We start from the raw sequence: 57,671 nt of genomic DNA, 5'->3' as shown, positions 1-57,671 counted from the left end.
CCTTTCAGGCTATGTCCTATGTCATCGATGTCTATCGACATCATGCACCAGTTCAGAAAAATCCACTTCATTGCGGCCTTTACATCGCCCTGTTTCCGCAGCTCATCGCAGGACCCATCGTTCGATACACGCAAATCGCCGCTCAGATCACTTCTCGAATCGTCACTCTGCCCACATTCTCTGCAGGAATCCAAAGATTCGTTTTCGGTCTGTCCAAAAAGGTTTTAGTGGCCAATCCGTTGGGACGCATCACAGACATTGTCTTTGCCTGCCCTACGGATGAACTCAGCGTTGGTATGGCTTGGCTGGGTCTTATCTGCTATACGCTGCAAATCTATTACGACTTTTCCGGCTATTCCGACATGGCTATCGGATTGGGGCAGATGTTCGGGTTCAGGTTCCCCGAAAACTTTGACTATCCTTATGTTAGTCGATCCCTGAGAGAATTCTGGCGGCGATGGCACATGACCTTATCCTCATGGTTTCGGGACTATCTGTATATTCCTTTGGGCGGGAACCGAGGATCCACGCGTCGAACCGTCTTGAATCTTTGGGTGGTCTTTTTCCTGTGCGGCCTGTGGCATGGGGCGGGCTGGACCTTCATCGTCTGGGGTATCTTTCACGGGCTCTGTCTTTCTCTGGAACGCACCCGCCTATGGCAGCTCACGATTCCACGCCTTTGGCGTCCCTTGCAACATCTCTACACTCTGGGGCTTGTGGTTGTGGGATGGGTTTTTTTTCGATCCGAAAGCCTTCCGTATGCCTTGAAGTACCTGGCCTGTCTTTTCGGCTTCTTTCTGCCTGTCACGACCCCACATGACGCTTTGCTATATTGTGACCCCAAAACAGTTTGGACACTGGTGCTCGGCGCCGTTTTCGCCGTGCCCATCGTCCCCTGTGTCGCTCAAAAGCTCCAAAATTTATCCGAGAAGAGAAGGCGCGCTTCCTCTTCGATATTTTTGAACACGGGCCGCTATCTTCTCCTGATTTCTTTGTTCGTTGCTTCGGCCGCCCATCTGGCGGCGGGCACTTATAATCCGTTCATCTATTTTCGTTTTTGAGGAAGCCGAGAGTTTCCCATGAAGAGCTCGGATCGAATGTTCGATATTCTACTTGTTTTAAGCTTTCTTGTGAGCCTCTTTTTACCCCTCGCCACCTTGCGCTTTGAGCAGGCTTCAGTCTCGGAAAAGCGTTCTTTGGCCCCTTTTCCTCAATGGCCGAAAAACACGCACGAAATCAGGGTGTTCCAGACAGCTTTTGAAAAATGGTTCGACGATCACTTCGGAGGCCGTCATCGTCTCGTGCAGGCTTATCACCTCATGAGCCTCGCCCTCGGAACCACAGGCTCTCCACGTGTTCTTCTCGGCAAGGACGGCTGGCTTTTTTACACGGATCCTGAAGACGGCAACAATCTGGATGATTACCGCCGAACAGACCCCTTGACACAGGATGATCTGGAACGTTGGCGCCTTGTCCTTGAAACGAAGGCAGCTTGGCTTAAAAGTCGAGGCATTGCTTATTTTTTTATCGTGGTCCCCAACAAGCATACGATCTATCCGGAATATTACTCATCCCGAGTAAGGGTGCACGGCGTTCGCTCTCGTTTGGATCAGCTGATGGACGCTCTGAAAGACTCTGATGTTCCGGTGCTCGACCTTCGAAAACCCTTCCTGGAAGCGAAGGTTCTCGGGCGGCTCTATCATAAAACCGACACGCATTGGAACGACTTAGGCGCCGCTTTGGCCGCCAACGTCATTGTGGATAAACTCTTTTCCTTTGGGCTCACCGCAGGTCAAGGTCATTACAGAGTAGAGGATTTTTTCCAGCGTTCGGCCGAAGGCGGCGACCTGGCACGAATGCTGAATCTTTCAAGGATCCTTAAAGAACATCAGGTCCCTGTGGTTCGTCCCGGAGTGCTTCGATGCTTTGATCACAACCAAGACGATGTGTTGAATGCGGAAGATCCGGAACTGATCATCACGTCATGCCGATCGGAGGGGAAATCGGCCTTGATCTTTCGAGACTCTTTCTTTACGCGACTGCGTCCTTTTGTTTCCGAACATTTCAGGAAGGCTGTCTACACCATGGCGTTGCCGGAAATCGAAACCCTGGAACGATTGGTGAAAGAATATGCCCCGGATGTGGTTTTGGAAGAACGTGTCGAGCGGTATCTTAAGGTCCTTCCCAAGGCACCCGATCCCGACTCAGAGCCCTACCGGGCTTATCTTGAAACACGGGTTTCCAAAGCCACCCATTCCACCTCAGTGCCATGTCCGTAAACCTCTATGAATCCCCCAGTCCATAGGCCGTTTAGAATCCTTGCGCTTTTTCTGGTCGGTTACGCCCTCGTCGCCGTGAAATTTTACCTTCTCCAGGACCAAAAGCTCATGGTTCTTGGAGACGCTTTTTACGATTCGAGGCTGTTTGTCGAGTTGGCTCAAAACCTCAGCCAGGGCCGATGGCTTGGTCCTTACCACGAAAGAACCTTGATCAAAGGCCCCTTTTATCCCCTTTGGATCGCCGCCACGCACTCTATCCACGTGCCGCTATTGACAGCACAACATTGTCTTTACCTTGCAGCTTGTGCAGCGGCGGCCTGGGCGCTTTTTCGGTTTTTTGATCCCTGGTGCGCTCTGTTTTTCTGGACGCTGCTTTGGTTCAATCCCATGAGTTATGCCCTTTATACGAGCATGGTCATGAGGGAATACGTGTCGGCTTCCCTGGCTATGCTTGTCGTCGCTTTCAGCTTTTTGCTGTTTCGAGACGTTGGGCCCTCGTGGCGCCGTACGCTTTACGCGGGGATTTTGGGCATTGTTTTCAGCGCCTTTTGGCTCACACGGGAAGAATCCCTCTGGATTCTTCCTTTTTATGGCGTTACGGTGCTCCATGTGTTTTTGCGGTTGCGATTCGGTTCCAAGAATTCTTGGCGCAATCTGGTGATAAACGGAGCCTTGGCTCTTTTCCCTTTGGGGATTTTGGCGGGATCCATCGTTGTTGTTATGGAACTCAATCGAGCTCACTACGGAATCGCCGAAACCGTGGAAATCAAAAGCAGGTTTTTTCGAGATGCCTACGGAGCCTTAACCCGGGTCCATTCAGATATTTTCAAGCCGGCCGTCCCTGTGCCTCGAGAAGTCCGGGAAAAAGTGTATGGCGTCAGTCCTTCTTTTGCAGAACTGCGTCCGTTTTTGGAACGGGAAGATACGGGCTGGGCTTGCACCCTCCGTCACCTGAAACGTCTCTATGAGACCGGAGGTCTGGATGACACTGCCAGGAAAGGAATCGACTTTATTCTGCGCCATGATGCTTCAGGCGTGTGGCGCGGTATTTGGGAAAAAGTCGACGAGGAACCTTGCGATCTTCACGGACCCTGGTTTGTGTGGGCTTTTCGAGAAGCGGCGGCGGCGGCCGGATACCACCGGTCAGCTCCTGAGGCCCGTGCTTATTACGAAAGGCTTGCCCGTGAAATTCACGGCGCCTGTGACCGAAAGGAAATTCCCTGCGGACCGGCAAGATCGTCGCTGGCGCCACGCTGGAGATGGGAATTTCTGCCTCCATGGGTCAAAATGTTCGGGCAGGTTCTGCATCTCGCGGTGTCGCATCAAGGATTTCACTACGAAACCTCGGTTTCCAAGGGAGACGCGAAAGCCCAGGCTCTTTTTAGGCACATGACTCATGAGGACCCCATGCCCTTGGAAAAGGCGGCCCCGAGTTCCAAAGAGATTTTCCGTACGACGGTTCTGGATCATATCGCCGTTTTCTATCGTGTCGTTTTCCCCTGGCTTTTCTATGCCGCTTTGGGTGTCCACCTTCTTTTGAGCTTCTCCAAGAAAACCATTCTCGGTCCTTTATGGGGGTTTGCCACGGCTGTTCTGGCTTCATGCGCGACTCTGGCAGCCATTTTGGCTTATGTGCACGTGACTTCCTTTCCAGGCATCGAACCGCGCTACCTGGCCCCCTTGCCCCCTCTGGCCATCCTTTATGTGGCTTTGGTTTTTCCGGCCATGAAAGACTTTCTGCGCTCCCCAGAGCCGCCACCGGACATCTTACGACACAAAAAAAGAAAACCAGCCGAAGGGTAAAGTGATCCTTGCGGGTCAATGGAAAGGTCGCCTAGGGTCATCGTGGAAGCAGGTCAAATTCGGGATAACGTCCTTGACCGAGCGGATTCCCGCAGCTAGAAAGATTGGCACTTAAAACATGTAACGTCGTCGAAATGGATGGCTCCCCAAAAGCCTTGAGGTTGTTGAACCGGCATGGAGCACGATGATGGAACGCGACCCGAATCTGGAACTTTCCATTGTGATGCCTTGCCTCAACGAATCCCGCACACTTCGAACATGCATTCAAAAGGCCAGGGCCTTTTTGGATCAGGCCCAAGTGCGGGGCGAAGTGATCGTGGCAGACAACGGCAGTACCGATGGATCCATTCAGATTGCGAAAGCTGAAGGGGCTCGGGTCGTTCATGTCGACAAAAAGGGTTACGGAAGCGCCCTTATGGGAGGCATCAGCGCGGCCCGAGGTACCTATGTGATCATGGGCGATAGTGACGATTCCTACGATTTTCTGCATCTGGAAAATTTTCTGGAAAAACTTCGAGACGGCTACGATCTGGTGGTGGGAAATCGGTTTCTTGGGGGGATCGAACCGGGTGCCATGCCCTTTCTGCATCGGTACCTCGGGAATCCGGTGCTGAGTTCTCTCGGCAATCTTTTCTTTAAAACGAACTTAGGGGACTTCCATTGCGGCCTACGAGGTTTTCGGCGAGAAGCCGTGCTTGGATTGGATTTGAAGACGACGGGGATGGAGTTTGCTAGTGAAATGATCGTCAAAGCGTCCCTACAGGGGTTACGCATGACCGAAGTACCGACGGTACTTTCACGCGACGGCAGAGACCGTCCACCTCACTTGAGGACCTGGCGGGACGGCTGGCGGCACCTGCGGTTTCTTTTGCTTTACAGTCCCAAGTGGCTTTTCTTTTATCCGGGTTTTTTTCTTTTTGGCGCAAGTCTTCTCGTATTCCTTGCCATCATGGCTCATCCCGTTCATGTGGGACGAATCGTTTTCGACATTCATACCCTGGCCTATGCCGCTTTCGGTTGCCTTGTGGGTTTGCAAGTCGTCCTTTTCTATGTGGTATCCACCGAGTATGCGTACCGAAAAGGAATCCTTCCCATGAAGCCGGCGGCCATTGCTTCCGTCTTTCGTTGGCGGCTTGAATACGGCATCTTATTGGGAACACTTCTTTTCCTCGTGGGTATCGCCGGTGCTTTTTACGCATTCGGCCTCTGGCGTTCAGTGCAATATCAGGCGCTTGAGCCTTCCCGGGTTATGCGTTTTGTCATCCCGTCAGGGCTTTTTATGGCCGCCGGCATTCAGGTAATCTTCTCTTCTTTTCTCCTGTCCGTCTTTCGCATTGACACAAGCTCCTGAGCTGCTTGAAGCTTCGAGAACGCCTTTGGATTGGGTGCAGCGAAAGAACGCAAGACATGAAAACCTTAGATCATATGCTTCAAAAGTGGCGCTACCATGTGGTGACTCCCTTTATTCCGCATGGGTGCCGTCTGTTGGACATAGGTGGCTACGATGGTAGCTTTCTATACTTTGTTAAAGACAGATTGGTGCAAGGCTATTGCCTCGATCCTTTGTGCCGAACGAGGTCGGAAGGGCCTTTTCATTTGATTCAGGCTCATGCCGGCCAGGAACTTCCGTTACCTACCGCTTCCGTGGATGTGGTCACTTTGTTGGCCGTTTTCGAACACATCCAGGAAAGGGAAGCCCTGGTCCGTGAAATCTTCCGGGTGCTTCAGGATGAAGGCCTGGTGATCCTTACGGTCCCCCAGCCTCTTGTGGACGATATTCTCAAAGTTCTCATAAGGCTCCGAATCGCCGACGGCATGGCTGCAGAAGAACATCATCATTTCGACCCCGCTATGGTGGTTCCCCTTTTCGGGCGGTTCGGCTTTTCTTTGATCACACGGGCACGATTCCAACTGGGTTTGAACAACATCTTTGTGTTTCGAAAAACTCGTAGGGGCTGAGGCATGTCTTCTCACCCCGACACTAACCGCGACATGTTTTCAGAGAAGCTTATCGGGCACGTTTTTTCCCAAGACACACAATCGCCTTGACCTAACCGGAGACGATTGTTAAGAACTGCGGGCGTTGCCGGTTCGCATCACTTGCGGTAGCCTTGCTGAAGAAAGGTCAGAAACACCTCTATGATGGACCGGGCTTTCGAGGCCGAACTTTACCCGATAGAAGCCGCTCCTTTGCCTTCGGCGCGACAGGCACTTGTTTTTGCCGCTCATGCAGATGACGAGGTTTACGGCTGTGGGGGAACTCTTCGCCTTTTGTCGGAAAAAGGAACCCCCGTTTCGGTGGTCGTGGTCACCCAGGGAAACCAATGTCGAGGCGACGTGAGCGAAGAAATCGTCGAAAGGCGGCGTCGGGAATCCTTCGAGGCCTCACGCCTTCTCGGCTATGCGGCTCCAAAGCATTGGGACATTCCAGATCGGGAACTACGCTACACGGAAAATCTTGTCTGCCGCCTGCACCACATCATCACAAGCCTGGATGCCGATCTCGTTTTTGCTCCGGCACTTTCTGAAATGCATCCGGACCATCAGGCTCTGGCTCTCGCTGTGGGGGAAGCGGTCCGGCGTAGCGGCGGCTCCAGGCTTTTGGCTTTTTATGAGGTGAGTGCTCCCACAACACCCAATACGCTCATCGATATCAGCCCGGTTGTGGACGTCAAGAAACGGGCCATGCAATGCTTCATCTCTCAAGAAGCCATCCACCCATACCACGAACGCATTCTGGCCTTGAACCGATACCGAGCCTATGTTCTGGGAAAAAACGCTGAGGCTGCAGAAGCCTTTCTCATGGTTGATAGTTCCCGGTTGGAACACGGGCTGGCGAGGGTCTGCGAAACATGGCTATCGCGTCGTCGAACCAGGGGTTTGGCTGTCGAACCGGCGGACCTTCCCTTAGTGAGCGTCATCGTGCGTTCCACGGGGCGTCGTGAACTTTCCGAGGCTCTGGAATCCATCGCCAACCAAACCTATCCTAATCTGGAAGTTGTTCTCGTGGACGCGCTAGGAAGCCTTGCCTCTCACGAAAATCATTATGCTGGCCGCCTGCTCTTAAAGACGGTCTCCACAGGACAATCCCTTTCCAGAAGCCGTGCGGCTAACTTGGGACTTCAAGAAGCTTCAGGCCGTTACGTCCTGTTTCTCGACGAAGACGATCTTCTGCTCCCGGATCATGTGTGGCGGCTTGTCAAGGCTCTGCAAGCCCGAAGAGAAGCCAAAGCCGCTTATGCGGGGGTTCGTGCCGTGGACGAAACAGGCACAACCATCGTGGAATACGATCTTTCATGGTCCGTGGATCGAATGCTGGCGGCCAATTTCATTCCGATCATGGCGGTTCTTTTTGAACGTGCCCTTTTTGAGGATGGGTGTCGATTCGATGAGGATTTCGAGGTTTCCGAGGATTGGGATTTTTGGATGCAGATTTCACAACACACTCCGTTAGTCCACGTGCCTGGAGTGAGCGCCATTTACAGGTACTACCTTGGAGAATCCAAACTTTCCCGAGATCGAGACCATAACTTTTATCTCTATTGGCGAAAGAAAGTCCTTGAAAAATGGTTTCGAGCCCTAGGGGTCGAGCCCTTTGCCGCCGCCTTGTATCGTTTAGCTCAGGAACTGGACCAGTTGGGAAGGGAAAAGGGCGCCTTCAAAAGGGAATTGGAAGAGCTTCAACGAGTACGTGAAGACCTGCTTCGACACAACGCTGCACTCAAGCAGGAACTGGACGAAACACGAGCAGATCTGGCGGCGCAAGTGCTTCACAACCAAGAGGTTCTCCGCGAAAACAATGAGTTGCGACATCAACTGGCCGCCTTTGAACGGGAACGGGAAATTCTTCTTAATTCTACCGTGTGGCGCCTCACGGCACCGGTTCGGTTTTTGGCCGGTGTGCTGAAACGTGCACGACGCCGAATCCACGAGATGATCTCATGAAAAGGCGGCCCCAATGCCCGCGAAAGAGGAAATAACCTTGAAGACATCAAAGATCCATGCGTTTACGAGCATTACTTGCAACTATATTCCCAAAGCACGCGTTTTGGCGCGTTCCCTGAAATCGGTCTTCCCTGACCTATGCTTTCATCTGTGCCTGAACGACGTCCCTCCTGCAGGGTTTGACATGAGCGTCGAACCTTTCGACCGTTTGATACTTGTGGAGGATTTGGAAATACCCAACAAAAAAGGCTGGATCTTCAGTCATAGCGTCGTGGAATTATGCACTGCCGTCAAAGGATTCGCTTTTCAGGAGATCTTCAACAAAACCGATGCCGATAAAGTCTTCTTCTTCGATCCTGACATTGTGGTCTTGGGCCGTTTCGAAGAGCTCTTGGAGCACCTCGAGCGAGGAAGCTTGTTGCTGACGCCTCACCTGACCGAACCCGAAAAGGATCTGGAAGCGGTCGCGGACAACGAAATCGCAAGCTTGAAACACGGTGTCTTCAATCTAGGTTTTCTGGGCGTGCGAAGAACGGCCGAAGGAATGAAGTTCTTGGATTGGTGGAGTTCACGGCTTTATCACTTTTGCCGTGACGACATTGCAGGAGGTCTTTTTACCGATCAACGCTGGATGGATTTAGCCCCGTGTTTTTTTGATGAAGTGATTATTCTTCGTGATCCCGCTTTCAATGTGGCCACATGGAACCTCACCCACCGTCATGCCGAGGGATCCCTTAAGTCAGGTATTTTGATCAACGGCAAGCCTTTGGGATTTTATCACTTTTCAGGCTTCGACAGCGGGGCGCAGGAAGTGATGCTTAAGAAGTACGGCCAGAGCTACCGTGTCCTCTTTGAATTGCGGCAATGGTATGTGAAAGCGTGCGAACGGGAAGGGCAAAGTCGGCTTGGAAATCGGCCATGCGCCTATGCGACTTTCAGTAACGGGGAAAAAATCACCGCCCACCAGCGGACTGTGTACCGAACAAGACTCGACGTGCAGAGGGAATTCCCAAATCCTTTTGATGCCGAGGATGTCAACCGAAGTTACTACCACTGGTATAGGATCCATTATGGATCCTCCCAGGAAAGGTCTTCGGTTTCCATGGATATGACGGTCCCGTACCATCAGGCGCTCACCGATTTCGTCGTCTTCACCAAGAATAAAATCAGCGGAAGCTCACGGCTTCCCACGGCGGCCAAGCCTTTGCTGTTAAAGGCTTTTGACGTGCTGCTGTCCGCGTCTCGTCCCCTTATTTCCTGAAACTGCTCATTGGCAAGATCATGGGTGCTCTTTCTGCTTCGCACATTGTCAAAACACCGTTGATCTGTGTCCTTTTCAAAAAGGGTGAAGACCGAGCTTTAAGGGAAACCTTAGAGAGTTTACGCGCCTCTGAAACCCAGGGCGAGATCGTGGTGGCGTCTGAAAAGGACGTCTTCGACTCCCAGGGGCCGCAGTTAAACTACCGCCATGTCTGGATGACTCCGGGCCGAGGATCCTTGATCTGCCGAGCATGGGGAAAGCTTCGTTCTGAAAACCGAGACATTCTTTTCCTTCGAGCCGGTGTTCGCGTGGCCCGCAATTGGGACATTCTCCTCTGTTCCACAGCGTGCCTCGATCCAACCATTGCCGCCGTCTCCCCACTCTCCGCCCGCGATCCCTTCTTCTCCCTCGCATCCCATCCGAATCACGGCCATTGGGATCCCCATGCCGTAAACGCCTGGCTTCAGTCCCTCGGACGTCATAAAGTTTTCGATGTTCCCGTGTTTTTGGGAAGCTGCGTGTTCTTACGCCACTCGGCCCTGGAAAGCTTGGAACAAGATTTTTGCAACCTTAACGATGACTCTCTTGCTCAAGCTCTTTCGGCCAAAGGATGGTCCCTCGTAGGATGCGAAAACGTCTATGTGGACGATGCCAAAGCCGCCGGTCAACAGCATGACACCATGCTGGAAACGCGTGAGGACGTGCTGGACTTTCTGCACCATCATCCCCTGACCGGCTTACGATGGGCTTTCGAGCATCAGCTGGAAGAAGAGAAAACCGTTGAGATTGACACAATCCGCCCCGTCCAACTCCATGTGGCGCACAGCTGGGGAGGGGGACTGGGTCAGTGGGTCAATGACTTCATCATGGCGGATAAAACCCGCCGCAATCTTGTCCTTCGCTCCATCGGATCTTGGGGAAGCTTCGGGCAACGCTTGGCCCTTTACAACGGCGCCGGCCCTGTCCCTATCGAAGAATGGAATCTTTCCCTGCCCATAAGAGCTACCGCGCCTTCCCACTATGAATACAAGCAAGTCCTTGAAGAAATCATCCATAAGTATGGGGTTGAAGTGATCGTAGTGTCCTCCGTGATCGGTCATTCTTTGGACATCCTAAGAACAGCTCTGAAAACCATCGTGATATTTCATGACTATTATCCCATATGTCCGTTCTTATACCTTTCATTTCACGGGACCTGCCGAGAATGCTCCGAAAAGATCATGCGGTTTTGCTTTGCCGAAAACAGATTGCCGAGAATATTTCGCAACGTGACTCTTTCTGAATGGTTTTCTTTACGTGAAACCTTTGTCGGCGCGCTCACATTCAATAATATTTCTCTCGTAGCTCCGTCTCCGTCGGTTTTTCGCAACCTATTTGAGGTGGAATCCCGGTTGGCCGCCCTTGAACATCACATTGTGCCGCATGGTCTTCCAGACCTCTTTACGAAACGTGCAGCCAAGCCTTCAAGAAAGGGTTCTTTCACGGAGAGAAAGGCGGGTCTCCACGTACTTGTCCCAGGGCGCGTTTCGCAAGAAAAAGGGCAATCCCTGCTTTTGAAGGTCATCGGTCGTCTTTGTCATTCCTATCAGTTCACGCTTTTAGGATGCGGGGAGGACGGTCAAGCCTTCAAGCACTTTCCGCATGTCACCCTCATCCCTAACTATGAGCGGAACCACCTGCCGGCAATCATAGATGACCTCAAACCTGATCTGGCGCTTCTTGCCTCCATAGTTCCGGAAACATTCAGCTATGCTCTGAGCGAACTGTGGGCCTTGGGAGTTCCTGTGCTTGCCACAAAGGTAGGCAGTTTTTTGGACCGCGTGGAACATGGTGTGAACGGGTGGCTCTGCGAGCCGAACGCTGAAGAAATAGTCCAAAAGCTGCGGTCCCTTGAAACATCCTTCAATCTTATCGAAGAGGTTGCGCAACGTCTTCAAAGTTACCGCCCCCGGTCCTGTTCCGAGATGGTCATGGACTACCATCGCCTCACGCCTCTCCCGTTTTGTGATCAGCGTCGCCTCAAAGCCTTTTTGCCCAAAGTAATGGATCCTTCTGCTTTGACATCGGCGCCCAACAGGGCCCTTCACATCGATCCTCAGGCTCCCTTCCGTGTGGTGCTCCTGGAATTCTTAGATTATGCCATAAGCAAGATGCAGCGGTCGCCCCGGCTTCACCCCGTCTTTCGAAAACCTCTTGCCGCCCTTCTTCGATTCTTTCAGTCTTTATTAACACCAAGGGGACGACGTTTCCGTCGTCCCCTCTAGGTGATCCGGCCAGTTGACTTGAAGGACTAGGCATGCGAGCCAAATGAATTATACACAGCCCACACTCGAGATGTTTGAGAAATATTCCATGTGATTTGGAAGTCAGGGTTTTAGTAGATCAGAAACACCGGTGGCCAGGCGGTTACGATGTTGCCTCCTTCTAGCAACAGCAATCCCGCTCCAAACAGGTTCGATGCTAAACAAAAAATATCATAAATCTCATCATTTCTACCTAGCTCATTTTGAAGAAAAAAGACTCTCTTTTCATATTTGCCGAGCTCATATAGTTTTATTGTTTGAGTTCTTGCAAGAGAGGTAAACCAGCACTGAACTTGCATTGCCGACGTACTAAAGTTTGACAAAATCAGAATGTTTTCCCATCCGGGAGTTCTAAGCTCAGGGGCAACAGGAAACCAAATTGCGAATGTGGCTTTAGTCCCTGTCGCCTGTTCGTATTCAGCCTGTAATTCTTGCGGGATTCTTGCATCCCCGGCCAAAGCCAACCCGGCACCAAGGACCAACATGGCAACCAAAACCGTGCTTGCAATCTTCTTCATGGCCTTTTCTCCTTCTCATCTTTTGCGCTTCTACGCCTACGACAAGACCACCGCCGCCTAAAAAAACTTTTCTCTAAACACTCTCACCTCCTTTCACCCCCCTGAAGCCGATCCTCACGGTGTTCTATTTAGCTTCCGCAAGATGTCCGCCATGTTTGGGGGTTGGATCACTAGATACCACTGCCCTTTTCGTCGCACCCACCTATCTTCCACCGTTTGTTCCAGGGGATACGGCTTCGACCCCAAAAGTGGGTGCGATAAATGCAAGGATATAGACGTCCTCGTATGTCCTTCATCTTCCAATATTTTTATGTCCCGAATGGAAAACGCTATAATCTTGGAAAAGTCCTTGGATTCTTCCATTTTCTTAAAGTAACTATCCAAATCATCGACCAACGTTGGGTCTACGAAACTTCGTATTTTTTCCCAGTCTTTTTCCTGGCGAGCCACCCAGTAAGCTTCGGCCCTATAACGGAGCGCTTCTTCCGATGATACGTGTCTCGTTTTGAGCGGGGCACATGAACATGCCATCCACAAGCATTGAATCACCAGGATAACTGATAGTCTTTTCATTTTACGGGCACCTGTATTCCATCAACAGGTTTTCCTGCAATATGAATATGCGGCATGACCTTCACCTTGGAGAGATCAGGAGCCAGGTTCACAACAACCGCAGCCACAGGACTGGAAGATTGACATTCCACCGTCAGAGATTGCGCCCATGGACGATTGTAAAAATAGCTCAGATCTTCTATATATTTTTCAAGGCCTTCCATTTGGATGATCCACAAAGTCTGAGTCCTGGAAGGGATCTCGTTGATTCGAACATAAACCACCGCCGGATCTTTGGAAAAGTTTGATAGCACAAGAAAAGGGATATACCTAGGATCAGCGAGCACCTCGGCAAACAGTGTGCGCAGCCCCCCTGAGAATTCAATGGCAACCTCAAAGAAGACCCCGTTGCTTCTCCCATAGAGGGTCTCGACGATGATGTCACCGGAAAAGGCTCCTTCCGGAACCTTGACAACGATCTTTTCATCGCCCCAGGCGACAACACTTCCTTGCACATTTCCCCCGAAGATCACAGCCCCTTGTGCTTGTCCAAATCCTGTACCTCTCAGGATAATTTGGGAACCAACTGGAGCTCTTTGTGGAATCACCCTGAAAATGTAAGGCCCCCCTATCGGTTCGGTCAAAGCACGGTAAGCATTGACACGACCTTTTGTAAGAATCCCTCGCAGGTCTTCTGTTTGATCCGCCGTTCTTAGAATCCTGGCTTTGACGTCACTGGGAGACAAATGAGGATATCGAGACAGAATGAGTGTCGCCAGTCCGCTGACCAGGGCCGTGGACATGGAGGTTCCCGATAGGTTGTTGTAGTCGTTTCCTGGCAGAGTCCCCAAAACGTTTTCTCCGGGAGCAGCCACATGGACCGTCTGAACGCCGTAATTTGAAAACAGCGACATTCTATCAGCCTTATTCGTGGAAGCCACCGAGATGAGGTTGGGTAGATCGTAACTGGCGGGATAGAGGGGATGAAAATCATTGTCATAGCGCTCATTGCCCGCCGCCGCCACAAAAAGGATATTGGAGGCTCCAGAAATAGCCCGCTTTTCCGCTTCGGAATAGGAATAGCCCCCGAAACTCATGTTGATGACTCGAACGCCCCGTGCTTTGGCGAAAGCGACGGCTTCCACGAAATCGGCCACATTGCCGCCGCCTTCCCCTAAGAATTTGACGGGTAAAATAGTGGTGCGCCAGTCCACACCGGCCATTCCTCGAGCGTTGTTACCGACGGCGGCGGCGATCCCCGCAACATGCGTACCATGCCCATCATCATCCCAAGGGTCCCCGTGACCCGTGATCACATTGATCCCGCGACAGTTATCCACATAACCGTCTCCGTCGTCGTCCCGTCCGTTTCCGCAGACTTCCCAACGATTCCTCCAAATCTTGTCGGCAAGATCTTCATGGCTAAGATCGATACCGGTATCCACGACACCCAGAAGGACAGAGCCACTTCCAGAGCTCACCTCCCAAGCCTGAGGCATACCGATTTTTTCCAAGGCCCATTGTTCGCCGTAGTAAGGATCGTTCGGAACGATTTCCAGCTTTTGCCTTAGATAGTTGGGTTCCGCAAATTCAACGTCATCTCGAGCGTTTAAGCTCTGAAGAACCTCTTCCATGCGCTTGGAAGGTTCAAACCGCGCCCGATGAATCCCCAAATCCGGCCAGGATCGTTCCACATGGATACCCAGAGAACGAAGCATACGCCTTTCTTCCTCAGCCGCCTGAGTTCTCCGTTCCCCTTGTCTTTGAAAGGCCCCATCTCTAAACTTTACAAGGATTTCACCGGGTACGTAGTCTGCTTGGCTCTGAGCCAAGCCTTCCCCCAGCCACACCATTAGGGCCAACGCAAAAATAAGGAGGATAAAGCTTAAAGAAGTTCTCGGGTTTCGTGTAGAACTGACCCGTTGAACATCTCCCCGCAATAAATTTTTCCTCAACACGGGCTCGCTCCAGCTTTCATCTCAACAGTGAGTGAACAAACCACAAGAGGTGCTCGTTCAAACAACTAAAAACTTTTGAGGCTTCGGTGCCGCGAGAAAGCGCTTCAACTTTTGCTTGATCTTAGTCTCACAAAGAAGAGACTGTCAAGAATAGGTTTGAAAGCCGGCGTGAATCTTCAGGCCGGCTTCATCTGAGCTTGAGGGTTTACTGCACTATGGTGCTTACAGGTGGTCCCACATGAATGGTTCCGTAACGGGTACGATCGGGAGCGTGAATACCACCGGCAGGGGTCACATAGAAGGTGCCGTCCACACGGCTGCGAATAACTTCCCGGCCGGTCAGGCTCGCCACAAAGTTGTCGATAAGACGCCCCACGGCATGCTGAATGGCTTCACTGGTCAGAATATCCACATCCTTTTCGCCGAAGACGGTCTTGGGCATGACCTTCACTTCAGCCCGGTTCACCCACACGATCTGGCCCGTGCGAGCATCCTGCGCGATCATACGCAACTGGACCCACGCATGATCCACACGACCCCCTTTGTGGGCCAGAAAGGCGATACCGGCCCCCGCCGCTCCCCAAACGGCCGTGTTCAAACTGGCATAATCCTCTTCGCGCAGCAACCCGCCGCCAAAACGAGGGTGCCCCACGAACTTCTTGTCATTGTCTTCCAAAGGCCAGTTATCTTTGGCCAGAGCCGCTCCCACAAGGCCTCCGATGGCCATCTTGTCGATCATTTCATAGGTGTCGCTTTGCGCAACACCAAAAACCGTACGGGACCCCACCTTGAAAAAGAACGGCAATAACCCGGTCTGGATCGGATTAAAACTGTCTTCCTGCCCGGAACGAAACACCAACACGCGGCCTCGAAGCACGTAATCGGCTCGAAACCGGTTTCCGATCCCTCGCACCGCATCACTGTCCAAGGTGATCAATCGCTCTCGGTTCCAATACGGTTCACTCGCACGACGATTGGCTTCATTGCGATAGATGGCTGCAAGAATTTCAGCCTTCATCCCCGAAGACCATTCTTTGAGCAGCTCCTTTTCCAAAGCCAGTGTGGCCGTGCTCTTGCCTTCCTCGGGCGTCGCCTCCTGAATAATGCCTTTTTCCAAAAGATAGCCGATGACATCCTCGTAGACCACAGGAGAGAAACCGAAGCGCAAGAATTCATCCGTCAAGGCTTCATTGATCAAAATGTTGCGCCTCCAGTAGCCGTAAAGGGCATCTTCCGGCGTGTAGTCGGAAAACGGCAGCACCACCACCCTCTTGGATTCCCCGACGGAAGACTCGCGGGCCACGGGAGTCTTCAGTTCCATCACCGACGTCCCACAGCCGGAAAGGATCCACAGGCCAAGCCCTATCGCCATGCATTTCCTGATCATCGTCCTCTCCTCACGACTGTCCAGAGCCATCCCCATGCGCCTTGAGGGCCTTTAAGCTTTTCGCTCTAACGAAAAGCCACTCGAGCGGCCTCAAAAGTCTCCCATGGACCCCCATACTGAAAAGTCCACCGTCCCTTCATCTTTTGCGCAGTCAGGGACGTGATTTCGTATATGTATGCCACACCTCTTTCCACAAATTCCAGAACATAAAGTGTGCTCACTCCGTCTCCGGGTCGGCACGTTACAGGTGTCTCCCCCCATGTTCCCACAAAAAGAAAGCTTTCGGGATTACGATGCAAGCGAAGCGCCCGATCCGGCCCGTAATCGTAGACGGCACCCCGATAGGTTTCGCTGACCAGCCATGTGCCTTCAGGCGTGCGCACATTGATTTGAGCTCGCTGCACTTCCACCGCATCGGCCAAGGTCTTTCCCACGCGCGAACTGACGATGATACGACCCTGCAATCCGAGAAGACGCACAGGACCCAAGGGAATGGATCCGATGGGACCCGAGGCGTAATAGAAATCATCGGCCCCAGGCACTTTGACACCGCTTTGAAAAACCACGGCGAGACCCTGAGGATGCTGCGCCGAGAGGGCGTAGACCACACCGGGCAGGGCATCGGGAAAGGAAAGCAGCAGGTAAATTTTTTCATCCAAACTACAGCTTTCATCCAAACTTCCCCCAAGACCGTCCGGATCTATCCAACGGCCTCCGGCCTGAATGCAGGACGCCTGGCTGTTGTAACGGCTCACAAGACTCGGGGCCGCCAAGATCAGTTCCAACCATGCCGAATCGACGGTTTCCACCATAAGAAACCCGGAAGTGGTCTGGGAAATGGTCACTGAAACCGGCGGCCCGCTGATCGGTTCTCCAGGTCGGCGAACATCCACGATCACCGGAATCACACGGTAGGCATCCCCCGTGACGTTATAGACCGTGATCCTTCCCGTGAAACGACCGTACCCCATGGTCTGGAGTATGGAATCTATGGGGGTCACGACAACGGTTCCGGATCTTCCCGTCGACCCCGGAACCCCAAGGTTGGAATCCACCGAGACATCCAGGAACGGAACGTCTACCGTGGCGAACCAACCCGCTTCCTGGGAAATGACATACAAAGTCTGTGAGGAAGCGGCGTCCAGAAGGCCTTCAGCCGTGCGCTCCAGGCTCCAGAACAGATAGCCCGGATAAACACTCAATCGTTCCCGTGACACGGGAATCACTCTCGCCTTGACCACCAGTTCCACCGGATCCGTGGACAAACTGGAATAAAAGACAATTTTTCCTTCCACATAGGAACCGTCTTGCAGGATAGGAATCTTGGTGGGATCCACGGTCAGGGTCGCGGAAGCGTTCCCTGTGCCACTGGAAGGCGCTAGACCGAGCCACGGCACCATAACGGCTGCAGACCAGAGAAACGTTGTGTCCGAAGGGTCTGCGTTTCGTACAAGAACAGGAAAGGCACGTGAGGAAAGATCCGCCGTGGTGAAATCCAACTGTATGTGAGTGGGGGAGACCGTCAGTCTTCTTTCCGGCGTGCGGATGACTGTCATGGAGACCGTGACTGTCGCGGATTTCGATGGATCCAGGCCCGAGACCACGGTAATCGTTCCCGTGAAGGTCCCTTCCATAAGTTCGGAAATGGTGACGGTGACCGTGATGGTTCCCGGAATGTCTCCGGAGGTGGGGTCCAGCTTTAACCAGACAGCGTCACTGGAAGCGAAAAATTTGCTGGTAGTGTTGGGATCTGAGACCTCAGGACCTCCTGTGACCGTTATCGTAAAAGATCCAGGCTCCAGACTTTCGCCCGGCTGCAGACGAAACGTCCCCACATCCACGAAACTCGGTGAAACCACAAGGGTTTCGTTGTCCGTTTTGTTGTCCGAGTCCTGAGCCCACAAGGGGCAGGGGGACATCAAGCAACAACAAAGGACAAAAAACCCCAGAGAAACCCACACCGACTTGGCCCGAACCTTCATGGAAGACCCTCCTTGACCAGGCTCTTCTAACAGGGGAATCGGTCCGCCCTTTTGCTTGAACACCGACGGCACGTGACCGCAGGGTCCATCCCCACACACAGCGCTTACTGTTTTATCGTCCTTGCGGCTCTAAAGCTTTAGAATTTTCTTCCATCACCCCTCCACGGGACCGAAGCATTTCCCGCAAGCCTTCCACTTTCCGAGAAAATTCCTGAGTCACCACTTCCGCTTCCCTGCGATCTCGTACCACCCGCGGCGTGATCAATATGATCAGTTCTGTTTTGGAATTTTCCTTGCCTTCACTGCCGAAAACATATTTCAAAAGGGGAAGATGGCGCAAGCCCGGAATACCGGAACGACTCACCGAATCGCGATTACGCATCAAGCCGCCGATGACGATCATCTGGCCGTCCTGAACCACCAGGGAAGTTTCGGCCACTCGACTCACGATGGAAGTGGTTTTGAGGTCCGGATCTTTTTCACCGCGTTCACTGACTTCCTGGGAAATGTCCATCTTGACCAGGCCGCTGGAATTGATATGAGGGGTCACTTTAAGAATGATGCCGGTTTTACGGTATTGAATGGTCCGCGAGGTCGCCGTGGTCTCCTGGCTTGTCACTTCACCCGTGACAATGGGAATTTCTTCAGCCACTTCAATATAGGCTTCCTTGTTGTCCGAAGCCATAATGTTCGGTGACGAAAGAATATTGAGAGAGGTGTCTTTGCCCAAGGCGCTGATCAGACCTCGAAGAAAGTCCGTGCTGTCGAAAACGGCGGCGGCGAAACCCGTCCCCGTCCCCAAAGCCGTGTTCGCGGCTCGGGACCGAAGGTTATCGAGCACAAACTGACCTGTGTAGTCCTTGTAGTGCCCTTGCAGAAACCATTCAATGCCGTATTCGGCTGAACCGGAAAGGGACAGTTCTGCAATAATCACGTTGATAAGCACCTGGCGCGGTATCTGATCCAGTTTTTCTAGAACGTTTCGAATGATACGGTAGTCCTTTTCCCGGGCCTTGATGACGATACTGTTGGTGGCTTCATCCGGAATGAAGGCGACCTCGGCTTCCAGAGAACCGGCGGCCGCTCCCAAGGTCGTTCTTTCGGGAGCTGTGGAAGTCCCGGTGGAGCCGGCGGCTCCCGAGGCCGAGGGCCTCTGCGTTGCAAGACCGGTGGTCCCGGTGGGGCTTGTGAAGGGTGAAGATGTCGAGCGTGATCTGGAAGTTCGGGTGGCGGCTATGGACGTTGCGGCCTGACCGGTTCTCGTTGTCCGTGACGTGGTTGTCGGCAGACCGTAGACCCGTGATAAGACATCGGCCAATTCCACCGCCGAGCCGTTCTCTACAAAATAGACATAAACCCCTTGGCCCGCCTCCCCAGGCCGGTCGATCACGGCCAGCCATCGGGCCGCCTGATCGATGAGCGCCGGCCATCGTGTGGCTAAAAACACGGCATTCAGGCTTCTAATGGCAAAAAGCTGAAACCCTCCGGGATCCGCCCCAGGACGCAGAAAAAGACCTTCTTTGCTCAAAATTTCCGTCAGTTCCTGGGCTACCTGGTCCGCTTCCGCATGCAGTAAAGGAAAAATTCTCCAGGATACCTCCTGAATACGATCCACATCCATGACCGCGAGCACTCCGGCCACTTTTTCGATGTTAGCCAAAGTGTCCGTCACGATGAGAGCGTTGCTGGCTTTGTCCGGCACCACCACGGCATTGGGAGAAAGAAAGGGTTTGATATTGCCCGCAGCGGTTTCCGCACTGAGGTACCTCAAACGGATCAGGCGTGTCACATCCACAAAACCCGTTTCGGTTATTCCTGTTTCAATTCCGGCCCCACTTAAGCCTCCGCCGAGATCCTTACGGACCACCTTGACCATGTCCCCCGGGCCGGGCACCAAGGCCAAACCGCTCACTTGAAGAACGTCGTTGAGCAGCTTCATGAAGGCAGGTTTCGTATAGGAACCCTTGGCACGAAAAGTCACCTTGGCCTTGATACTGGGATCTACGATGTAGTTGACTCCGTAGAGCTGATAAAGGGTGGCATCGAGAACCTGATAAAGATCCGCTGCATCAAAGGCCATATCGATGGCCACCGTTTGGTCTGCGGCGGCGAGCTTGGCGGCTTCCCGGCGGGCTTCCTGAGCGACGGCGGCTGGAGTGGCTCCCGCCCCAGGACGTCCCTGGTAAGAAAGATCACGCGCGGGCAGCTCCGTCAAAGAACCTTTTGGGGGAGCCACAATCACCGCCTCCGATTTTTTTTCTGAACCCGATTCGGTCCCCGGAATCGTCTGGGTCGTCGGCGTCAACGAAGGCGTCGTCCCCACGGAAGGCCCGCCAGGGGGTCGACCCTGTAAGGACGTCGTGCCACATCCCACCATCCCCAGGACCACACACAGGATTCCGGCTCGCATCACCAACTTCCATGGGGACCTTCGCACTACCATGCTCACGTCTCCTTCACCTCTCTATTTTTTCGATCCCTGATTCAGCACGGTCTTTAAGCTTTTGGTATCCACAAACAAGGTGCCCACGCGCAGCGTTACAGTAAGCGGAAAGTCCTTGGCTGGTCGATACGCCACGGTCAGGGATTCCACACGGACCAGTTTTTCATCGTCTTCCAAAACCTTGAGCAGGCTTGCCAGGGCCGAAGCGTCGGCCCGTAACCGAAATTCCACTTGAGCCATGGGAATCTCTTCCCAAGCGCCTGGCGCCAACACATTGTAGGACTGCACTTGAATGCCTGTTTTTTCAAAGGCTTCTTGAAGCCTCTGTTGCATTCTGGACGCCGCATCGTCCAGACTCTTGGCCTCCAGGAGCAACTGCTCCACACGACCCAATTCTTCAGCCAGCTGGGCCTGATGGGAAAGATCCTGTCGAATCTTGGAGATTTGTTTCCGTAACTTTTCATGCTTGGCTGTTTCCAGCTCCACGGACGCTTCGACCGAAGAGGCCGCTTCCATTTTCGGAGCACACTCCACAAGGTACCACACGACCCACAGCACGGCGGCCAACACCGCGATCCCTAACCAGCGCCGTGTTCTGCGTCCCAAAACATGCATCATTTCAGCTCCAGCACCACGGTGAATGTTTCCTTACCGTCTCGACCACGATTGACCGATCCTTGAAGCTTCACGTCTTTGAGCAGAGGGCATTCCCTGAGGCTTTCGATGGTTTTCAGGGAATCCGGGCTTTGAAAGGAAACGGTCATTTTGCCGGCCGCATAATTGAATTGGGAAATCCAAGTACCATTGGGAACCCTTTGGGCGATGTCGTTCAGAAGCTCATAGAAACGGGGTCGTCCTTTCAGGAAAACATCCGCTTCCTTGACGAGCTTCTTGAGCTGTTCCATTTCCTGAGCATTCTTTTCCAAAGGTTTGAGTTCCGCTTCCAGTTTTCGGGTCTCCTCCGCCAAACGTGCAGTGCTCCGTTCCAAGGTCGCCGTGCGCCGCTCCACATGGAATCCGAGTCCCCAAGCCGTCAATGCCAGAAACAAAAGAAACGGCAGAACCGCTTTGGCGGGATGCAACCCGGGAATGTTCGGCGCTCTGCCGTCCAAACACAAAACCGAACGTCCTGAAAGAAGCGCCCAGGCGGCGGCCGTTCCCAAATTGATCTTCGGGTGCGGCCAATCCGAAAAGAATTTTCGAGGCGTCACCGACTCCGAGTCCACGGATTCGGTCCAGTCTTCAATCTTTTCGGCCGGCACATTCCCTTGAGCGAGAAACCAGGCTCGAATCTGTTCCCGGTCCCAGATCCCTTCCGAAGGGTTTAGAAGCCGTGAACACACGACACCGTCGGGATCTAAGACAAGAACTTCCCGCAGCCCTTCTTCTTCTCGTACCAGACCTGACGGGAGCGACCATGTTTGGCGAAGCCAAGCCGCAAGGCCGAAAGAGATGGGACACAAGCTGTTCAGTTGGCCTCTATGCCCGGTTTCGACCAAAACCGAAAGCACAGGGTCCACGATTTTTCTTTCCACATAGACCAGGGTCGCCGAAATGGTCTTGTCCCGGCGCCGAACCAGATGCACACTCCAATAAATGTCTTCTGGAGAAAGATGCACATGAATAGGCAGAGCGTTTCGCACCACATCCAGAGCATCCTCCATGGGCACCGGAGGCACCTCCACATCTCGAACAAAAAACAGGTTTCTGGAAAGACAAAGGGATAGACGCCGATGAGACTTGGGCGGCAGTTCACGCAAGAAAGCTTCCAAGCCTTTGGCGCCGCCGGGAAGAGTCCCGAACGGCGGCATACCTTCATGCGGCGGCTCCAGGCGGATTCGGCCGAACCGCTTCACCGCATGGACATAATCCAGCCGGTTCTCATCCAGATAAATTCCCAGAATACTCTTGCCCGCCACCGACACCTGCCTCGTTTCATGTCCTCCAATGGGCGATCTTTTCCGTTCAAAGCGTTACTGAAAAAGATAGATGGAACGCACAAACCCCTGACAGCGATCCGCCGTCACCCACCCCTCCGCCTCCGTTTTCCCAACCATCACCGCCACTTCATAAGTCGTCGGATTCAACGGAAGAAGAATCGTCAACCGATCGACTTTGGAGCCGGTGACGGTCAAAAGATCCACCAGAGAGCGCCTTTTAGGTGTCAGCGTTTCCCTTTCACCGATCACATCCTGGTGTTCCCAGGTCCTGACGGCTCTCTCCAAAGGATCCCCCCAAAACAACTCGGGCCGAACCCCTCGAACCTTTTGAATTTCGCATAAGCTTGAAAACGGCCGATTGGTCGGCGGTGACAGACCTCTTTGTAAGTACCATCCCGCTTCCGCACCCTGAAGCCGCACCAAATCGTCCGCATCCTGCCAATCCAGTAAAGCATCCACCAACGCATCGGCTTCACGACCATCCGAAAGCGGCAAAGATTCAGTAAAGACCCGGCGCATTCCGGCGTCATTGGCATCCGTGGGCTTTATTTTTGATGACTCCTTTTCATAAGAGACCCAGACTTCTTGACCGCCCACATTCCACCGATACCATAATCCAGACTGCATAGCCCCATTGTTTTTTCCGGTAACCGCAAAGTAACGGATCACCGACCGGAGTGCCTCCCATCTCTGAAGCTGTTCCCAGGCCGAAAGCGCTTCCGAAGCCCGCAATCGGGACGCCAAAGCGGTCTGCATGCCCAGAAAAGAAAGCAGAGCCAAAGCCCATAAAACAAAAACCAGAACCGCCCCCGATTCTCCATATCCAGGAGTCTTTTCGAAAATGGTTTCTACTGAATTCTTGTAGGAAAAACCCATGTGTTCACCTTCTCCGCCGATCCGGTCCTCACTCCGAAAACCACGCGCACTTGTCGAGGAAGTTCCTGAACCTCTTTGCACGGCCATTGATCCTTCCATTGAAGCTCCCGCCCCGATGCATCGGAAGGACTAAGCTCCGCATAGGCCACCTCAAAGGCTGTGACATCCCCGTAACGACTCATCGGCGGCCCCAGGTCTTGTCTTCCGTTCAACAGTGTTTCAGCCAGGACCACCCAATCCGTCGCCTGGTCCTCTTTTTCGTAGAGCTCCAAATCGTAGACTTCAAGGATTCTTCGGGAAGGATCGTAAAGGTAGCCGATAAGGCGAAGGCCTTGCCGATTCGACCCGGAAGGACCATAGGTGCTGTAGAAAGCGATTCCGTGCCTGTCACCGCACAGTGGAAACAGTTGACCTTGCTCACCTTTCCACGGGGTGGCTTCCGTGGGGGTGTATTCGAGATACCGGCCCAAGGAAACCGGCACCGCATGAGCAAAGATGTCCGCTTGACTTTCCGGACCCAGTTTACTCCATGACAAAAGCCCGGACCGTAGAGCCGTAGCGAGCAGTGTGATCACCATGGCCGTTAAGACCATGGCCACCAGCACTTCCACGAGAGTGAACCCGACAGCCGCCTGGAAGTCATGTTTCGCACCTTTTTGCGCAAAATCCCTGGGAGCTTTTCCGAGAACTCGCAAGACCAAGGTCTTTGATGCCTTTTCGACGAAGGGGCGAGACGCCGCCTCGCCCCCACAGACTTGAAACCTTGTTTTTTCTCGGAGCGCGGGCCTCCGGCCCGTCATATGTGCGGGCGGGACGACATCCCCGCTCCCTGGAAGAAACTCGTCCCCAGACACGCTCCTAGGATGCTTTTGGTGGTTTCGTAACGGCAGCGGCATACCCTGGGTTTTCGGCGAGTTCATCCTTTTCTCTCGTACCAGCCTACCAGACATCTTGATCGTCGTGAACTCTGCGATTCTTCAAACACGCAGAGGGTCAGTTGCACCATGTTGGGATCTTCATAAGCTTCCATGTCCCTGCCCAAGGAAAGGACCAAAGGTCGAGCTTCCAACCTGTAGAACCATCCCGGCTCGCCATCCACCGGCCCTTCCATCACCCCTCGCCGTACCGCTTCGGTCAGAAGCACGGAATCGGCCAGAACGATGCGTGCCACTCTGGACGCCTCCAGCACTTTCTGCGCCTGCAGCCGCAGTCGAGCCGACTGAGAAAACCCGTAGAAAATCACGGCCAACGTGATTCCCATAATCGTTAAAGCGACCAGGACCTCAAGAAGGCTGAATCCCGAAACGCTTTTGGAAAAGGTTTTCGGTTTATGGGAAAACATTCTCCCTTGCAGCCTGATGGGCATGATCCATTCCGTGGAAAATCTCACGGGCCTCAAATCCCTTTCCCGCCTTAGCCCGCTTCGGTGGTCACGGCCATGGCCAATCCGGTCAAAGGGTCCACTCGAATGCGGCCAAGCACCACACCTCGACGCCTAACGGTCAGTTCCGCTCCGCTGGAAGCCCCATCGGGATAAAAGAAAAGGTAAAACATTCCATCGGCACGCAGGGCACCCAGAGCTTCGACCTCCACCTCTCTCGGAATACTCAAGCCTTCGTCTTTGAAGTCCTCGATCCAGCACCGTCGATCTTCCTCGGAAAAGACCACGGCCACGGCAAGACCTCCAGCCACCGCGTGCTGCCTCGCCTTTCTCAAAAGCCCTCCCAGTTCCATGACAAAACGGCGCTCTTCTTTTCGGCCGAGCCCACCACCCACCGTGGTGATCACCAAGGTAAGCGATAAGGCCACAATGGCCAGCACCACCAGGAGTTCCACCAGAGTAAAGCCGGAAATCTTAGAATGATATTTCATGGATACCAAAAATGGCCAAAAGCATGGAGATAACCATGCCGCCGATGAGTATTCCCATGAACACGATGACCACAGGTTCCAGAAGGGCCAAAGCCGCCTTCGTTTTGCTCTGGATTTCCTTTTCCAGATTGTCGGCCACACTGCCTAAAATGTGACCCAGATCTCCCGTTTCTTCACCGATGGAGGTCATGTGGACGACCATGGGCGGAAAAACAGGGGAGGCTCGCATAAGAGTACTCATGGCCATGCCCTGTTGCACCTTTTCGTAGATGTCCTGAAGAGCTTCCTTGAGGAGCACGTTGCGGGCCACGGCTTGTGCGATGGCCAGGGACTTGAGAAGAGGTACGCCGCTTTGAAGGAGCGTCCCTAAGGTCCGTGTCATGCGGGCCAGCTCCACCTCCAGAACCAGCCGTCCCAGAAAAGGAACTTTCAGGATCAGGGAATGAAGTCGACGACGGTTTTCAGGTTTTCTGGCATAAGTCACAAACCCCAAGGCAAGGATTATGGGCATCAGAGCCAACAGCCACCAAAAAGCACGGAAAACGCGGCTTAAAGCGATCAAGGCTTGGGTCGCCGTTGGAATGTTCGGTCCCAGATCTTCCAGAATGACGGCGAATTTGGGAATCACAAAACCCAGAATGGAAGCCACCGAGGCAACACCCACAAAAAGAAGCACCACGGGATAGATGGAGGAAGAAATGATGAATCTTTTGATCTCTTCGGTTCGAGCCAAAAAACCGGCCAGTTTTTCCAGGGAATCGTCCAGAACGCCGCCTGCTTCCCCCACTCGAATCATGCTGACGGTCAGATCACCGAATTCAGGGGCTTTCTGTGCCATGGCTTCGGAAAGGCTTTGGCCGCCGCGAAGTCCTTCCCGAAGGCTGAGAGCCAACTGACGCACACGATCGGCTGTGGTGGCATCGGCAAGGATTTGAAGACACCGGTCGATGGGAACTCCGGAACGCACCAGATGGGCCAGTTCCGAAATGAATTCCAACCTTTGCTTGGCGCTGAGGCGCCCTTTTCGGAAAAAGGAGAAGCCCTCCCGTCCTATGGGTGATTCGGACCACCGCAGAACATGAACCCCTTTGGCACTGAGACTCACCAAAAGACTTTCCAGGTCCGAAGCCTCTTCGGCCCCTCGCACCTTGCGCCCGCGAACATCCACTCCTTCATAAAAGAATCTCTGCATCACCTGGTCACTCGAATGACTTCCTCAAAGGTGGTCATCCCGGCCACAACCTTTTCCAGACCGTCCTGCCGCAAGGTTCGCATGCCCAAGCTTACCGCCTTGGCCACAATGGCGTTACGATCAGCCCCTTTAAGAATCTCCCGCTGAACCGGCTCATCCAAAGGTAAAAACTCAAAAAGCCCGATACGCCCTCGATACCCCGTCCCGCCACAATGATCACACCCTTTGCCTTTAAAGTACGATGTCGGCACCGCTTCCAGGGGTACGGCAAATTCCTGGGCCAGAATTCGTCGTTCTTCGTCTCCTATTCTGATCTCGTTGCGGCACCCCGAACAGACCTTTCGCACGAGCCTTTGCGCCAGAACAGCCACCACAGCCGAAGTGATCATAAAGGGTTCGACCCCCATGTCTTCCAATCGCGTGATGGCCCCGGCGGCATCGTTGGTGTGCAGTGTGGAAAAGACCATATGGCCGGTGAGGGCCGCCTGAATGGCGATTTCGGCGGTCTCCAGGTCACGAATTTCTCCCACAAGCATCACGTCCGGATCCTGGCGCAAAAAAGATCGCAAACAATGAGCAAAGGTCAAACCGATTTTCGGTTGCACCTGAACCTGGTTGACACCGTCCAACTGGTATTCCACAGGATCTTCTACAGTGACGATCTTACGGTCCGGCGTGTTGATTTCGTTGATGGCCGCGTAGAGCGTGGTGGTTTTTCCGGATCCGGTAGGTCCCGTAACCAGAAGAATGCCATAAGGCAGCGCAATGATCTGTTTGAATCGACTCAAAAGATCCTTGGGAAAACCGAGAACGTCCAGATCCAGCAAAATGTCTTCCTTTTGAAGCAGGCGCAGGACCAGGCTTTCGCCGAACACGGTCGGTAAGCTGGAAACTCGAATATCGATTTCCTTTTTGGTAAGTTTGAACTTGATACGGCCGTCCTGAGGCAGCCGCATTTCAGCGATGTTCATGCGAGCCATGAGTTTGATTCGCGAGGCGATGGCCGCCTGAAATTTTTTGGGAAGGTCATCCTGATCATGCAGAACACCGTCGATGCGATACCGCACCTTCACCAGTTTTTTGAGAGGCTCAATATGAATGTCCGAAGCCCCCACATCTACGGCTCGAGTGATCAGATGGTTCACGAGGCGCACGATGGGGGCTTCAGAGGCCATATCCCGCAAGTGCTCGGGATTGTCCCAAAGATGGGCGTCCAAGTCCGGGTTTTCTTCCCCTTCCGCCTCGGTTTCCTGAAAAGCCGTGTCCGCTTCGTACCATTGGTAGGTAAATTGAGAGATCGCTTCCGCCGTGGATCGATAAACCTTGAGGGGTTTTCCATAAGCTTTGCGCACCACTTCCTGAGTGGCCAAATCCAGGGGGTTCACCATGACAATGGTGACCCTGTCCTCGGCCTCAACCAAGGGCAGGACTTTAAAGCGCTTAAGATAGGCAATGGGCAGGGGATTGTAGCGGGGCGGCGAGTCGGGGAAATCGGCCTCGTCCATAAAAGGAAAATCCGGAAGGTTTTCCACCCGCATGATTCCATTCCCGCCAGGCAAAGGCCCTAAAGCCTCCATCGATCCCGAGCGAAACTTTTGCATCACCGATCGCACCACATCCATCATCTTGGGTTCGGCTCCATGATCTTCGTGAAATTTCCTTGTCCCTTCGTGTTTTTGCAGCATAGCACATGAAGGGCGAACAAGGTCAAGGTCGGCGGATTGTAGGCTTTTCCAAACACAAAACAAAGCAAAAATGGTTTTGACACCGAAGCCGGCGCCTGCTAGCAAACGAAGTTTATTTCAACCAAGGAGTGAAAAGCCTCGATGAACTGGATTCCCTCAGTCACAACAGAGCACAGCTTGTCCGTCCATCATCGGCGCAAGGTTCGACATGTTGTCGCCGTTGTCGTCAACTACCACAGTGCCCCGCTCACCGTGAGGGCCGTCCAATCCATTGTGAACTCCGACTATCAAGGTCCTCTGGACGTGGTTGTGGTCGACAACAGCACCTGCCCCAAAGAAGCCGATTTTTTGAAAGCTCATCTGCCTGGCTCGGTGCATCTTATGATTTCGCATCGAAACCTGGGGTTTGGACAGGCATGCACCATGGCCTGGGCACAAAGGCCGGCGGAAGCTCTTCTTCTTCTCAATCCCGATGCGTACCTGATCGAAGGGTGTTTGACACAACTGGTGAAAGCCCTCAACACCAATAGTCGTATCGGCGCCGTGGGCCCTCTCATCTATTGGGATCCAGGAAAACGCTTTCTTTTACCTCCGTCGGTGCCACCCTCATGGATCCTCATGCTATCCGCAGCCGACAGGGTTGGAGACCCGGCGCTTCCCTTGATGCGTTTTCTGGGAAAAAAATGGCGCCGGGACACGGTGCGTGCCTGGCAGTCGCGAAATCCTTTTCCAGTGAAAAACCTCTCAGGCGGCTCGGTCCTGATCCGAGCCGATGCTATTCAAGATGCCGGCGGGCTTTTTGACCCTGGATTTTTCCTCTACTTTGAAGACACAGACCTGTTTCTGCGCATGACCCGCCGAGGCTGGCGCCTTTTCGTCGTGCCCGAAGCTGCCGTGGTGCATGAGTTTGATCAATGCGGCCTGGAAAGTTTGCCCACAAAAAGACGGCTCATGGTAGAATCCCATGCGGTCTTTCTCAGAAAACACTTTTCATGGTATACGCGATGGGCACGATGGATTCCCCAAGGTCCACGCATGTCGATGGACATGCTGGCACGTCATGGAGCCGAACAGGTTTACCGAGAACCCTTTCGGGTTCACGTCCCTGAGGCGATTCAAAGACCGTGGCTTTTCGAATGGAGTCCCAGCGTCCATTTCATTCCCGCAGCAGGAGCCTTCGGCACAGGGGCCCATGCAGAATTTCCGGAAGACGGCTTTCAAAGGCTCGCTCCCGGACATTACTTCGGAAGAATCGGTCCGGTAAATGGTTTCCAGGAATCCAAAAGCCTTCGGTTCTCCTTCACTGTTGTTTAGGAGATTTTCTGAAAAACCCTTTTCCTCGAGAGCACGGGCACCCCGCTCGCATCATGAGCCGGCCGGAGGGAACGCGCCACAAGGAAAAGACACAATTTCAGCCTTATAGGGGCAAGACGCTCCTCGCCCCTACCTTGAAAGGGCATGAAAGACCTTGGTATTCCGAGTTTTCGGACAAGCATTCGGAATTTTCGACCGAAAGTCCAAAGAACCAAAGGTACGAAGGGAAGTTCATGGAAAAGCTCTCGTTTCCTTTCTCCATCTATCGTGACATCGTGCGCGGACACGACCTCCATTTCGGCTATTGGGATGAGAGCACGACGTCTCTGGAGGATGCCCAAAACAAACTGACGCAACTCATGTTGGAACACGTGCATGGAGAATCCCTTAACATATTGGACGTGGGATGCGGCTTCGGCCACTTTGCCTACCGGTTGGCCCTTCAAGGACATGACGTGACAGCCTTGGCCCCCGAACCCGCTATGATTCAGTACGCCCAGGAACACTTCTCCCATCCTCGCGTACGGTTTCTTTGCGAAACCTTTGAAGGAAGACATCCCTCCTGGTGGAAGCAGGAATCTTACGATCTTGTCGTTTTTTTCGAATCTTCCCAGTATTTTCCTTGCCTTCGCGATCTCTTTGAATCTTGCCGCACGCTGCTGCGCCCTCACGGGCGAATCCTTCTATGCGACGAAATGATCTATGACGAAAGCACGGCCCAGGAAACAGCCGTGAAACCCAAGCGCTTTTACGAGACCGCCTTGGCCGAGGCCGGCTTCAAAATTCGTTTTCACAAGCCCATCGGGTCGTACACCGCCCCTACCTGCAAAGCGGTCCTGAAACGCTTGGAGGCCTATCCGTGGTGCGAAGGGTTGGATTCCCTTGTGGCCGGATGGCAAAAGCAAAAGGAAAGACACGAACGGGGCGCCTGGGGCTATGAAATCTTCGAAGCCGAAAAGGATGACTACCGCATCCTGGCGTGCCCCGAAGAGGACGATCCTGAATTGGTACAACTTTTCGTCCAGATTTTTTCGGGTTCTCGATCCCTTGATCATTGGCGCTGGAAATATCGAGCATGTCCCTTCGGGCGGGATGCCGTGGCGGTGTGCCGGAATGCCATGGGAGATGTGGTGGCGAATTTTTCCGGATATTTTGTGCCTGTGGAAGAGACACTCACGAAAACATCGGCGGTCGTCTTACAGGTGGGTGACACCATGACGCACCCCCAGGTACGCCATGTTGGTTTTGGAAAAACGTCCCTTTTGGTGCGAACGGCCCGCTACTTCTTTGCCCGCTACTGTGAAAACCAAGTTCCCTTCGTTTATGGTTTCAATACCGGAAATATTCAAAAAATGGGGAAGCTTTTTTTAGGATACCGCCCTGTCTACCCTCTGGACGAGTACACTTTGAAGCTCGAGACCTTCACGCCGGGACGATGGAACCGCATACGCTACTCGTGCCGAACCCTTCAAAAATTCGGTCCGGAACATGACATGCTTTACGAAAGAGTGAAAAAGGCCTACGGTCGTTTTCTGGTAAGGCGACAGAGCCGCTATCTCAACTGGCGGTTTGCAGATCCGGATAAAAACTACAAGATCGTGGAAGTCCGAAGGCGTTTCGGCCATGTGGTGGCCTACCTGGTAGCTGAAAAAAGAAACGAGGATGCTGTGATCGGGGATTTCTTTTTGGATCCCGAACACCCTGAAGCTTTAGCACCAGGACTGTCTTGGCTGGGACAGGTTCTGGGCATTCAAACGGTCAGTCTCTGGGTTTCCCGAACCCCCACGTGGCTCATCACTCAACTGTCTTTTCTGGGATTTCAAAAACAACCGGAACCTCAAGGGCTATGGTTTGTTTACGTGCCTTTTCAAAGCCCTTTGGAAGTAGATGATATGCAGGGGTTCTTCTTTACACGGGCCGATTCCGACCTGTTTTGAAAAGGGCTCTGGATCGAGGATGAAATCAGGGCTCCTAAGACTCACTGGGACCGATTCAATCAAAGCCTCAGCAGAAGCCGCAAGGGGAAGCGATGTTTGAGGGGATAGTTAAGGGGTGACTTCAGACAACGGGAGGATGGCCATGAAGAAAAAATTTTCGACGATTTTATGGGTTGCGCTTGTGCTTGCCGGAGCCGCTTCAGCAGCTTACGGCGCCGGAGGCACCGCAGACGATGCGCTGAAACTGACGCTTCCGTACGTCACGGTGGGTACGGACCATTATCGAGCTTATTTCGACTTTGTCCAGCTTCCTCAAGATCCTTCCGGAGCTTACTGGAAACTGACGTGGGCCGGACGCACTTCCATGTCCGGACCCCAAGGCGGCGTGCTGGATTCCTCGCTGAACATCCTGAATGCGGTGGTCATGTATCGAGGATACCCTTATGCCATCGACTTGGCCTACACGCCTGTTCCTCAAGACCCTTCGGGGGCGTACTGGAAACTGGCACGGCTTCAGGCGCTCCCTGTGCGCATTCACAGTGTGGGGGGAGGCGATGTGGACTGCTACGACTACAGTGCCTGGGATCCGGCCAAGATTCAACAGGTTGTCCAATGCATGCAAAATTGCGGAACAAACCCCGAATGCTTGATCGGATGCCTTCCCCCGGATTTGGGACTCACGTTTCATCTGGCGGTTACCTTTGTTAACGAATCTTCGGAACCCATGGAATTCAAAATCCCTGCAGGAATGGTTTTTTACCCGGAAGATTCCGGACTTCAGCCCATGATGGTCCTTCATGTCCCCGCTTTCGTGCTTCAACCCGGCCTATCCACTTATTGTGTTCCCACCTATTGTCTCGCAGCCCATTTGGCGGCGCCGGGCGCCGGCAGTCCCTATACGCCGGCAGCCATCACGGGCCTTCAGTGTCTTTATGAAATAGCGGAGCTGACTTTTGGGAAAACCCTTACGGCGCAGGCTCAAGGCAGAATCCAGGAGATCATCTGGGACTGTTCGGAGACAGGGACTTTGTCCGAGGAAAACAGAGCTTATCTTCAAAATCTGCCGTAATTGAACCAGGCACTCGAAAGCCAATCGGGCATCCTTCGATACACCCCATCGACCCCGGTGCGAAGAGGAGTTGATTTTCATGTACCTGGATTTTTACGGGTTTCGAACGGAACCCTTTCACATCACGCCGGATCCGGAATTTCTGTACTTGAGCCCCAGTCATAAAGAGGCGTTGGCGGCCATTATTTATGGTGTGCACCAGCGCAAGGGGTTCATCACCATCACCGGGGAAGTGGGGCTGGGAAAAACCACCATTGTCCGTAGTTACTTGCAACGCTATGACCGAAAAAGCATCAAAACGGTTTTGGTTTTCAACGCCAATGTGTCCTTTAAGGGGCTGTTGCGGGTAATTTACAAGGAGCTGGGCTTGGAGCCGCCCGATTCGGATCCTTACGAAATGGTCCTGGACCTTCATCGACATCTCATCCAGGCCTACCAAGAGGGATGGAATGTGGTGCTCATCATCGATGAAGCCCAAAACATGCCTATGGAAACCCTGGAAAATCTGCGTATGCTTTCCAATCTGGAAAGTACCAAGGATAAACTTCTTCAGATCATTCTTATCGGTCAGCCGGAACTGGAAAACCTTCTCAACCGGCACCAATTGCGCCAACTCAAACAGCGTATCGCCATCCGCACCCAACTCAGGCCGCTCACCCCCAAAGAAAGCCTGGATTACATCCAACACCGGTTATCCCTTGTGCAGAGAGAGCCGAGGGAATACTTCACAAGGAAAGCCTTGGATCGCATTGTTCGAGAAGCTCAGGGGATTCCCCGAAAGATCAACATCATCTGCGACAATGCCTTCATTACGGGCTTTGGTTACGGACAAAAAACCATCACGCCGAAGATCATCGAAGAAGTGGTGAACGACCTCGAGGGACGCCCGCAGGAAACATCCAAAGGACGAAAACGCCTGGCCGCGGCGCTCGTGGGCGCCGTGGTCTTGGCGTTGGCTTTTCTGTGGCATCCGGAAATACCTCGTAACTCCTGGACATGGCTTCTGGGCAACATGAAACACCTTCAGGGTCTGTGGGCTCCCGCCGCCTCCGTCCCTGGGACAAAGGAACCTTCCCCTGAGACGGGGGGGGCCGAAAAGGACAGACCTGCGGCTTCGGAAACTTTCAATGACGAAAAGACCGAGAGACACCGGGTTGTTAAACCCCTTCCTCTATCGGAAAAAGAACCGTCAAAAGACAGGGAAGCCGCCCCGGAACCTCAAGCCCCTCAGAAGACACCGCCGCCGCAAGCCCCTTTCGAAAGCGACGGTGCTGAAAAGACTCCGCAAAAATCCTCCGGAACCCCCGAATCACAAACTGTCAAGACGAGTCCTTATTTAAGCCCCGGTTCCTTCCATGGACCGGCTGTTATGGAAAAGCATGCATGGGCTTTGGGACATCATTTGTGGGACATGACCCTTCCGCCGATCCCAGGGTCTCGGGATCCGGAAACGGTACGACTGTCCAACCTGAAAAAAACCCACCCGTCCCGTGCCGCTCCTTCAGAGGAGCCACCCCACGAAAAGACCGTCACCCCTTCGGCTCCCTCGTTCCCCAAGACGCCCGCCAAACCTGCAACCTCCGATGTGCCCCAGCCGGACCCCGGTCGTGTCATCGACTGGATTCTGAACAAGCGCACCCAAACACCCTAAAGCCTTATCGCTCATGGACCGATCTTGACTTTTTCCATATGACATGCCTTTCATCCTGACATGTCTTAAAGAAGGAAGCTTGACTTTCGACGGATCTCGAGCGCGCAGCGGGAAAGGAGAACTCACGATGCGTCAGTACAGCATTCGACCTTTGGTGGTCGGCGCCAACGAAACGGATCAAGGGATCATGACCTATCTGAAGGACTACGGGAAACGTATCTGGATTCCCATGTATGTTTTTGTCATTGAAGGCGGTGATGAAACAATTCTGGTGGATACAGGTCTGGAAGAATTCATGGTTCCAGAGCATGTGGGGGAAACTTACGGTCTGAAGATCTTGGAATTTGAAGACGCCTTGGCAACTGTGGGATTGAAACCGGAAGATGTGGATGTGATCATTCATACACACTTACATAATGACCATTGCGAAAACGACGCCAAATGTCCCAATGCCACGGTGGTGGTTCAGGAAGCTGAATACGCCTTTTACCAAAACCCACACCCTTTGGATCATCGCTATATTCCAGGGCTTTTGGACGGCCTCAAAATCGAGCTGGTGCGAGGTGATGTGTCTTTTCGGGACGGCATCGATTTAGTCTGGACGCCTGGTCATACTCCTGGAGGCCAATCCGTGGTGGTGAACACCGCCGCCGGACGCGCCGTCATTACGGGTTTTTGTTGTAACGACAAGAATTTTCCCGCCTCAGGACCGGCCGTGACACCTGGAGTTCATACGGACGCTTTGGCGGCCTATGACAGTATTCAAAGGGTTCGAGCCATGGCCGACATTCTGATTCCCGTGCATGATCCGGCCGTCGGACGTCGAACACGCATTCCGTCCTAGCCCGGGGATTCCGAAGCTTGAAAGCTTCGAGACCCGGAAGCCTTTCCGGGGCTCTTGTCGCTTCGAACCCGAAAATGCTATAGGAACGCGGTTTCATGGCCCTTTGAAGCGGCTCGGCCTGTCCGCTGCGCGTCTCCAAGAAACCTGATGGGTAGTCCCCAATGGGTTGCAGTAGGCTGGTGCACGCAACTGGGATTTTGGGGACGGACCGATGTGTTCGCCTCCTGATCTGAGAACGCTTACCGACACCGTAAGAGGGCTACTTCGCATGAGCTGGATCCTGGTCGCGTGACTCTTATGTCCGTCCCCTGTATGCGGAGAGCGCTTCCGGCCGGCCACAAGGGGTTGCTTCACGAAACCCGGCAGCTACAAGGGCGGACCCATGTGTCCGCCCCTGACCCGAGCATCCTGCGTGCGGCCTTGGAACCGTTGCTCCAATCTTAGAAACCTGTTTTCTTGGGAACTCCGGCGAATCGTCCGCACAAACGGCGCGCCGAAGGCTCAATGCTCCCGGGAAACTGTCCAGCTTCGGTTTGGGACGGGCAAGGCGCCGCTTCGCCCTTACAGAAAGGCATTGGACACCGCGGTCACGGCGCGTTTTCGGGCACGCTCCTAGACGGGGCAAACCTTCAAATTCGCACAGGGTGCAGCTTTGATGTTTTCGTCATGCCGTTGAACGAACCGAGGCTTCTTGGTTTGCGGCATTGGGCTGCCTCAAGCACGCGGCCATTCAACGGGCGTGCATGAAACGCCTTCATCCAAAGACATGGTAGAGACGATGGCTTTAGAGAGAAACCCCGACACGCCTTCATCCCGTGGTTCAAACGAACAGGGCGTCCGAACGGCACCTCGAAAACGCCGACGCCCGCAATGTTATGAATGCACCGTCTGTGGAAAGGAACTCCCTTTTTGCTGGACATGCCCGTGCGGATTCATGATCTGTTCCGATTGCATGGAAGAAAACTTCTGGGGCATGACCTGTAACGGTATCACTTGGACATGTCCGGACTGCGGAGCCATTCGCGGTTTCGGCAATCAGTGACACAAAGGAGAATTTTTTATGGCAACACGACGCGTGGTCATCGTGGGAGCTGTAGCTTTGGGGCCTAAAACAGCCTGCCGCATCAAAAGGCTTCGTCCCGATTTCGATGTGGTGATGGTGGATCAGGACCAATACATTTCTTACGGAGGATGCGGTATTCCTTACTATGTTTCCGGAGATGTGAGTGATCTTTCGGCCCTCATGAGCACCAGCTTTCACATGGTGCGCACGCCCGAATTTTTCGAAAAGGCTAAGGGGGTTCGTGTGATGACGCGAACTCGAGCCGAGGCCGTGGATCGTTCCCGCAAAGTTTTGCATGTGCGCCGTCTGGAGACTCAGACCGAAGAGGAACTCCCCTACGATTTTCTGGTGCTGGCCACGGGCAGTGTGCCCAATTCTCCACCCATTCCAGGGCTGGATCATCCTCGAGTCATGCGGGTGTCCAACCTGCACGACGCCGCGGCCATCAAGGATATGCTGGCCAAAGGAGCTGTCGGTCGCGCCGTGATTATCGGAGCGGGCGCCATCGGCTGCGAAATGGCTGAAGCCCTCACCGACATGTGGGGCGTGGAAACATCTCTTGTGGAAATCGCTCCCCATGTGCTTCCCGGGATTTTGGATCCTCTCCCCGCCCGCATGGTGGCGACTCACTTGGAAGAACGCGGGGTCGCCGTCTACACCGAAGAATCGGTTCAAGAAATCATCTCAGGTCCAGACGCACATTCCCTTGTCGTGCGGACCAACAAAAGGGATCTGGAAGCAGATCTGGTCATTACGGCTGTCGGGGTTCGTCCCAATGGACGGCTTGCCCAAGAAGCCGGTTTGCTGGTGTCGCCTCGCGGAGGTATTGTGGTCAATCAGCGTCTGCAGACGTCGGATCCTTGCATTTACGCGGGAGGGGACTGCATCGAGCTGATGCACCTTGTCACGGGAAAACTTTTTCATTTTCCGCAAGGGTCTCTGGCCAACCGTCAAGGACGCATCATCGGTACCAACATCGCCGGAGGACACGCCACATTTCCGGGATCGGTGGGATCCTTTGCCGTCAAGATCTTTGATCTGGCCGTAGCGGCCGCCGGACTTTCCCGAAAAACGGCTCTTTCCGAAGGCTTTGACGCCGTTCAGGCTTTGGTGATTCAAGCCGACCGCGCCCATTTTTATCCAACCCAGGACCTTATGACCCTCGCTCTGGTGGTGGATCGAAAAACCCGAAGACTTCTCGGCATTCAAGGGGTCAGCCGAAACGGGGACGCTCTCGTAGGCCGCATCAACGCCGTTGTCCCTCTTTTAGCCCGCCGTGCCACGCTGGAAGATTTATCCAACCTGGAAGTGGCATACTCACCACCCTTTGCCGCTGCCATGGACATTGTCAACGCCTTGGCAAACACCGCCGAAAATATTCTCGACGGCTACAATGTGACGGCGGATCCCGACGAATTTGAGGCATGCTTTCTTCAGGAAGCCGACCCCAATGTGGTTTGCCTGGATGTGCGAGGGCCTCGCAACGCGGAACCATTCGTGCAGGCCTTCGGTGAGCGCTGGATCAACATCCCTCAGGAAACCTTAGCCAAGAGGTTAGAGGCTGTTCCGAAAAACAAGCGGCTTTTCGTTGTGTGCAATTCCGGAGTGCGATCCTATGAAGCTTTGCTGCAACTGCGAGCCGCCGGCATCGATAACGCAGTAAATGTGCAAGGTGGCGTGGCGGCGGTGAAAAAATCGGGCATTTTGCAACTGGAAAAAGAAGACGAAACCTGAAGCCGCCTGTGATGATCGACGAGTCGGGTTTTGTCAGGGGCACAAGCCCGCCTCGGAATGCCGAGATTCCCCTGTGTTCTGCTTTACCCTGCTGCGGGGATTGTGTGGCCGGCTTCTTCTTTCACCTCGGTCGCCTAATAAACGTTGTAGGGTGAACCTGAATGTCCAGCCGACGTCCATTTTGCACCAGTGCTGGAGGATGAACATGTGTGTCCGCCGTGTCCACCCTAAAAGCACGTTGCTTCGGGGGTGCAGAGGAACCTCTGTGTCCCCCCAACTGCCGTCTTGCACCGGGGTCACAGAGGCGGACACATTGGTCCGCCCCTCCATGGCAACCACGATTTCCTGTTCTGCCGACGGTCCCGGACATTGGTACGCCTTACGGGAACAGCCGGGGCATCGGTGATTGTGGCCGCATGGGCGATGGGGGCATCTTGAGGGGAACACGTAGGCCGCCCTGACAAAGACATGAAGAGGCGAAAGGGGTGCCGCTTGCGAGGATTTTGTCCTGAGGACAACGAGGTCCGCCCGTACGGAGACGCGAAAACAGGCAAGGGGTGCTGCGTGACGGTATTTTTTCCGCGAGGATAACTGGGTCGGTCCCTATACCAACATCGAAACAAAGACGCATGTGGGTTCCCTCGAGGCTGTTCCGTGGTTGACGCCTCAAAAGCTTTGGACTACAAGAGCCGTGTGAGGTTCTCTGACAAACGAGAGGCATCAGGTACCCGCATTCGGGTTTAAAAGGGAAGACGGTGCCATTCCGTCGCGGTCCCGCCGCTGTGAACGGGGACAAAGGCCGATGCACCCACTGTTCCATGGGTATGGAATGGGAAGGGCGGCCGGAGGATGATCCGTGAGCCAGAAGACCTGCCTGAAGCCTTTGGTGGAAGAGATGCCGATGGCAAAGGGATCTTCCCCGCAAAAAGACTTCGAGGAAAAAGTCTTTTTGTGTCCCACGGGATGAAGAAAAAACAGGGTGACATCCTTGAAACGGAAACGTTTCAAGGATTTTTTGTTTCTTGAAGGGACATGGGCCTCATGACTTCACAACCTTTCAACCCCGAAAGTTTGGCGACACCGCTGGTTTCGGCGGGAAAAAACATCGAAGAAGAAAGCTTTCGAATCATCGACGCTGAAATGGGGCCGCACAGCTTTCCACCGGATCACTGGTCCATTGTGCGGCGCGTGATTCATACCACGGGCGATTTTGAATTCGCCCGGCTTATCCAATTTCATCCTCAGGCCGTCACAGCCGGTTGCGAGGCATTACGCCGAGGCGCCACCATTTATGCGGACACACGCATGATCCAGGTAGGTCTTTCTTCCTCAAGGCTTCAATGGTTCGGCAACACCGTGGTGGTCCCCTCATCGGAGGCGGGCGTGCCTGAACTGGCGGAATCCTTGGGGATTACTCGGTCCGCGGCCGCTTTTCGTTATTTAGCTTCAAGACTCAACGGAGCGATCGTGGCCGTCGGGAATGCACCGACGGCACTCCTGGAAACGCTTCAGCTTATCGAAAGTGAGCAGATTCGACCGGCTTTGGTCATAGGTGTTCCGGTTGGATTTGTTCAAGCAGAGACTTCTAAAGAGGCTCTGTGGCGCTGTGTGAAGGTGCCTTTCATCACGGTGCTCGGCCGGAAAGGGGGAAGTCCCGTCGCCGTAGCCATTGTGCATGCCCTCTTGGAATTGGCTCGAGCCGAAACGCCTAAACATGACGGGCCACAAAAGGAAGCGTCCCGATCATGAGGACGGCGTTCTTCGGTGCGGCATGCATCGAACGCCATTGCAACCTAAAAGGCGACGCGGCGCCTCGCCCCTCTAGGGCTGAAACCTGAAAGATCTTGCGCTGTGGAAGTCGCCGTCGAGGGCGGCGAGGCAACACCTTGTCTTACAAACCTGAAACCGGGCCCGACCCCTGGCATCGCGGGGTTCGGCCTGCTCATGAGGCGGATGGTACACTCATGCCCTCGTGGGGGGCTTTTTGGACAAGCGCCTAAGCTGCTTCAAGCTTCATTTTCATTGACGGGAAAGGATCACGCCCATGCTGGGAACGCTTTACGGTGTCGGTGTCGGCCCCGGAGATCCGGATCTTTTGACCCTGAAAGCCGTTAAAATCTTGGGGCGTGTGGGCCACGTCTTTGCCGCTTCATCATCGTCCAACGATTACAGCCTGGCTTTGGAAATCGTTCGGGATCATCTTCGAGAAGGTGTGCCGGTGCATTTCCTGGATTTTCCCATGACTTTCGACAAGGACCATCTGGAAAAAGCGTGGAGCGCCAATTGCGACACTGTGGCGGCACGCCTCGAAAGCGGGGTGGATGTGGCCTTTTTAACCTTGGGCGACCCCATGACTTTCAGCACTTTCATTTATTTATGGCGCAAGATTCGGAATCGGCTGCCTTCAGTGCCTGTAGAAATCGTTCCGGGTATCACATCCTATCAGGCGGCTGCGGCATGCGCCGGCGTGGCCTTGGCGGAAGCGGAAGAAACCTTGACGATAATTTCCGGGGCCAAAGGCGGCCGTCGTCTTTCGGAAGTGCTTCCCTTTTCAGACAATGTGGTTCTCATGAAAGCCTACAAGCAGTTTCCTCAAATTTTGGAACAGATACGGCTTTTAGGCCTTCAAGACGCCGTCTGCTTTGTCAGTCGTTGCGGTCTGGAGGGTCAGGTGGTGGAAAAAGACTTCGACGCCCTTCAGGACCTTAAACCCCATTACCTTTCTCTTCTCATTCTCAAAAAAGGCGGGAATTCCCCCTAAAGGATCGAGGAAAACCTGTGGGTGTGGCAGAGGCTTCTTGTGCAAGAGGATCCTCCTCGGAGTGCGAAACATCTTCCAAGGCCATGGTTTCGCCTGACATGACTTCAGAAAAAGTGTGGCAAATTCGGCTGTTTTGGACGGCAACGATTCTTCTTGTTCCGACACTTTCTTTTTATGGTATCACCCTGGGACCCTACACCATTGAACCCGACACTTTATGGCGTGTCCTAGCTTCGGTTTTCCATGATTCCCCTTCCATGCTTTCAGAAAAAGACGCGGTCACGGCCCACTACATCGTTTTTCAGCTTCGCCTGGCACGGGTGGCTTTGGCTCTTCTCGTGGGAGCTTCTCTGGCCGTTTCCGGAACTGTTTATCAGGGTCTTCTGCTGAACCCTTTAGCGGATCCTTTTACTTTGGGCGTGTCGACTGGAGCGGCCTTTGGGGCTTCTTTGACCATCCTTTTCGGGTGGGCATCATGGAAACTTGGGGGCATGAGTGCCTTGCCCATGATGGCTTTTCTGGGAGCGGTCGGAGCCCTAAGCCTTGTTCTCATCTTAGGGCGTCTTCAGGGCAAAATAGATTCCACCACATTGGTTCTGGCCGGCATCATCGTTTCCACGTTTCTTTCAGCCTGGATCAGTCTGCTGAAGAGCCTTCACGAAGAATCCCTTTCGGCCATTGTCTTCTGGATCATGGGAAGCCTTTCGGGGCGCAGTTGGCGTCATGTGCTGGCCGTGCTTCCTTACATGTTGGTCGGATCCTGGATTATTTTCCTGTATGCTCGAGAATTGGATCTACTAGCTCTTGGAGACACGGCCGCCCTGCAAAGCGGCGTGGCTACGGATTCCGTACGACGACGTCTTCTGGGTGCCGCTTCCTTGATGGCGGCGGCGGCTGTGGCCGTAAGCGGTGTTGTGGGCTTCATCGGATTGGTGGTACCCCATGTGGCGCGTTTATGCCTCGGCCCCAGGCACCGGCAACTCCTGCCCGCGTCCATGATTCTCGGGGCTCTTTTAACTCTTGTGTCCGATACTCTGGCCCGAACCATCCTTTCCGACGGTCGAGAAATCCCTTTGGGCGTCGTGACGGCTATTCTCGGAGCCCCGTTTTTCGCCTATTTGCTCATCCATAGAAAAAGGTCCGTGATGTTGTGATTCAGGTCGAACAGCTCCACTGCGGATATCCGGATCGTAAGGTCTTGCAGGACGTCAATCTCGTTATTGACGCAGGAGATTTCGTAGGCGTTTTGGGCCCCAACGGATCTGGAAAAACCACATTCATCCTAGCTCTTTCCGGGGTGTTACCCATTGCTTTTGGAAGTGTTCGATGGAACGGGCGCCCTTTGAAGAGTCTGACCCCTCGGGAAAGAGCCCGCCTTATGGCTGTGGTTCCCCAAGATATTCATGTGCCTTATCCTTTCTCGTGCCGAGATGTGGTGGCCATGGGCCGATACCCTTATCAGAAAAGAGGTTCCCGAGAAACACCGGAAGACAGAAAAATCATAGAACAAGCCATGGAATGGACCGACACTGTTCATCTGGCTCAAAGGCCCATAACCATGCTCAGCGGCGGGGAACGCCAAAGGGTTTTCGTGGCCAAAGCTTTGGCTCAGAACACTCCGGTTCTGCTCTTGGATGAAGCCGTCTCGGCCATGGACGTGCATCGCAAGCTTCAGATTTTTGATCTGCTCAAGACCTTGCAGGAAAAGGAAAAACGCACCATCGTCTTTGTGCTCCATGACATCAACACCGCGGCCGTTTTTTGCCGACGGCTCGTGTTTTTAAAACACGGTCGCATTCTAGCCGACGGATCGACCGAAGAGGTGTTGCAGCCAAGGATTCTGGAAGAAGTTTACGAAACTTCGGCTATGGTCTACCCTGTACCGGGTTGGAACAATGTCCGCCAGGTTTTTTTCTCGAGGGGCAAGATGACGCGGGAAAACGGAGCCGGGGGTGACCTGTAGGGGCGGACCGATGTGTCCGCCCCCAGATCACTGTGACTCCCTGACCGGTGGCTGCCAAGGGTTGTTTTTGGTGGGGGCAAACAGGTTCATCCTACTAAACATGACACACCCTTCTCGCAGGGTTGTTACAGCCGCCTCTATGAGAAAAATGTGCATGTACGTAAACGGGCTGTGCCAGCGTGTGCACTCGTTCAGCAAATTGTCGTGCGGCAGCTCGAGGGGCGGACCGATGTGTCCGCCTCAACATGCCCTCATCGCCCATGCGGACCCGATCACAACGACGCGGACCCTTCCCGTAGGGCCACCCATGTTGATGTCCGCCGGCAGAACGGCAACTCGTGGTTGACCTGTAGGGACGAACCGATGTGTCCGCCTCAACATGCCTCCATCGCCCAAGCGGACCCGATCACAACGACGCGGGCCCTTCCCGTAGGGCCACCGATGTTGATGTCCGCCGGCAGAACGGCAACTCGTGGTTGACCTGTAGGGGCGAACCGATGTGTCCGCCCCTAAAAGACAAGGCCGCATACCAGATCCATGGCGAAAAGGCGGTGGGTTTGCACGTTTTTCCATCAAAGCTTCAAAAAGGGGAGCTTCATGGCTTTGCCGACAGGAAAACGAAAACTCTTGTGCTTTCTCATGGGAATCCTGTGCTGGCTGTTAGTATCTTTGGGTGAGGCAGCCGTGCAGATCATAGACGATACGGGGCGAACCGTGCGTCTCGAGGCTCCGGCACGCCGCGTCATTCCTCTCTATGGAGCCTTCGCGGAAATGCTTTACGCCATTGGGGCCGAAGACACTCTTGCGGCTCGCACGCAGGCGGACTCTTACCCTTCGGAAATTTCCAAGCTCCCTTCCATAGGAACCCACATGCGTCCCAATGTGGAGATGATCCTGGGTCTGCAACCGGACCTCGTGGTCCAAAGCGCCAGCCGTCGTGCTGCCTCTCCCGAACTGGCCCGCTTGGAAGAAGCGGGCATTCCCATAGTGGTTTTTGCACCGAAGACTTTTGAGGGGGTCTTTGCCGTCATGGAGCGGCTCGGCCTATTGGTCGGCCGAACCGAGCAAGCTCGAACCGCTATCGAAGCCCTGCGCCAACGGCTTGAAGCTGTTCGGTCCACCTGTCGTGCGGCTCCTCATCGGCCACGCGTCGTGTTTGAAATCCGTTCCAATCCTCTGGCCGTAGCGGGCCAAGGGGGTATGCCTCAAGCGATCATGGAAACCGTCGGCGCCGTCAATGCGGTGTCCCAGTCGGAGGCCATCGTGCCGATGTCCGTGGAAAACCTTCTGGCATTAGACCCGGATGTGTACATTGTCCAGAAAGGTCCCATGAACCCGAATCCCAGTCATCCCAAAGACCGTGCCCATTTCGATCGATTACGCGCCGTCCAACGGAACCATGTCCTGGTGGTGGATGAAGCGCTGTATTCCCGTCCCGGGCCACGAGCCGTCAAGGCCGCTGAAGATCTGGCTCGTCGGCTGTATCCCTCTTTGTTTCCTTGAAGCTCGCCCTCTGATCTCAAAGCCTACGATTCCATGAGACCCAGGGGCTTCGTATGCCGGCGCCACTCGCCCCTCAACGTGTCGTGATTTCCACCTCGTAAGTGACCTGCACCTGACCTTGAGCGGGCACATCCACGGGAAAACGCACCAGCCCTGCATGAACCTTTTCATGCGGCTGACTCGACTGGACGATTTTCCAATCCCCCGAGAGTCTCTCCTCCAAGAACACGCGTTCCTGTTGCGCTTTGGCGTTCTTGACAATCAAGGTCCAACGGAGGCGCTGCACGTTTTGGCCGATCTTTTTGGCGTCCTCGAGGACGCGTTCCACCTGGACGTCAAAGGAGCGGCCGAATTCCAGACGAAGCGTCCCATGCACGGGGGTATGTTCGATGGCATCTTCACCCAGGGGAATGGCCTCCCCTACAGGCGTGATCATACGGGCAGTCACGACGCCTGCCGGAAGAGGCATTCCGAGCCCGGATGCCTCCTCGTTCTGTAGGTCGATGAGGACTCGAACCGGCTGCTTTCGACTTTCCTTGCGTTCCGAACCCCATTCGGCGCTCGATCCGTTCCCCGTGCTCACCAGACGTCGTTCCACAGGAACCGCCGAGGCTTTGACCCAAGGCACCTGCACGGGGTCTCCGCTCTTCAGGTTCAAAGGTTCGGCAAGCCTGTACAAGTGATACTCAAAAACAGCCGCTTCTTCCACTGCCTCCGCCTTGGCCGCTCCAACCATGTCGCCCATGGGCGCCATGGGTAGGCGACTCCGCTTGGGCACTTTACGCAGATCTCCGGCTAAAAGGAGCACTTTTACGCCGGGAAAATCCATGTCGGTGGTGTTATGCAAAAAAATACGACCTTCCAGGGTGGCACGAGAAGCTTCTTCGTTCATGGTGAGTGTGTAGAGAGCCTTCCATTGCAGGCCACCGGCTTCATACAGGCGTTCGGCCTGCACTTCCACCGGAGCTTTCCCTTTGTTTTCCACATCCCAAAAAGCTTTGGGCGTCACACTCAGTTCCTCGGGAAGGGACGGGAAAAAGATGCCATGGTACTCCCCCGCATAGACGCCTTCTTCCGTGAGAAATACCGGAGATCCTCCTTCCCCCCCCTCGGAAACCAATTGAACCCGGCGCACCATGCGAGCGTCCAGGCTTCCTTTAGGATTGGTCATGACCAGATCCAGTGGTTTTCCGACATAGCTCTTGAGCAATTGGTTTTCCGTCACGGGTCGAAAATGGCTCGCCAACGTGTACGAGACAAAGGTTTCCGCTTCGTTTAAAGGCCGAACCCACAGGGTCTGAGGATCCATGGTCTGAGGAAAGCCTTCCAGCACCACCGTGTGCCGTCCGGGAGGAACAGCCACCGTGTCCACTTCCCGGAACAGCGCGAGGCCGTTCTGGCTGATGGTTACGGATCTTTCTTGGACCACGGCGAGGCTTGGGCCGGGTCCGATCAGGGACCACAGGATCAAACCGGCACAAAGAAGCCATGGACGACGAACGTTCATTGTCTCCTCCTTACGTGAGTCACTTCCTTTTTGAAGTTTTTCCACCATAAGTTTCAGCTTCTTTAAAGGCGGACCCATGGGTCCGCTCGAAAACCTAGGGATGGCGTGACAAAAGCGATGGAGCCGAACCATGGCCGTAGGCCTTGAGGGGCCGAGACACAGGTCTGCTCTTAAGGGTAGTTTGGCATGGCCCTACCACCAGTGGTCCTTGAGGGTTTGGCCATGAGGACCGACATCCAGGTCGGCCCCTACAGATTCCTTGGGGTGGCACAACCAATTGTTGGCCCGGATGATTTGTTCGTGGGGATCGACACATTGGTCGGCCCGAACCGCTTGACGGCTGGGGCCGGGGTGTGGCTGAAACCCCAAACCCCATTGTCGAGTTCGCCGAAAGGCAACGGCCCATGGAGGCTGCGGTTTCGAGATTCATGAAGAGGTTTCGTCCGTGGTTTCTCGAGATAGGCGTTCTCGAGCCTGTCGCCGTTCTTCGATGAGATGGGCTGCCAGTCGGCTGAAGGGCCAATCAATGGAATGTTCCGTCACCACGGCAAAAATAGGCTTGGGAAGATTGGCGTCCTTGAATTTTTGGATCAGAAAAAAAATTCCCTTTTGCGGAATGTTATAAAAAAGCACAATCTTTTCGTGACATTCAAAGGGTTCGCTCCCCACCTGATCTGTGTGAAGAATGTCCCGAACCAGCAGATGGCCTTGATGTGGAGCAATGGTGAAGGCCGGAGGAGCCTTGACCAGTTCCAGCATGCGGTCCAGTTTTTCTTTTTCTTCCGGCGTGAAATTCCAGACAAGCAGTCGAGGTCTCTGATCCATAGACGATCCTTCTTTCTCGTCGCGGCCGAAGCGGCTTTGGCATGATCAGCCTCTTCCTACGAGGCGCACGAACTGGTCCAACACTTCATAGAGGCGAAAAAGACTCTCAATGACCACATGTTCATCTTCCGCATGCTGGCTTTCTTCTCCATCAGCTCCCCAGACAATTCCGGGAATACCGAATTGGGAAAGAAAACGGGCATCGGAAGCCCCGTGGGCTTGACCCAATCGAGCGTCCGGAACAAGGCGCAAAAGTGTCTGAACAGGTCCTGCGGTTTCTCCGATGAAGAGAGGTTCCTGTTCCAACACTTCCACATGGGAACGAACGGTGCGTCGCACGGCTTCAGCAAGAGCCCCAGGATCATCGTTTTCCGTGTATCGAATATCCAAGTGCGCTTCCGCGGTGTCAGGAACCTGGTTGACGGAACGCCCGCCGCGAATGAGGCCGATATTGAGCGTGGGATGCCAATGATCTTCTGTTTCCATGGCAAACAAACCTTTAACGGCCATGAGATCCTCCATGAGGATTTCAATGGCGTTTCGCCCCAGCCACGGACGAGCTCCATGAGCGCTCTTGCCTCGAGCCGTCAAACGAAGGCGCAGAATACCCTTTTCCTTAACGATGATTTCTCGCAAACTGCCGCCGTCCAAAGCGATGGCGAAATCGGCGGCAATATGCGGAAGAACCGCAAGGGCTCCGTGATACCCCCCTATTTCCTCATCCCCTGTGATGAGAATACCGAACGGAAGCTCTTCCTGACCTTGACCTCTCGCTGCAAGTTCTTTCATGTGTTGCTTGAGAAGGATCATAGACAGGGCCACTGCATACTTGTCATCGATGCTTCCGCGTCCGTAAAGGCGCCCGTCACGTTCCACAGGTTCGAACAAGGATTCCGGAGCATCCACCACGTCCAAGTGGCTCATGAAAAGCACCGGAACCCGCCTTCTTGAAGGTCCAACCCAAAGGGATGGAACACCTTCCTGATCCATGCGTTGCACGGTCACAGGAATATTTCGTAGAAAGGATTCAATGAAGTCGGCGCAGCGACCAATTTCATCCGGTCGCGAATGCATGGTACGAAAGGTGATGAGTGTCTTGGTCAAATCGAGCAGCTCTTGCATGCATGACCCTTTCTTTGCTTGAGATAGCATGTGGGCGTAGTCTGCCACGGCCTGAAGCGGGCATCAAGCGGCAAGTCCTCAATCCGTTCATGAAGGAGGGCACACCCCTTTCGTTTCCTTTTTTTGCGCCCACTCGCACTGGGTTCATTTTTCTATCGACGAAAACTTGGAAGACCGGATATATGAAAGAAAAAATTCAAGTGGACATCCTTGGGCGGACTTCGTCGGCATGGCAAAAGGAGTGATCCATGAAAGCCATCAGCCCGTCGACGCCACGAAACAAGGCGGCATGGTGTCTCCTTCTTTTAGCCGCCTGCATCGCCTTGTGTGCTGGACCCGCCTTAAGTCAACAACAAACTTCAACCCCAGGAAAATCGTCCAATCTCATCAATATCAACACCGCCGATGCCAAACAGCTTGAAGCGCTTCCCGGAATCGGACCCGCCATCGCCGAGCGCATCGTTCAGTATCGTCAAGCCCACGGCCCCTTTAAGAATCCAGAAGACATCAAGAATGTTCAGGGGATCGGCGAAAAGAAATATGAAGCCATCAAGGACCTGATCACCACAAAGTAACCGACAGGTCCGCCCGAGGATGTTTTTCTTTTTTCTCCTGCCGACAACCCAGAAAATTTTGTTTTGGAGTGTTGCCCGAGGACGGCGTGGTGTTTAAATAGGGAGGGCACAATGACACAAATGGCTTGAAGGAGGCGCATGTGATTGTACCATCGGGCGATATGGCCATCTGCCGTCAAGGCCATGAAGTTCTTGAAGCTTATCTCGGCACTTGTGTGGGGGTGGCCCTGTGGGATCAGGAAGCCGGAGTGGGCGGCCTGTTCCACGCCCTCCTAGCCGAACCTCTCACCGCCAGCCTCGATCCTCCGGAACCTTTGCGTTACGCTTCCACAGGACTTCCCTTGTTCCTTGATGCCTTGGGGAAAAAAGGAGCCAAACCTTTTCGCATGCGGGCGGCTGTGGCCGGTGGGGCTATCGTCGGTCCCAGTGATGAAGTTCAGCTGGACTTGCAATTGGGAGCGCGTACCCTGGAACGCGTGGAACTTTTTTTGAGAGCGGCCCGAATTCCCGTGATCCTCAGTGAAACAGGAGGGACCTTTACCTGTTGCTTACGTCTGCACTGCCGCGATTGGACTCCGGAAATCGTCCCCGTGGGTAGCCATTTTTTTCGGCCCGCACGTTCCGAAAAGATTTCCAAGCCGGACAAGGAAGCTTTAGAAAGAGCCATCAAAGACGTCAAACCCATTCCCCAAACCGCCTTTAAGATTCTCTCCCTTTTGCGTTCCGAAACTTACCACATGGGAGAAATCAGCCGCGAAATTCGCTTGGACCAGGTGCTGGCGGCCAAGGTGCTGGCCCTGTGCAACTCTCCCGTCTATGGAGCTCCCGAAAAAATCGATTCCTTGGACAGGGCGCTGGTTTTTCTCGGCGAAAGGCGTATCCTGCAAATGGCACTTTCCGTCTTTTTGTCCGCAGTTTTCCCTTCCAGAACCGGCGGCTATTCTTTATGCAAAGGCGGTCTTTTTCAGCATGCCGTTACAACGGCGCTGGGAGCCGAATTCATGGCCAAGCGGCTCGGGCTTCCCCAAGGGCGAGCCTACACTTACGGGTTGCTGCATGACATCGGAAAGATCGTCCTGGATCAATTGGTAGCCGAGAACGCCCCTCTGTTCTACCGACAAGCCCAGCATGGCGACCGCCCATTGAAAGAGATCGAAAAAGAATTTTTCGGCATGGATCACACGGAAGTGGGAGCTCTTTTGGTCCAACACTGGAACATACCCATGGACGTGGCCGATGTGATTGCCGGACACCATAGCTCGAAGGCGGAGGGCGTTTCGGCCACTCCTGAAGAGGTGGCCCTCATCACCGTGGCCGATTTCATCACAAACCGGTTTCTCGCGGGAAGTCAATTGGAACGGCTGGATCCACGACCCGTGATTCCTGCGCTGCAACGTTGTGGCATGAGTCCGGAAGGATTGGAAAAAATGATCGCCGGAATGCCCCTTGACCTCATGCGCCAACAAGCTTCCGGCTTTTAAACAAGCTGTGAAAGCAGGGGACGACAAAAACGTCGTCCCTTTGTCCGCCCCAAAACCAGCGGTACCATAACACTTTATGCCTTTTTCATGGAGGGGCGAGAAGCCGCCTCGCCCCTTCGAAGCCTGGAACCATGAAGCTTCAACGCTGGAATCGCCTGGATGGAACGGAGCCCCTTTCCAAAACCCTTACTGCGTTTGACCGTATCCGGTACCGGGTCCCATGCCCCAGCCCATGCCGCGCCCATAAGGACCGTAGCCGCAGGGAATTCCGGCATCCTGAGCCTTTTGCCAGATTTGCTGACGAATCTGGTGCATTTCTCGAGCCAATTCCCCTAGCGCTGCAGGATCCGTGTTGGGATTATTGAGCATCTGCTGATACCGCAACTGTTTCTGATAGAGCTCCTGACGCAGGGGTGCCACATCCTGAGCGAAGGCCTGGCCTTCAGGGGTGGTCTGAGCCCAACAAGGCCCCATGCCACCTCCTCTATGAGGGCCTCGAGCCCATACAGGAGCCGCCGCCACCAAAACCAATCCAAGAACCATCACCCATCGCATTGCCTTCATGTGAAAACTCCTTTTCTGCTCTCTTTTGTTTTATCCTACGAAATGATCCATGTTCCCGGGAACCTTTCCCCTTTCGGCCTGAATCCAAGGCAACGACCGTGCCAAACCTTTCAGCCATCCAATATTAAAGGCACGTGAACGTTTTTTCTTGAAAAGGCAATAAGTTACCCTAGATTTTCGAGAAGCGGGCCCTTGATCTTTTCTCAGTCTCTTTCTGTCGCGCCGGAAAAACTGGTTCAAAAATATCCAGAAATTCAAAGATCATGGGTTCCAGTGGATTGTTTTGAATCAGGCGGCCACCTGAAAATCTTTAAGGCATTGTCGATCAATGCCGATTTTCTTGTAAGGCATGAAAAGCGATGGAGGGACCCGCTGAAGCTGAAGGAGGGAGTTTTCTTGCCATGAAAGCCGGGCAGGAAGTCTTGGAATCCATCGGGCAGAGGATCATTTTCGACAAGGGCGACAAGATCCTTTTTCAAGGCACTCAGCAACGGTGTCTTTATTATGTGGAACGGGGCGCCGTGGAGGTAGCCTTTGGCCAGAACGGAACGACCATTGCTGTTGCTTATCTCGGCCCCGGGGAATTTTTCGGTGAAACGGGCTTTTTCGACGGTGTTTCGAGAGTGCGGGATGTGCGTGCCGCCGAACGAACCGTCCTTCGCCTTGTCGATTGGGAATCCATGGAGGCTTTACGCTTTAAAGATCCGCACCGCTACAGCCTCTTTATCACGGATGTGGCGCGATCGGTCTGTGCCAAGTTTCGCCGTGTTCTGGATGAACGAGAACCCCTGACGGCCTATGCCGACTCCCTATCCACAGGACGCAGACAGTTTTATGAAGCCCGCCCGGTTCCCGACGACTTCATTCGCACACGCCAAGGAGCCATCGTTCATGAACTGGTGGAAAAAACCAAGGCAGATTTCTTTGATCTGAGCTATGCCGTGCAAAAGAACGGCAACCCTCAACACGTGCGAGAACTCCAGGAACGATGCACGGCCATCCTCGACCAGCTGAACCAAAACCTTCAGGATTTGGAACCGCTCATCGCTGAAAGTGAATTTCAAGATTATGTTTGGGGTTATGTGTTCAGGGAAATTTTTCCCTACTTCATGAGAAGCCGTTTTGCGGAACGGGCCTATTACAAACCGAAAGGGTATGCCGGCGACTTTCTTATGATGGAAATGATTTACAAGAATGAACCTGCAGGAGACGGAAAGCTGGGGCTCCTTGTGGATACGTGGTGTCTAAACACGCCGGCTTCTCGAGCGGTACGGGGACGTCGGTCATTGCTTGCCCAAGAATTAAAGCGGCATGTGGTTAGAAAGTGTGGTTCCAATGAACCCGTTCGCATTCTCAATCTTGCCTGCGGGCCCAGTCGAGAATTTTTTGATTTTCTCAAAGAATATCCCCTACAGGATCCTGTGGAAGCCACCTTGATGGACGCCGATGTGGAAGCCCTACATTACGTCAATACCAAAGTGAACACCTTTCCTCATGGAGCCAAAATCCGTTATCTGAATGAAAACGCCGTGCGTTGGGCTCTGGGCCGAACCCGTCAGGAGCTGCCTCCACAGGACATTATCTATTCAGCCGGCTTAACCGATTATTTGGACCGACGGCTCTTTAACACTTTGATCCGTCGATGCTACGAACAGTTAAAACCCGGAGGATGCCTCATTGTCGGCAACTTTTCTCCATCCAACCCGAATAGAGCTGTCATGGACCATATTTTGAATTGGAAGCTGATATACAGAACAGAAAAGGATCTACGGGACATATTTGCCGAAACGTCTTTTAGGCATCGTGTGCGCTGCCTTTCGGAACCGGAAGGGATCAATCTTTTTGCCGTCGCGTATCGTGAACCTGCAGCCGAGGCTTGCTGAAAAAACGGCTGCCGTTTCAGGGCGGTGGATCGGAAGAGACGTAAGAGACCATGGCAAATGAAAAGTCTTTCGGCGCCCCATGGGCTTTGGAAAAGCCACCTCCATTGCCCACGCCGGTCAACCGGGAAATGTTAAAGAAGGGTTTTGAAGAGGAGATGCGAGCGCTTTTGCGCGTTCGCGTCAACGTCATTTTGATCATGGGCGGCACGCTTGTGCCTCTTTTCGGCGTTCTGGATGCTTTGCTCTTTCCATCCCTGTTTGAAAAATTCATTGTCTACCGGCTTGGAGCGGGCATTAGTTGCTGGGTTCTTTACCTTTTCAATCGGCAGCAACGTTGGCGCCTTCCTAGTTTCGCTTTAGCCACCCTGGCATTCTATGCCATCGGCTTGGTTATCATCTCCATGATCGTGGATACGGGGGGAACTCGGACCCCTTACTATGCCGGACTCAATTTGGTCTTTCTCTCTTACTGCGTGGTTCTGCCTGTTCCTGTCAAAACATTGGCGATACACACGGTTCTTCTCTATGCCTGCTACGTAGGAGGCGCTTTGGGTTTCGATCCAAGTCCGGCCTACAGTACCTTTTTCGCTCATAACCTTTTCATCTTGGGCACACTCTCTATTATTCTCATCGCCGCACACATAGATCACACCCACAGATGGCGAGACTTCGTCCTTCGTCATGAACTGGCGGAAACACGCGCCAAACTGGAGCAGTATTCCAAGAGGTTAGAATCGTCGGTCGAGGAATCGGAAGCTAAATATAGGCATCTTGTGGAAAACGCTAATGATGCCATTTTCATCTGCCAAGAGGGGCGCATTCGTTTCCCCAATCCTCGAACCCAGACCCTTTTAGGACGACCTTTAGCGGATATCGAAGAAAGCCTGCTGCTTGAATATGTGGCCTTGGAAGACCAAGATGCTCTTATGGAGTTCTTTGAAGCTCTGGAACGAAACCCTCAAGCGCTGCCTCCACTGAGAACTTTGCGCCTCGACCATCGGTCGGGACGCACGGTTTGGGTGGACATGAACGTGGTTCCCATGGAATGGCAACAGCGTCCCGCCCTTCTGTGCATCGCTCGGGATGTGACGGACAAGAGACAGATGGAACAGGAACTGGTGCAACTTCAGAAACTGGAAGCCATCGGCACTCTGGCCGGTGGAATCGCTCACGACTTTAACAACATCTTGCAGATGATTCACGGCTATTTACAAATGCTTGTCAGACGCATGGAAGCCGACCATCCCGATCGGCCTCTGTTGAACAAACTTTTTGAGACCGTGAATCGGGGAGCCAACCTCACACGGCAGCTTCTTATTTACGGACGAAAAACCGACGAAAAAGTAGCTTCCGTGGACATCAATGCCGCTGTGGTGCGTGTTTGTGAAATGCTGGAACGGGTTCTTCCAAAGATGTACCGATTGGATCTGCATCTTGAAAGTCATCTGGGAAGAATTGCCGCCGATCCCAATCAGTTGGAACAGGTGGTCATGAATCTTGTCATGAACGCTCGAGACGCCATGCCCGACGGCGGCACCATCACCATTGCAACCGCCCCGGCAACGGTCGACGAGATTTTGGCTCAAAAACTGGGCATGTTTCGTACAGGAGCCACGGTACGGTTAAGCATCTCCGACACCGGGGCGGGAATTCCTCGGGAGATTCAAGACCGTATTTATGAACCCTTCTTCACCACCAAAACCCCCGACAAGGGCACAGGGCTGGGGCTTGCTATTGTCTATAGTGTCATCAAGCGCTTTGGAGGAGGCATCACGTGTGAGAGCGAGCCCGGGAAGGGCACACGGTTTCACATCTATTTTCCCGTCTCTCAAGCGCCTGCAAGGGAGACGGCCCCGGATCGGCAAGTGGCAGCTCAGGTAGATCTGAAAGGGTTGCGTGTCTTATTGGTGGACGATGAGCCTCATCTTTTGGAAATCGGCCAGAACCTTTTGGAAAGTTACGGATTGCAAGTGACCACAGCGCCAGACGGTGAATCCGCTTTGGATCTTTTGGCCACGATGGCGCCCAGGCCGGATAGCGTCATCTTGGATCTCAACATGCCGGGCATGGGCGGCGCTCGATGCCTTTCTGAAATTCTGAAGCGATACCCAAAGCTTCCCGTTATTGTTGCCACTGGATATCTAGATCCTGAAAAGCGCGAAGAGTTGCTGGCCAAAGGGGCGGCAGACTTTATTGAAAAGCCTTTTAGTTTTGAAAGAATTCTTCAGGCCCTGCAAAGAACTCGAGTATGCAGCCCTGGTTCTCCCTAAATCTCTTTTTTCATCACCAGAAAGCTGGTGTCGTCCACATCGATGGTGACCATGCGTTGAACGCGAAAGCCGAATTTTTCGTATAGGTGCACAGCGCCTGCAGAGATGATCTTCACGTCCAGTTCCACGTTCTTGATACCCCGCCGATGAAAGGCATCCAACGCGCCTTGGACGAGTTTGGAGGCGATCCCTTGACCTCGAGCTTCCGGATGCACAGCCACTTTGAGAATGACGGCTTTGTGGTCCTCGTCCCGACATGTGGCCGCCAAGTACCCTTGCACCTGATGACCGTCGTCGTAGACCAGGAAAAAATCTTTGAGGGCGTTTTCCAGATAATAGGGTGTCCAGGGGTTGGGAAAGGAGAGACGTTCGATTTCGGCCACCCTTTCCAAATCACGGGTTTCGGCGTGTCGAACCATAAAGGCGCTCCTTGGCCCGCAGAGTCGAGGCTTATGACGACGAGTTGCCCAAGGCGTCCACGGAACGGACACGGTCTCGAATTCTGCCCGAAAGCACCAGCTCCATGAACTCTTCCCCCAGGAGACGCGATTTTGTCATCACTGTATCCCAAAAACGTAGGCGCTGGGAATCCTGCCCGGCAAAAATCCAAAAATCTTTTCGGTCCGGAATGCGCCCATACGGCAGAGATGCCACAAAAGAACGGGAAGGTACCACCACAAGCACCTGATCCAGGTACCTTGCATTGGGACGCCGCTTCGTCAAGCGTTTGTCAAACCAGCCGGGAACAAGCCGGTCCATATAGTGTGGGTAAAGCACAATGCCGCCGGAATCTTGAAGCCATGGGACAGTGACATGGTAGTCCATCAGCCCGCCGTCCCAGTAAACCCCAGAAGGTGCTTTTGGAATATCCAAGACGGGTTCCATAAGGAGCGGAATGGATCCGGATGCCAAAAGCGCCGGAATCACGTTCTCGGGTTGCAAAGGCACAAGACGATAAGCCCAAAGGCTCTTGTCCAAGTGCCGCAAGAGACGGCTTTCTGGAGGCGCAAAAAGGATTCGTTCAAAAAATCCATGAAGCCAAGCTCGGTCTACGGCATTACTCATCGAGGCTGCGGCAAGCCCCAGAGCCACCGAAAAGGTGGCCCGGCTGTTCAATAAACCTCGGCCACGCATCGTTACAATGTGAAGACGACGCTTTTTCTGGAAAGCGATGTCCCGAGCCTCCTCATGACCCACAAAGGATCTTAGCACGCCACCGAGGACTCGAGTCACCTCCTGAGGCGTCGGGTGCATGCTGTAGGACTGGCTTCGGTACGCTTCCAAAAATCGATCCAAGGCTGCTGCGGGATCTTTCTGGCAATAGGCGGCAAAACGCCAGGCTCCAATGCTGGCTCCGAGAAAATCCAAAGGGGTTTCGGCATGAGGAAGCCAATGGCGGCAGAGCACGCGATCCAATCCACAGAGAATCAGCCATTTGGGACCTCCAGCAGCCCCGAGCATCCCCTGAATGCGTTCCCATCGAAGCCCTTCGTCCCGAATCATTTCCAAGATGCTTGAACCTGCGTAGAAATCCAGCCACTGCGCCATCGCTTCCGTGTCACCTCGCATCTTTTATCGAGTTTAAGCGGAACCTTGAAAACCTTTCAGATCTTCCAGAACCTGGCATTCGAACACACGTGGATCGACAAACTTCGAGGTTTTGTGCTATGGATAAAGGGCCCATGGGTCATTTCCATGCGGCATGGGATGTTCCAGAAAGGGCGCTTTTCCGAGAACTTGCCATACCTCGGCGTCTCATTGTCACTTGAAAAGAAGGGCGGCCTCAGATTTCCCCCCTCAAACCTCAGCCACCATACCACAAGGGATGGTTTTTTTCATGGCCATTCAGCAGTGAACGCAAAAAGGCACGAAGGGACCTTATGCGAGTCGTTTCCCTTGCCCCCACCGCCACAGAAACCATTGCGTTTCTCGGGGCCCTGAACCTGCTGACAGGGGTTACCGAAGACTGTGATTTTCCCGAACAAGTGCGCCGTCTACCCACTTATGGCAGTTGGGCTTCGCCTGATCTTTACGCTTTGAGTCGAGACCGGCCGGATTTGGTATGCACCTTTGGTGGGCATCAGAAGGAAATGGCTCTTTGGCTGCAGGATCGAGGTCTTTCGGTGTTTCATAGCGATCCGCCCACGGTGGAAGCTTCCCTGACGGCCATGATGGCATTGGCGAAGTGTCTGCAAAAGCCCAAAGACGGCGCTCGATTGCTGGAACATCTTCGGGCCCGCCTTCGGGTTGTGGATCATCAAACAAGCCTTCTTCCAAAGACCTTGCGTCCGAAGATCCTTCGCATCATGCAATGGCACCCTCTGATCACGGTAGGACCTGGCGCTTTTCAATACGATGTGATTCAACGGGCCGGGGGTATACCTTTCTTGGAAGACGGGGCTGCAGCCTACGAAAAGGTATCACCTGAGCAGGTGGTCGCTTGGAATCCCGATATCATCTTTTTTTGCGAACCGAGCATCAAAACTCTGCTAAAGCACGATCCCCTTTGGCAATTCTGTTCTGCGATACGCAGAGGCTCGGTGTTTGTGTTCCCGTGTGCGTTGACCTGTCGAGCTGGACCCCGCATCGTGGACATGACCGAGCAATTGGCTCACATCGTCGCCCTTTGGTTCAGAAAGCACAAGGAAAACATATGAGAGGCCACGCATTGAAAGCCGAGACTGACCAAATTCCCCTTGACACAACCTGTCGCCTTTTGTTCTTGCGGCGGTCCTTTAGGAATGACTTTTGTTTCGCTTCCCCAAACGGGGTTGCCGATTAGAGGGATGCCTAGGCCTGGACCGCCGTCCGACTGATCCCTGATCGTTCAAATTCTGCCTCAGGTTTTCCAAGACGATTCCGACACGGCGCGAAGGCCGACTTTCGCCAATGCCGCCTGTTGTGCGGGCATGGCTTTTTCCGACCTCGAGAGGCTTCGGGAGTTTCAAGGGCGTGTTCATGGGTTTTCCGGGCTGCCTATACGGCTTCGGGAATCGGATGTGCCCATGGACCTATTGGAAAGCCTCGCCGCCTTTGGCATCAACAACGGCGCCATGTTTTTAATCCCGAAGACGTGAACCCGTAGGATCCGCCGTGTGTGCTCCATAAAGCCTATTGATCCTTTGAACCGGGCGGATACTCAAGGATACAGCCCATTCATCTGTAGGGGTGGCTGTGTATGGCGTGAGGCCATGGGCAACGCCAACATACAGCCCATTCGTCTGTAGAGGCGGCCCTACGCATCCGCCCCGAAAACCTTCCCTCCGGCGGACGCTCAGGGGCGGACACACAGGTCCGCCCCTACAAGCACTGGTGACGTGGCCGCATTCACCCCCCGTCCCTCCAGAAAATTACCCTTCCCCATCCCCGACCAGAATGCACCCTCAATCACTCAATGACCCAATAACCCAATGATTCAATGACCCAGTAACTTAATGACTCAATGACTCAGAAAACTACGCTCCCCCATCACCGAACGGAATGCACCCTCAATGGCTCAATCAACTCAATAACCCAATGACTCAATAACTTAATGACTTAATGACTCAATGACCCAATGACTCAATGACTCAATGACTCAATGACTCAATGACTCAATGACTCAATGAC

The 57,671-nt window shown here is 53.7% G+C and carries 44 protein-coding genes and 1 riboswitch (1 of these 45 running past the window's edge); of the genes, 25 read left to right on the top strand and 19 right to left on the bottom strand.

The window, feature by feature from the left end; all coding sequences use genetic code 11:
* The 8 genes from WHS46_00220 to WHS46_00185 all read left to right on the top strand — a co-directional run.
* On the top strand, positions 1–1,061 hold the 3' portion of the coding sequence (locus tag WHS46_00220; protein ID MEJ5347097.1) for an MBOAT family protein. Its footprint begins 397 nt before the window's first position; the window shows 1,061 of its 1,458 coding nt (coding positions 398–1,458); the start codon falls outside the window, past its left edge; its stop codon occupies positions 1,059–1,061.
* A gap of 18 nt (positions 1,062–1,079) precedes the next feature.
* Complete coding sequence (locus WHS46_00215) at positions 1,080–2,279, top strand: hypothetical protein (GenBank protein ID MEJ5347096.1); 1,200 nt, start codon at positions 1,080–1,082, stop codon at positions 2,277–2,279.
* 108 nt (positions 2,280–2,387) lie between these two features.
* Positions 2,388–4,082, top strand: coding sequence for a hypothetical protein (locus WHS46_00210; GenBank protein ID MEJ5347095.1), 1,695 nt, complete (start codon positions 2,388–2,390; stop codon positions 4,080–4,082).
* A 184-nt stretch (positions 4,083–4,266) separates the two neighbouring features.
* Entirely contained in the window at positions 4,267–5,433 is a 1,167-nt protein-coding gene (locus tag WHS46_00205) for a glycosyltransferase family 2 protein (protein MEJ5347094.1), read from the top strand.
* Positions 5,434–5,489: 56 nt separating this feature from the next.
* Entirely contained in the window at positions 5,490–6,041 is a 552-nt protein-coding gene (locus WHS46_00200) for a class I SAM-dependent methyltransferase (GenBank protein ID MEJ5347093.1), read from the top strand.
* 180 nt (positions 6,042–6,221) lie between these two features.
* Positions 6,222–8,027, top strand: a complete 1,806-nt coding sequence (locus WHS46_00195; protein MEJ5347092.1) for a PIG-L family deacetylase — start codon at positions 6,222–6,224, stop codon at positions 8,025–8,027.
* A gap of 13 nt (positions 8,028–8,040) precedes the next feature.
* Positions 8,041–9,288 carry a hypothetical protein gene (locus tag WHS46_00190; GenBank protein MEJ5347091.1) on the top strand — a complete coding sequence of 416 codons (1,248 nt, stop codon included), beginning with the start codon at positions 8,041–8,043 and terminating at the stop codon, positions 9,286–9,288.
* A gap of 20 nt (positions 9,289–9,308) precedes the next feature.
* Entirely contained in the window at positions 9,309–11,552 is a 2,244-nt protein-coding gene (locus WHS46_00185) for a glycosyltransferase family 4 protein (GenBank protein MEJ5347090.1), read from the top strand.
* 110 nt (positions 11,553–11,662) lie between these two features.
* Here WHS46_00185 and WHS46_00180 read toward each other — a convergent pair whose 3' ends face one another.
* The 13 genes from WHS46_00180 to gspE all read right to left on the bottom strand — a co-directional run bounded on the left by WHS46_00180 (position 11,663) and on the right by gspE (position 27,936).
* Complete coding sequence (locus tag WHS46_00180; GenBank protein ID MEJ5347089.1) at positions 11,663–12,109, bottom strand: hypothetical protein; 447 nt, start codon at positions 12,107–12,109, stop codon at positions 11,663–11,665.
* A gap of 569 nt (positions 12,110–12,678) precedes the next feature.
* Positions 12,679–14,379, bottom strand: a complete 1,701-nt coding sequence (locus WHS46_00175) for a S8 family serine peptidase (protein MEJ5347088.1) — start codon at positions 14,377–14,379, stop codon at positions 12,679–12,681.
* Positions 14,380–14,824: 445 nt separating this feature from the next.
* The gene (locus tag WHS46_00170) at positions 14,825–16,006 is read right to left on the bottom strand and encodes a hypothetical protein (GenBank protein MEJ5347087.1); all 1,182 of its coding nucleotides are present in this window, start codon (positions 16,004–16,006) and stop codon (positions 14,825–14,827) included.
* A gap of 65 nt (positions 16,007–16,071) precedes the next feature.
* Positions 16,072–17,988 (bottom strand): BACON domain-containing protein, encoded by a 1,917-nt coding sequence (locus tag WHS46_00165; protein ID MEJ5347086.1) that lies wholly within the window; start codon positions 17,986–17,988, stop codon positions 16,072–16,074.
* Positions 17,989–18,100: 112 nt separating this feature from the next.
* Positions 18,101–20,431, bottom strand: a complete 2,331-nt coding sequence (gene gspD, locus WHS46_00160) for a type II secretion system secretin GspD (protein ID MEJ5347085.1) — start codon at positions 20,429–20,431, stop codon at positions 18,101–18,103.
* A 21-nt stretch (positions 20,432–20,452) separates the two neighbouring features.
* A complete protein-coding gene (locus tag WHS46_00155; protein ID MEJ5347084.1) occupies positions 20,453–21,049 on the bottom strand; it encodes a GspMb/PilO family protein in 597 nt (198 codons plus the stop codon).
* Positions 21,046–22,350, bottom strand: coding sequence for a hypothetical protein (locus WHS46_00150; GenBank protein MEJ5347083.1), 1,305 nt, complete (start codon positions 22,348–22,350; stop codon positions 21,046–21,048). The genes WHS46_00155 and WHS46_00150 overlap by 4 nt, the downstream gene beginning before the upstream one ends.
* A gap of 54 nt (positions 22,351–22,404) precedes the next feature.
* Positions 22,405–23,247, bottom strand: a complete 843-nt coding sequence (locus tag WHS46_00145) for a hypothetical protein (GenBank protein ID MEJ5347082.1) — start codon at positions 23,245–23,247, stop codon at positions 22,405–22,407.
* Positions 23,220–23,942, bottom strand: coding sequence for a prepilin-type N-terminal cleavage/methylation domain-containing protein (locus tag WHS46_00140; protein ID MEJ5347081.1), 723 nt, complete (start codon positions 23,940–23,942; stop codon positions 23,220–23,222). Before WHS46_00140 ends, WHS46_00145 begins: the two co-directional genes overlap by 28 nt.
* A 221-nt stretch (positions 23,943–24,163) precedes the next feature.
* Positions 24,164–24,613, bottom strand: coding sequence for a type II secretion system protein (locus WHS46_00135; protein MEJ5347080.1), 450 nt, complete (start codon positions 24,611–24,613; stop codon positions 24,164–24,166).
* Positions 24,614–24,660: 47 nt separating this feature from the next.
* Positions 24,661–25,119, bottom strand: a complete 459-nt coding sequence (locus WHS46_00130) for a prepilin-type N-terminal cleavage/methylation domain-containing protein (GenBank protein MEJ5347079.1) — start codon at positions 25,117–25,119, stop codon at positions 24,661–24,663.
* Positions 25,103–26,311, bottom strand: a complete 1,209-nt coding sequence (locus WHS46_00125) for a type II secretion system F family protein (GenBank protein MEJ5347078.1) — start codon at positions 26,309–26,311, stop codon at positions 25,103–25,105. Before WHS46_00125 ends, WHS46_00130 begins: the two co-directional genes overlap by 17 nt.
* Positions 26,311–27,936, bottom strand: a complete 1,626-nt coding sequence (gene gspE / locus WHS46_00120; GenBank protein MEJ5347077.1) for a type II secretion system ATPase GspE — start codon at positions 27,934–27,936, stop codon at positions 26,311–26,313. The genes WHS46_00125 and gspE overlap by 1 nt, the downstream gene beginning before the upstream one ends.
* A gap of 201 nt (positions 27,937–28,137) precedes the next feature.
* On the opposite strand from gspE, the gene WHS46_00115 reads away from it, so the two are divergent.
* From WHS46_00115 to WHS46_00065, 11 genes are all read left to right on the top strand, one after another.
* Positions 28,138–29,310 (top strand): glycosyltransferase family 2 protein, encoded by a 1,173-nt coding sequence (locus tag WHS46_00115; protein MEJ5347076.1) that lies wholly within the window; start codon positions 28,138–28,140, stop codon positions 29,308–29,310.
* Between the two features lie 233 nt (positions 29,311–29,543).
* Entirely contained in the window at positions 29,544–31,247 is a 1,704-nt protein-coding gene (locus tag WHS46_00110; protein ID MEJ5347075.1) for a class I SAM-dependent methyltransferase, read from the top strand.
* A 142-nt stretch (positions 31,248–31,389) separates the two neighbouring features.
* Complete coding sequence (locus tag WHS46_00105) at positions 31,390–32,316, top strand: hypothetical protein (protein MEJ5347074.1); 927 nt, start codon at positions 31,390–31,392, stop codon at positions 32,314–32,316.
* 79 nt (positions 32,317–32,395) lie between these two features.
* Complete coding sequence (locus WHS46_00100) at positions 32,396–33,967, top strand: AAA family ATPase (GenBank protein MEJ5347073.1); 1,572 nt, start codon at positions 32,396–32,398, stop codon at positions 33,965–33,967.
* Between the two features lie 127 nt (positions 33,968–34,094).
* Complete coding sequence (locus tag WHS46_00095; protein MEJ5347072.1) at positions 34,095–34,811, top strand: N-acyl homoserine lactonase family protein; 717 nt, start codon at positions 34,095–34,097, stop codon at positions 34,809–34,811.
* A 1,060-nt stretch (positions 34,812–35,871) separates the two neighbouring features.
* A complete protein-coding gene (locus WHS46_00090; protein ID MEJ5347071.1) occupies positions 35,872–37,608 on the top strand; it encodes an FAD-dependent oxidoreductase in 1,737 nt (578 codons plus the stop codon).
* Positions 37,609–38,313: 705 nt separating this feature from the next.
* Positions 38,314–38,501, top strand: a riboswitch (cobalamin riboswitch).
* A gap of 148 nt (positions 38,502–38,649) precedes the next feature.
* Complete coding sequence (locus tag WHS46_00085; protein ID MEJ5347070.1) at positions 38,650–39,357, top strand: precorrin-8X methylmutase; 708 nt, start codon at positions 38,650–38,652, stop codon at positions 39,355–39,357.
* 295 nt (positions 39,358–39,652) lie between these two features.
* Entirely contained in the window at positions 39,653–40,369 is a 717-nt protein-coding gene (cobI, locus tag WHS46_00080) for a precorrin-2 C(20)-methyltransferase (GenBank protein MEJ5347069.1), read from the top strand.
* Positions 40,370–40,467: 98 nt separating this feature from the next.
* Complete coding sequence (locus WHS46_00075) at positions 40,468–41,523, top strand: iron ABC transporter permease (protein MEJ5347068.1); 1,056 nt, start codon at positions 40,468–40,470, stop codon at positions 41,521–41,523.
* Entirely contained in the window at positions 41,520–42,332 is an 813-nt protein-coding gene (locus WHS46_00070) for an ABC transporter ATP-binding protein (protein ID MEJ5347067.1), read from the top strand. Before WHS46_00075 ends, WHS46_00070 begins: the two co-directional genes overlap by 4 nt.
* A 597-nt stretch (positions 42,333–42,929) precedes the next feature.
* The gene (locus WHS46_00065) at positions 42,930–43,835 is read left to right on the top strand and encodes a helical backbone metal receptor (GenBank protein ID MEJ5347066.1); all 906 of its coding nucleotides are present in this window, start codon (positions 42,930–42,932) and stop codon (positions 43,833–43,835) included.
* Between the two features lie 73 nt (positions 43,836–43,908).
* On the opposite strand, the gene WHS46_00060 is transcribed toward WHS46_00065, so the two are convergent.
* The 3 genes from WHS46_00060 to WHS46_00050 form a co-directional block, all read right to left on the bottom strand.
* Positions 43,909–45,342 carry a DUF4139 domain-containing protein gene (locus WHS46_00060; protein ID MEJ5347065.1) on the bottom strand — a complete coding sequence of 478 codons (1,434 nt, stop codon included), beginning with the start codon at positions 45,340–45,342 and terminating at the stop codon, positions 43,909–43,911.
* A gap of 426 nt (positions 45,343–45,768) precedes the next feature.
* Positions 45,769–46,167: a DUF3783 domain-containing protein gene (locus tag WHS46_00055; GenBank protein MEJ5347064.1), complete on the bottom strand. Its 399-nt coding sequence runs from the start codon at positions 46,165–46,167 to the stop codon at positions 45,769–45,771.
* Positions 46,168–46,212: 45 nt separating this feature from the next.
* Positions 46,213–47,289: a M20/M25/M40 family metallo-hydrolase gene (locus tag WHS46_00050; GenBank protein MEJ5347063.1), complete on the bottom strand. Its 1,077-nt coding sequence runs from the start codon at positions 47,287–47,289 to the stop codon at positions 46,213–46,215.
* A gap of 248 nt (positions 47,290–47,537) precedes the next feature.
* Here WHS46_00050 and WHS46_00045 point away from each other — a divergent pair, with 248 nt between their 5' ends.
* Positions 47,538–47,864, top strand: coding sequence for a helix-hairpin-helix domain-containing protein (locus WHS46_00045; GenBank protein MEJ5347062.1), 327 nt, complete (start codon positions 47,538–47,540; stop codon positions 47,862–47,864).
* A gap of 140 nt (positions 47,865–48,004) precedes the next feature.
* A complete protein-coding gene (locus tag WHS46_00040) occupies positions 48,005–49,345 on the top strand; it encodes an HDOD domain-containing protein (protein MEJ5347061.1) in 1,341 nt (446 codons plus the stop codon).
* A 186-nt stretch (positions 49,346–49,531) separates the two neighbouring features.
* Here WHS46_00040 and WHS46_00035 read toward each other — a convergent pair whose 3' ends face one another.
* On the bottom strand, positions 49,532–49,909 hold the full coding sequence (locus WHS46_00035; GenBank protein MEJ5347060.1) for a hypothetical protein: 378 nt from the start codon (positions 49,907–49,909) through the stop codon (positions 49,532–49,534).
* 401 nt (positions 49,910–50,310) lie between these two features.
* Between WHS46_00035 and WHS46_00030 the strand changes: the two genes are divergently transcribed.
* Positions 50,311–51,792 (top strand): cyclic nucleotide-binding domain-containing protein, encoded by a 1,482-nt coding sequence (locus WHS46_00030; protein ID MEJ5347059.1) that lies wholly within the window; start codon positions 50,311–50,313, stop codon positions 51,790–51,792.
* 50 nt (positions 51,793–51,842) lie between these two features.
* A complete protein-coding gene (locus WHS46_00025) occupies positions 51,843–54,062 on the top strand; it encodes a response regulator (GenBank protein ID MEJ5347058.1) in 2,220 nt (739 codons plus the stop codon).
* Here WHS46_00025 and WHS46_00020 read toward each other — a convergent pair.
* Together WHS46_00020 and WHS46_00015 are read right to left on the bottom strand one after the other, a co-directional pair.
* Entirely contained in the window at positions 54,059–54,481 is a 423-nt protein-coding gene (locus WHS46_00020; GenBank protein ID MEJ5347057.1) for a GNAT family N-acetyltransferase, read from the bottom strand. The genes WHS46_00025 and WHS46_00020 overlap by 4 nt on opposite strands.
* A 31-nt stretch (positions 54,482–54,512) precedes the next feature.
* Complete coding sequence (locus tag WHS46_00015) at positions 54,513–55,610, bottom strand: hypothetical protein (protein MEJ5347056.1); 1,098 nt, start codon at positions 55,608–55,610, stop codon at positions 54,513–54,515.
* Between the two features lie 332 nt (positions 55,611–55,942).
* On the opposite strand from WHS46_00015, the gene WHS46_00010 reads away from it, so the two are divergent.
* Together WHS46_00010 and WHS46_00005 are read left to right on the top strand one after the other, a co-directional pair.
* Positions 55,943–56,719 (top strand): helical backbone metal receptor, encoded by a 777-nt coding sequence (locus WHS46_00010; GenBank protein ID MEJ5347055.1) that lies wholly within the window; start codon positions 55,943–55,945, stop codon positions 56,717–56,719.
* Between the two features lie 252 nt (positions 56,720–56,971).
* Positions 56,972–57,139, top strand: coding sequence for a hypothetical protein (locus WHS46_00005; GenBank protein MEJ5347054.1), 168 nt, complete (start codon positions 56,972–56,974; stop codon positions 57,137–57,139).
* Positions 57,140–57,671 lie beyond the last annotated feature (532 nt).

The organism is Desulfosoma sp., assembly GCA_037481875.1.
Classification (GTDB): domain Bacteria; phylum Desulfobacterota; class Syntrophobacteria; order Syntrophobacterales; family DSM-9756; genus Desulfosoma.
This window is presented reverse-complemented; position numbering and strand designations above follow the sequence as displayed.

What these genes read in the sequence shown, in the direction of transcription:
- WHS46_00035 (MEJ5347060.1), bottom strand. Translation starts at nt 49,909, where the DNA reads ATGAAGGCAATGCGATGGGTGATGGTTCTTGGATTGGTTTTGGTGGCG.
- WHS46_00205 (MEJ5347094.1), top strand. Translation starts at nt 4,267, where the DNA reads ATGATGGAACGCGACCCGAATCTGGAACTTTCCATTGTGATGCCTTGC.
- WHS46_00215 (MEJ5347096.1), top strand. Translation starts at nt 1,080, where the DNA reads ATGAAGAGCTCGGATCGAATGTTCGATATTCTACTTGTTTTAAGCTTT.
- WHS46_00025 (MEJ5347058.1), top strand. Translation starts at nt 51,843, where the DNA reads ATGGCAAATGAAAAGTCTTTCGGCGCCCCATGGGCTTTGGAAAAGCCA.
- WHS46_00045 (MEJ5347062.1), top strand. Translation starts at nt 47,538, where the DNA reads ATGAAAGCCATCAGCCCGTCGACGCCACGAAACAAGGCGGCATGGTGT.
- WHS46_00060 (MEJ5347065.1), bottom strand. Translation starts at nt 45,342, where the DNA reads ATGAACGTTCGTCGTCCATGGCTTCTTTGTGCCGGTTTGATCCTGTGG.
- gspE (MEJ5347077.1), bottom strand. Translation starts at nt 27,936, where the DNA reads ATGATGGATGTGGTGCGATCGGTGATGCAAAAGTTTCGCTCGGGATCG.
- WHS46_00210 (MEJ5347095.1), top strand. Translation starts at nt 2,388, where the DNA reads ATGGTTCTTGGAGACGCTTTTTACGATTCGAGGCTGTTTGTCGAGTTG.
- WHS46_00015 (MEJ5347056.1), bottom strand. Translation starts at nt 55,610, where the DNA reads ATGGCGCAGTGGCTGGATTTCTACGCAGGTTCAAGCATCTTGGAAATG.
- WHS46_00175 (MEJ5347088.1), bottom strand. Translation starts at nt 14,379, where the DNA reads ATGCTTCGTTCTCTGGGTATCCATGTGGAACGATCCTGGCCGGATTTG.
- WHS46_00105 (MEJ5347074.1), top strand. Translation starts at nt 31,390, where the DNA reads ATGAAGAAAAAATTTTCGACGATTTTATGGGTTGCGCTTGTGCTTGCC.
- WHS46_00095 (MEJ5347072.1), top strand. Translation starts at nt 34,095, where the DNA reads ATGCGTCAGTACAGCATTCGACCTTTGGTGGTCGGCGCCAACGAAACG.
- WHS46_00115 (MEJ5347076.1), top strand. Translation starts at nt 28,138, where the DNA reads ATGAACTGGATTCCCTCAGTCACAACAGAGCACAGCTTGTCCGTCCAT.
- WHS46_00135 (MEJ5347080.1), bottom strand. Translation starts at nt 24,613, where the DNA reads ATGCCCATCAGGCTGCAAGGGAGAATGTTTTCCCATAAACCGAAAACC.
- WHS46_00185 (MEJ5347090.1), top strand. Translation starts at nt 9,309, where the DNA reads ATGGGTGCTCTTTCTGCTTCGCACATTGTCAAAACACCGTTGATCTGT.
- WHS46_00085 (MEJ5347070.1), top strand. Translation starts at nt 38,650, where the DNA reads ATGACTTCACAACCTTTCAACCCCGAAAGTTTGGCGACACCGCTGGTT.
- WHS46_00090 (MEJ5347071.1), top strand. Translation starts at nt 35,872, where the DNA reads ATGGCAACACGACGCGTGGTCATCGTGGGAGCTGTAGCTTTGGGGCCT.
- WHS46_00065 (MEJ5347066.1), top strand. Translation starts at nt 42,930, where the DNA reads ATGGCTTTGCCGACAGGAAAACGAAAACTCTTGTGCTTTCTCATGGGA.
- WHS46_00165 (MEJ5347086.1), bottom strand. Translation starts at nt 17,988, where the DNA reads ATGAAGGTTCGGGCCAAGTCGGTGTGGGTTTCTCTGGGGTTTTTTGTC.
- WHS46_00180 (MEJ5347089.1), bottom strand. Translation starts at nt 12,109, where the DNA reads ATGAAGAAGATTGCAAGCACGGTTTTGGTTGCCATGTTGGTCCTTGGT.
- WHS46_00125 (MEJ5347078.1), bottom strand. Translation starts at nt 26,311, where the DNA reads ATGCAGAGATTCTTTTATGAAGGAGTGGATGTTCGCGGGCGCAAGGTG.
- WHS46_00030 (MEJ5347059.1), top strand. Translation starts at nt 50,311, where the DNA reads ATGAAAGCCGGGCAGGAAGTCTTGGAATCCATCGGGCAGAGGATCATT.
- WHS46_00005 (MEJ5347054.1), top strand. Translation starts at nt 56,972, where the DNA reads ATGGCTTTTTCCGACCTCGAGAGGCTTCGGGAGTTTCAAGGGCGTGTT.
- WHS46_00010 (MEJ5347055.1), top strand. Translation starts at nt 55,943, where the DNA reads ATGCGAGTCGTTTCCCTTGCCCCCACCGCCACAGAAACCATTGCGTTT.
- WHS46_00195 (MEJ5347092.1), top strand. Translation starts at nt 6,222, where the DNA reads ATGATGGACCGGGCTTTCGAGGCCGAACTTTACCCGATAGAAGCCGCT.
- WHS46_00170 (MEJ5347087.1), bottom strand. Translation starts at nt 16,006, where the DNA reads ATGATCAGGAAATGCATGGCGATAGGGCTTGGCCTGTGGATCCTTTCC.
- WHS46_00055 (MEJ5347064.1), bottom strand. Translation starts at nt 46,167, where the DNA reads ATGGATCAGAGACCTCGACTGCTTGTCTGGAATTTCACGCCGGAAGAA.
- cobI (MEJ5347069.1), top strand. Translation starts at nt 39,653, where the DNA reads ATGCTGGGAACGCTTTACGGTGTCGGTGTCGGCCCCGGAGATCCGGAT.
- WHS46_00020 (MEJ5347057.1), bottom strand. Translation starts at nt 54,481, where the DNA reads ATGGTTCGACACGCCGAAACCCGTGATTTGGAAAGGGTGGCCGAAATC.
- WHS46_00200 (MEJ5347093.1), top strand. Translation starts at nt 5,490, where the DNA reads ATGAAAACCTTAGATCATATGCTTCAAAAGTGGCGCTACCATGTGGTG.
- WHS46_00130 (MEJ5347079.1), bottom strand. Translation starts at nt 25,119, where the DNA reads ATGAAATATCATTCTAAGATTTCCGGCTTTACTCTGGTGGAACTCCTG.
- gspD (MEJ5347085.1), bottom strand. Translation starts at nt 20,431, where the DNA reads ATGGTAGTGCGAAGGTCCCCATGGAAGTTGGTGATGCGAGCCGGAATC.
- WHS46_00190 (MEJ5347091.1), top strand. Translation starts at nt 8,041, where the DNA reads ATGCCCGCGAAAGAGGAAATAACCTTGAAGACATCAAAGATCCATGCG.
- WHS46_00075 (MEJ5347068.1), top strand. Translation starts at nt 40,468, where the DNA reads ATGACTTCAGAAAAAGTGTGGCAAATTCGGCTGTTTTGGACGGCAACG.
- WHS46_00145 (MEJ5347082.1), bottom strand. Translation starts at nt 23,247, where the DNA reads ATGGGTTTTTCCTACAAGAATTCAGTAGAAACCATTTTCGAAAAGACT.
- WHS46_00155 (MEJ5347084.1), bottom strand. Translation starts at nt 21,049, where the DNA reads ATGATGCATGTTTTGGGACGCAGAACACGGCGCTGGTTAGGGATCGCG.
- WHS46_00110 (MEJ5347075.1), top strand. Translation starts at nt 29,544, where the DNA reads ATGGAAAAGCTCTCGTTTCCTTTCTCCATCTATCGTGACATCGTGCGC.
- WHS46_00050 (MEJ5347063.1), bottom strand. Translation starts at nt 47,289, where the DNA reads ATGCAAGAGCTGCTCGATTTGACCAAGACACTCATCACCTTTCGTACC.
- WHS46_00100 (MEJ5347073.1), top strand. Translation starts at nt 32,396, where the DNA reads ATGTACCTGGATTTTTACGGGTTTCGAACGGAACCCTTTCACATCACG.